33 protein-coding genes are annotated in these 48,716 nt (G+C 69.7%); 15 read left to right on the forward strand and 18 right to left on the reverse strand.

Annotated features, from left to right (window positions below; all coding sequences use genetic code 11):
* The first annotated feature begins 302 nt into the window (after positions 1 to 302).
* Together ACIGXO_RS06730 and ACIGXO_RS06735 are read left to right on the forward strand one after the other, a co-directional pair.
* A complete protein-coding gene (locus ACIGXO_RS06730) occupies positions 303 to 965 on the forward strand; it encodes a response regulator transcription factor (RefSeq protein ID WP_030261220.1) in 663 nt (220 codons plus the stop codon).
* A 159-nt stretch (positions 966 to 1,124) separates the two neighbouring features.
* A complete protein-coding gene (locus ACIGXO_RS06735; RefSeq protein ID WP_399781286.1) occupies positions 1,125 to 2,387 on the forward strand; it encodes a ribonuclease D in 1,263 nt (420 codons plus the stop codon).
* 132 nt (positions 2,388 to 2,519) lie between these two features.
* Here the strand turns inward: ACIGXO_RS06735 and ACIGXO_RS06740 are convergent, their stop codons facing one another.
* Positions 2,520 to 3,224 carry a PepSY domain-containing protein gene (locus tag ACIGXO_RS06740; protein WP_399781288.1) on the reverse strand — a complete coding sequence of 235 codons (705 nt, stop codon included), beginning with the start codon at positions 3,222 to 3,224 and terminating at the stop codon, positions 2,520 to 2,522.
* A 240-nt stretch (positions 3,225 to 3,464) separates the two neighbouring features.
* Here ACIGXO_RS06740 and ACIGXO_RS06745 point away from each other — a divergent pair, with 240 nt between their 5' ends.
* The 3 genes from ACIGXO_RS06745 (at position 3,465) to ACIGXO_RS06755 (ending at position 7,508) form a co-directional block, all read left to right on the forward strand.
* Positions 3,465 to 4,682 (forward strand): thiolase family protein, encoded by a 1,218-nt coding sequence (locus ACIGXO_RS06745; protein WP_399781291.1) that lies wholly within the window; start codon positions 3,465 to 3,467, stop codon positions 4,680 to 4,682.
* Positions 4,679 to 6,808 carry a 3-hydroxyacyl-CoA dehydrogenase NAD-binding domain-containing protein gene (locus ACIGXO_RS06750; protein WP_399781293.1) on the forward strand — a complete coding sequence of 710 codons (2,130 nt, stop codon included), beginning with the start codon at positions 4,679 to 4,681 and terminating at the stop codon, positions 6,806 to 6,808. The genes ACIGXO_RS06745 and ACIGXO_RS06750 overlap by 4 nt, the downstream gene beginning before the upstream one ends.
* A 214-nt stretch (positions 6,809 to 7,022) precedes the next feature.
* Positions 7,023 to 7,508 carry a hypothetical protein gene (locus tag ACIGXO_RS06755; protein WP_399781296.1) on the forward strand — a complete coding sequence of 162 codons (486 nt, stop codon included), beginning with the start codon at positions 7,023 to 7,025 and terminating at the stop codon, positions 7,506 to 7,508.
* Between the two features lie 21 nt (positions 7,509 to 7,529).
* Here the strand turns inward: ACIGXO_RS06755 and ACIGXO_RS06760 are convergent, their stop codons facing one another.
* A complete protein-coding gene (locus ACIGXO_RS06760; protein WP_399781299.1) occupies positions 7,530 to 8,279 on the reverse strand; it encodes a Clp protease N-terminal domain-containing protein in 750 nt (249 codons plus the stop codon).
* Positions 8,280 to 8,387: 108 nt separating this feature from the next.
* Between ACIGXO_RS06760 and ACIGXO_RS06765 the strand changes: the two genes are divergently transcribed.
* Positions 8,388 to 8,792, forward strand: a complete 405-nt coding sequence (locus ACIGXO_RS06765; RefSeq protein ID WP_399781967.1) for an NTP pyrophosphohydrolase — start codon at positions 8,388 to 8,390, stop codon at positions 8,790 to 8,792.
* A 7-nt stretch (positions 8,793 to 8,799) separates the two neighbouring features.
* Here the strand turns inward: ACIGXO_RS06765 and ACIGXO_RS06770 are convergent, their stop codons facing one another.
* The 9 genes from ACIGXO_RS06770 to ngcE all read right to left on the reverse strand — a co-directional run bounded on the left by ACIGXO_RS06770 (position 8,800) and on the right by ngcE (position 21,001).
* Complete coding sequence (locus ACIGXO_RS06770; protein WP_399781302.1) at positions 8,800 to 10,302, reverse strand: amino acid permease; 1,503 nt, start codon at positions 10,300 to 10,302, stop codon at positions 8,800 to 8,802.
* Positions 10,303 to 10,470: 168 nt separating this feature from the next.
* On the reverse strand, positions 10,471 to 12,420 hold the full coding sequence (gene dxs, locus ACIGXO_RS06775) for a 1-deoxy-D-xylulose-5-phosphate synthase (RefSeq protein WP_399781304.1): 1,950 nt from the start codon (positions 12,418 to 12,420) through the stop codon (positions 10,471 to 10,473).
* 210 nt (positions 12,421 to 12,630) lie between these two features.
* On the reverse strand, positions 12,631 to 13,926 hold the full coding sequence (locus ACIGXO_RS06780) for a sugar ABC transporter permease (RefSeq protein ID WP_399781307.1): 1,296 nt from the start codon (positions 13,924 to 13,926) through the stop codon (positions 12,631 to 12,633).
* Positions 13,923 to 14,726, reverse strand: a complete 804-nt coding sequence (locus ACIGXO_RS06785; RefSeq protein WP_399781310.1) for an ATP-binding cassette domain-containing protein — start codon at positions 14,724 to 14,726, stop codon at positions 13,923 to 13,925. The genes ACIGXO_RS06780 and ACIGXO_RS06785 overlap by 4 nt, the downstream gene beginning before the upstream one ends.
* A gap of 123 nt (positions 14,727 to 14,849) precedes the next feature.
* On the reverse strand, positions 14,850 to 15,941 hold the full coding sequence (locus ACIGXO_RS06790) for a substrate-binding domain-containing protein (protein WP_399781313.1): 1,092 nt from the start codon (positions 15,939 to 15,941) through the stop codon (positions 14,850 to 14,852).
* A 201-nt stretch (positions 15,942 to 16,142) separates the two neighbouring features.
* Entirely contained in the window at positions 16,143 to 17,342 is a 1,200-nt protein-coding gene (locus ACIGXO_RS06795; protein ID WP_399781316.1) for an ROK family protein, read from the reverse strand.
* A 248-nt stretch (positions 17,343 to 17,590) separates the two neighbouring features.
* Complete coding sequence (locus ACIGXO_RS06800; protein WP_399781319.1) at positions 17,591 to 18,574, reverse strand: carbohydrate ABC transporter permease; 984 nt, start codon at positions 18,572 to 18,574, stop codon at positions 17,591 to 17,593.
* Positions 18,574 to 19,497: a carbohydrate ABC transporter permease gene (locus ACIGXO_RS06805; RefSeq protein ID WP_399781322.1), complete on the reverse strand. Its 924-nt coding sequence runs from the start codon at positions 19,495 to 19,497 to the stop codon at positions 18,574 to 18,576. Before ACIGXO_RS06805 ends, ACIGXO_RS06800 begins: the two co-directional genes overlap by 1 nt.
* Positions 19,498 to 19,558: 61 nt before the next feature.
* A complete protein-coding gene (gene ngcE, locus ACIGXO_RS06810; protein WP_399781325.1) occupies positions 19,559 to 21,001 on the reverse strand; it encodes an N-acetylglucosamine/diacetylchitobiose ABC transporter substrate-binding protein in 1,443 nt (480 codons plus the stop codon).
* Between the two features lie 422 nt (positions 21,002 to 21,423).
* Here ngcE and ACIGXO_RS06815 point away from each other — a divergent pair, with 422 nt between their 5' ends.
* Positions 21,424 to 24,810, forward strand: coding sequence for a GH92 family glycosyl hydrolase (locus ACIGXO_RS06815; protein WP_399781328.1), 3,387 nt, complete (start codon positions 21,424 to 21,426; stop codon positions 24,808 to 24,810).
* A 73-nt stretch (positions 24,811 to 24,883) separates the two neighbouring features.
* Here the strand turns inward: ACIGXO_RS06815 and ACIGXO_RS06820 are convergent, their stop codons facing one another.
* From ACIGXO_RS06820 to ACIGXO_RS06830, 3 genes are all read right to left on the reverse strand, one after another.
* Entirely contained in the window at positions 24,884 to 25,105 is a 222-nt protein-coding gene (locus tag ACIGXO_RS06820; RefSeq protein WP_399781331.1) for a hypothetical protein, read from the reverse strand.
* Between the two features lie 164 nt (positions 25,106 to 25,269).
* Complete coding sequence (acnA, locus tag ACIGXO_RS06825; RefSeq protein WP_399781334.1) at positions 25,270 to 27,984, reverse strand: aconitate hydratase AcnA; 2,715 nt, start codon at positions 27,982 to 27,984, stop codon at positions 25,270 to 25,272.
* A gap of 152 nt (positions 27,985 to 28,136) precedes the next feature.
* On the reverse strand, positions 28,137 to 29,117 hold the full coding sequence (locus ACIGXO_RS06830) for a sigma-70 family RNA polymerase sigma factor (RefSeq protein ID WP_399781337.1): 981 nt from the start codon (positions 29,115 to 29,117) through the stop codon (positions 28,137 to 28,139).
* A gap of 78 nt (positions 29,118 to 29,195) precedes the next feature.
* Between ACIGXO_RS06830 and ACIGXO_RS06835 the strand changes: the two genes are divergently transcribed.
* Positions 29,196 to 30,353 carry an alkene reductase gene (locus tag ACIGXO_RS06835; protein ID WP_399781340.1) on the forward strand — a complete coding sequence of 386 codons (1,158 nt, stop codon included), beginning with the start codon at positions 29,196 to 29,198 and terminating at the stop codon, positions 30,351 to 30,353.
* Here ACIGXO_RS06835 and ACIGXO_RS06840 read toward each other — a convergent pair.
* Complete coding sequence (locus tag ACIGXO_RS06840; RefSeq protein ID WP_399781342.1) at positions 30,314 to 30,904, reverse strand: DUF4865 family protein; 591 nt, start codon at positions 30,902 to 30,904, stop codon at positions 30,314 to 30,316. The genes ACIGXO_RS06835 and ACIGXO_RS06840 overlap by 40 nt on opposite strands.
* A complete protein-coding gene (locus tag ACIGXO_RS06845) occupies positions 30,904 to 31,518 on the reverse strand; it encodes a TetR/AcrR family transcriptional regulator (RefSeq protein ID WP_399781345.1) in 615 nt (204 codons plus the stop codon). Before ACIGXO_RS06845 ends, ACIGXO_RS06840 begins: the two co-directional genes overlap by 1 nt.
* 161 nt (positions 31,519 to 31,679) lie before the next feature.
* Between ACIGXO_RS06845 and ACIGXO_RS06850 the strand changes: the two genes are divergently transcribed.
* Entirely contained in the window at positions 31,680 to 32,135 is a 456-nt protein-coding gene (locus ACIGXO_RS06850) for a carboxymuconolactone decarboxylase family protein (RefSeq protein WP_399781348.1), read from the forward strand.
* Between the two features lie 21 nt (positions 32,136 to 32,156).
* On the opposite strand, the gene ACIGXO_RS06855 is transcribed toward ACIGXO_RS06850, so the two are convergent.
* Positions 32,157 to 32,528, reverse strand: coding sequence for a GntR family transcriptional regulator (locus tag ACIGXO_RS06855; RefSeq protein ID WP_399781351.1), 372 nt, complete (start codon positions 32,526 to 32,528; stop codon positions 32,157 to 32,159).
* Positions 32,528 to 33,589: a DUF1648 domain-containing protein gene (locus ACIGXO_RS06860; RefSeq protein ID WP_399781354.1), complete on the reverse strand. Its 1,062-nt coding sequence runs from the start codon at positions 33,587 to 33,589 to the stop codon at positions 32,528 to 32,530. The genes ACIGXO_RS06855 and ACIGXO_RS06860 overlap by 1 nt, the downstream gene beginning before the upstream one ends.
* A gap of 214 nt (positions 33,590 to 33,803) precedes the next feature.
* On the opposite strand from ACIGXO_RS06860, the gene ACIGXO_RS06865 reads away from it, so the two are divergent.
* The 6 genes from ACIGXO_RS06865 (at position 33,804) to ACIGXO_RS06890 (ending at position 47,354) form a co-directional block, all read left to right on the forward strand.
* A complete protein-coding gene (locus ACIGXO_RS06865) occupies positions 33,804 to 35,333 on the forward strand; it encodes a UDP-N-acetylglucosamine 1-carboxyvinyltransferase (RefSeq protein ID WP_223735570.1) in 1,530 nt (509 codons plus the stop codon).
* A 285-nt stretch (positions 35,334 to 35,618) separates the two neighbouring features.
* Entirely contained in the window at positions 35,619 to 36,872 is a 1,254-nt protein-coding gene (locus ACIGXO_RS06870; RefSeq protein ID WP_399781358.1) for a serine/threonine-protein kinase, read from the forward strand.
* A gap of 236 nt (positions 36,873 to 37,108) precedes the next feature.
* Positions 37,109 to 40,027 (forward strand): DEAD/DEAH box helicase, encoded by a 2,919-nt coding sequence (locus tag ACIGXO_RS06875; protein WP_399781361.1) that lies wholly within the window; start codon positions 37,109 to 37,111, stop codon positions 40,025 to 40,027.
* Positions 40,028 to 40,103: 76 nt separating this feature from the next.
* Positions 40,104 to 45,362, forward strand: a complete 5,259-nt coding sequence (locus ACIGXO_RS06880) for a class I SAM-dependent DNA methyltransferase (RefSeq protein ID WP_399781364.1) — start codon at positions 40,104 to 40,106, stop codon at positions 45,360 to 45,362.
* Between the two features lie 73 nt (positions 45,363 to 45,435).
* Complete coding sequence (locus ACIGXO_RS06885) at positions 45,436 to 46,662, forward strand: AAA family ATPase (RefSeq protein WP_399781367.1); 1,227 nt, start codon at positions 45,436 to 45,438, stop codon at positions 46,660 to 46,662.
* A 92-nt stretch (positions 46,663 to 46,754) separates the two neighbouring features.
* Positions 46,755 to 47,354, forward strand: coding sequence for a hypothetical protein (locus ACIGXO_RS06890; protein WP_399781370.1), 600 nt, complete (start codon positions 46,755 to 46,757; stop codon positions 47,352 to 47,354).
* Positions 47,355 to 48,716: the final 1,362 nt, after the last annotated feature.

Here is a 48,716-nt window from a genome sequence, read left to right on the forward strand (position 1 = left end):
CCGCCGGGGGGGGCCCCGGGGGGGCGGTCCCGGGTTTTTTTGCCCGGTCTTTTTGGGGGTACCGGGCCCTTTCCCGCCGGGGGGCCCCCCCGGGGGGGGGGGGGCCCCCGCGCGGCGTTCATATGCCGTCCTGACCTCGATCACCCATCCGATTTGCCCGAATTGCCCAAACTAAATCGTGATCAAACTCTAAAGTCCGGCCGGATTACTGCCGAAGAGGTCTGTGACCCTTCAAACACGGGAGCACTCCGGCTCACTCCCCTGAAGCCGGCTTCCGTCCCCGCCACTCCCCAGGAGGCCCGGTGTCTGTTCTCCTCGAGCAACCTTCGAGCCTGGTCGCCTACCGCCCGAACAAGCCGACGGCCATGGTCGTCGTGGCCGACCCGCGCGTCCGCTCCACCGTCACCCGCCACCTGTGGGCCCTCGGAGTGCGCGACGTGATCGAGGCATCGTCCATCGCGGAGGCCCGCCCCCGCGTCGGCAACCCGCGCGACATCTGCGTGGCCGACGTCCACCTTCCCGACGGCTCCGGCCTCACCCTGCTGTCCGAGACCCGGGCGGCGGGCTGGCCCAACGGCCTCGCGCTCTCCGCCGCCGACGACATCGGCGCGGTACGCAACGCCCTCGCCGGCGGCGTCAAGGGCTACGTCGTGACCGGCACCCGTACCAACCTCGGCATCCCGGGCCGCCCCGGCGCCGCGCCCATCGGCGCGGGCGCGGCCCGCATGCACCGCCGCCCGCCCGGCGCCCCCGGCCACCCCGGCGGGTACCGCGAGCTCTCGGGGCGCGAGGTGGAGGTCCTGAGACTGGTCGCCGAAGGCCAGTCGAACAAGGCCATCGGCGTCTCGATGGGGCTCTCGGCCCTCACGGTCAAGAGCCACCTCGCCCGCATCGCCCGCAAGCTCGGCACGGGCGACCGGGCCGGCATGGTCGCCGTCGCGCTGCGTACCGGGATCATCCACTGAGTAACCGGACCCCGGGGTCCTCCACCGGCTACCGGGACCACCCATGGAGGCCATCCGGCCGCCCGTCCGCCCCACCCATTGAGCCTTTACATACGCACAGCGTCCGTCGAGGGAACGTTCCCTCGGCGGACGTGGTGCATACACCGATACCCTTGACTGGTGACCGACGCCCAAAAGACCGCAGAAGACTCGACACTGCGAACCCCCGGGGACGCAACGGAAGACCCCCGGCCGGCGCCGGTTCCGCTTCTCGAACCCCGCGAGGGCATCCCGCCCGTGACCGCGACCGACGAGGACCTCGCGCAGGTCGTCGCGGCCTTCGCCGCGGGCAGCGGCCCGGTCGCCGTGGACGCCGAGCGGGCCTCCGGGTACCGCTACGGCCAGCGCGCCTACCTGGTACAGCTGCGCCGTGAAGGGGCCGGCAGCGTCCTGATCGACCCGGTCGCCTGTCCCGATCTGAGCGCGCTGGGCGAGGCCATCGCCGACGCCGAGTGGGTACTGCACGCGGCGACCCAGGACCTGCCCTGCCTGCGCGACATAGGGATGCTCCCCGCCTCGCTCTTCGACACCGAGCTGGCCGGACGGCTGGCCGGCTTCGCCCGCGTCGGCCTCGGCGCGATGGTGGAGAACGTCCTCGGCTACGCGCTGGAGAAGGGCCACTCCGCGGTGGACTGGTCCACCCGCCCGCTGCCCGAGCCCTGGCTCCGGTACGCGGCGCTGGACGTGGAGCTGCTGGTCGACCTGCGGGACGCGCTGGAGGAGGAGCTGGACCGGCAGGGGAAGCTGGACTGGGCCCGGCAGGAGTTCGCGGCGATCGCCGCTGCCCCGCCGGCGCCGCCCCGCAAGGACCCCTGGCGCCGCACGTCCGGCATGCACAAGGTGCGGCGACGGCGGCAGATGGCGGTCGTACGGGAGCTGTGGACGGCCCGCGACCGGGTCGCGCAGAAGCGCGACGTCTCGCCGGGCAAGGTGCTGGGGGACGCGGCGATCGTGGAGGCCGCGCTGAACATCCCGCCGAACACCCACGCACTCGCCGCGCTGCCCGGCTTCGGCCACCGCATGGGCCGCCGGCAGCTGGAGCAGTGGCAGGCGGCGATCGACCGGGCGCGGGCGCTGCCCGAGTCCGAGCTGCCGCAGCCCGGCCAGCCGCTGAACGGTCCCCCGCCGCCGCGTGCCTGGGCCGACAAGGACCCGGCCGCCGCCGCCCGGCTGTCCGCGGCCCGTACGGCGGTGACCGCGCTCGCCGAGGAGCTGCGGCTGCCGCAGGAGAACCTGATCACGCCGGACACGGTGCGCAGGGTGTGCTGGGAGCCGCCGGAGCCGACTTCGTCGGCGGTTTCCGAGGCGCTGGCGGGGTACGGTGCGCGGCCTTGGCAGGTCGAGCTGGTGACTCCCCTGCTGGTGGAGGCGCTGTCCGCCTGAGCGGCGGGATACCGCCCCGGGCCGCGTGCGATGTGCGTACGGCCCGGGGGCGGCTCACCCGTTTCGTCGTGGGGAGCACGGCCTCCGGCCGCGCTGTCCTCAAACGCCGGACGGGCTTGATTCTGTGCTGGTTCAGTCCTTGTCGACGTGCGTGCGGAGCACCTTCTTGTTGGTCGCGTCGATGTCGTACGTCGTCTTGTTCCAGTCGTTGGTGGTGACGACGTCGACGGACCAGATCACCTTGCCCTGGTCGTTGTCGTCCAGCTCGACCGAGCTGACCGTGCCCTTCTTCTTGTCCGTGGCCACCTTGGCCGCGTCCTGGGCGGTGACCGTGGCCTTCTTGAGCCGGGCGGCGAGCTTCTGCTTGTCCTCGCTGTCCGCGTCGGTGTCGGTTCGGGGCTTGGCCGCCTTCCCGGAGACCGCGTCGACGATGACCTCGCTCTTGGCGCCGTCGGAGGTGGCGACCTCGGTCTCCCACTCCGGCTTGCCGTCCATCCCCTTCTTCAGTTCGGCCTTGACCGGCTTGGAGCCGGACACGGCGGCGGTGGCGGCCGACAGCGCCTTGTCGTAGGTGATCTTGGCCTTGGGGATGAGGGCCTTGCGCTCGGCCTGGTCCGCGGTGAGCTTGCCGGTCGCGCCGGGAGAGGCGGTGGCGCCGGCGGACTTGCTCCCGGACGCCGGCGGGGACGACGTACCGCCGTCACCGCCGCTGCTGTTGTCGTCGCCGCACCCGGCGAGCAGCCCGCCCGCCAGGGCGAGGGCACAGACCGCGCCGGCCGCACGGAGCTCCGCCGTACGGTTCCGCCGCGCGAGCATTCCCCTTCGCTTCGTATCCATGGGAGGCAGAGTAGGGGCGATACGTCCCCTTAAGTCCGCGACGCAGCGAAGAGCGGCCGATGCCACCCGGATCGCGCCAAGTCCCGGAACGCCCCCGGAGCATCAGCGGGTGAATGTGACGTTCGCCGCTCCGGCCGAGGGGGCTGGGCAGGTTGGTTACCCGCAAGTAGCATGACGGTGGGCAGCGCGCCATGAGTGCGCCCCGCAGCAGTGCCACCCCGCACCTGGAGGAGAGCCAACGTGCCTCGTACCGCTAGGGACGTCGTCTTCGTCGACGGCGTCCGCACCCCGTTCGGCAAGGCGGGCCCGAAGGGCATCTACCACGAGACCCGCGCCGACGACCTGGTCGTCAAGTGCATCCGGGAGCTGCTGCGCCGCAACCCGGATCTGGATCCGGCCCGCATCGACGAGGTCGCGCTCGCCGCGACGACCCAGATCGGCGACCAGGGCCTGACCCTGGGCCGGACCGCCGGAATTCTGGCCGGTCTGCCGCAGTCCGTACCCGGCTTCTCGATCGACCGGATGTGTGCGGGTGCGATGACCGCCGTGACGTCCATCGCGGGCGGCGTGTCCTTCGGCGCGTACGACATCGCCGTGGCCGGCGGCGTCGAGCACATGGGCCGCCACCCCATGGGCGAGGGCGTCGACCCGAACCCGCGGTTCGTCAGCGAGAAGCTGGTCGACCAGTCCGCCCTCTTCATGGGCATGACGGCGGAGAACCTGCACGACCGCCTGCCGCACATCACCAAGCAGCGCGCCGACGAGTACGCCGTGCGCAGCCAGGAGAAGGCGGCCAAGGCGTACGCGGACGGGAAGATCCAGGCCGACCTGGTGCCCGTCTCGGTCCGCCGCACCAACGCCGAGGCCGGCGAGACCGGTTGGGGCCTGGCCACGGCCGACGAGCCGATGCGTCCGGGCACGACCCTGGAGAGCCTGGCGGGCCTGAAGACCCCGTTCCGCCCGCACGGCCGGGTCACCGCCGGTAACGCGGCCGGCCTGAACGACGGCGCCACCGCCTCGCTGATCGCCGCCGAGGACGTGGCGCGCGAGCTGGGCCTGCCGGTCAAGATGCGCCTGGTGGACTACGCGTTCGCGGGTGTCGAGCCGGAGGTCATGGGCATCGGCCCGGTCCCGGCGACCGAGAAGGCGCTGGCCAAGGCCGGTCTGACGATCGACGACATCGGTCTGTTCGAGATCAATGAGGCATTCGCCGTTCAGGTGCTGTCGCTTCTTGACCACTACGGCATCGCCGACGACGACCCGCGCGTCAACCAGTACGGCGGCGCCATCGCGTTCGGCCACCCGCTGGCCTCCTCCGGTGTGCGTCTGATGACGCAGCTGGCGCGGCAGTTCGAGGAGCAGCCGCACGTCCGCTACGGCATCACCACCATGTGCGTCGGCTTCGGCATGGGTGGCACCGTGATCTGGGAGAACCCGCACTTCGAGGGGAACAAGTGACTACTACCGCAGAGCTTCTGAAGGGCGCGGCCGAGCTCTTCCCCGACGAGGTCGTGACCCAGGCGCACGTGCGCCACCTCGACCTCCCGCAGGGCGCGGGCCGCTTCGCGCTCATCACGCTGGACAACGGCTTCGACCACACCAAGCCGACCACCTTCGGGCCCCAGTCGCTGGCGAACCTCAACGTCGCCATCGACCAGGTCGAGAAGGAGGCCGCGGACGGCGAGATCGTCGGCGTCGGCATCACCGGCAAGCCGTTCATCTTCGCCGTCGGCGCCGACCTCAAGGGCGTCGAGCTGCTGAAGAGGCACGAGGACGCGCTCGCCATCGGCAAGGGCGGCCACGACGTCTTCAAGCGGCTGTCGCAGCTCGCCGTGCCGACCTTCGCGTACTACAACGGCGCGGCCATGGGCGGCGGCGTCGAGGTCGGTCTGCACTGCAGCTACCGGACCGTGTCGAAGGCCGTCCCGGCCTTCTCGCTGCCCGAGGTCTTCCTCGGCCTGGTGCCCGGCTGGGGCGGTTGCGTACTGCTGCCGAACCTGATCGGCGCCGACCGCGCCGTGAGCGTCATCATCGAGAACTCGCTCAACCAGAACAAGCAGCTCAAGGGCCAGCAGATCTACGACCTGGGGATCGCCGACGCGCTCTTCGAGGGCGCGGACTTCCTGGAGCAGTCGCTGATCTGGACCGCGTCCGTCCTCAAGGGCGAGACCGAGGTCGTACGGGCCGAGCTGGACCGCGGCGACGCCTGGGACCAGGCCGTGGCGCGCGGCAAGGCCATCGCCGACGGCAAGGTGCACGGCGCCGCTCCGGCCGCGTACCGCGCGCTGGACATCATCGCCAAGGCCAAGAACGGCGACCTGCGCCAGGGCTTCGACGCCGAGGACCAGGCCCTCGCGGACCTGATCATGGGCGGCGAGCTGCGCAGCGGCATCTACTCGTTCAACCTGGTGCAGAAGCGCGCCAAGCGCCCGGCCGGTGCGCCGGACAAGAAGCTGGCCCGCCCGGTCACCAAGGTCGGCGTGGTGGGCGCCGGCCTGATGGCCTCTCAGCTGGCGCTGCTCTTCGCGCGCCGCCTGGAGGTGCCGGTCGTGCTGACCGACATCGACCAGGCCCGGATCGACAAGGGCGTCGAGTACGTCCACGGCGAGATCGACAAGCTGCTGCTCAAGGGCCGCGTCAACCAGGACAAGGCCAACCGCCTCAAGGGCCTGGTGACCGGCGTCCTGGACAAGGCGGACGGCTTCGCGGACGCGGACTTCATCATCGAGGCCGTGTTCGAGGAGATGGGCGTCAAGCAGCAGGTGTTCGCGGAGGTCGAGGCGGTCGCCCCGGCGCACGCCATCCTGGCCACCAACACCTCCTCGCTCTCCGTCTCGGAGATGGCGTCGAAGCTGAAGCACCCCGAGCGGGTCGTGGGCTTCCACTTCTTCAACCCGGTCGCGATCCTGCCGCTGCTGGAGATCGTGCGCGGCGAGAAGACCGACGACGCGTCGCTGGCCACGGCCTTCTCGGTCGCCAAGTCGCTGAAGAAGACGGCCGTCCTGTGCAAGGACGCCCCGGCGTTCGTCGTGAACCGCATCCTGACCCGCTTCATGGGCGAGATCCAGAACGTCATCGACGAGGGCACCCCGGTCGCCGTCGCCGAGAAGGCCGTCGAGCCGCTCGGCCTGCCGATGTCGCCGCTGGTCCTGCTGGAGCTGGTCGGCCCGGCCATCGGCCTGCACGTCTCGGAGACCCTGAACCGCGCCTTCCCGGACCGCTTCAAGGTCTCGCCGAACCTGAAGGCCGTCGTGGACGCCGGCAAGCGCGGCTTCTACGTGTACGACTCGGGCGCGCCCGAGCTGGACCCGGAGGTCGCGGCCCTCCTCCAGCAGGGCGACACGGTCCTCACCGAGGAGCAGACCCGCGACCGCGTCCTGGACGCCGTCGCGCAGGAGATCGGCCTGATGCTCGACGAGGGTGTCGTCGCCGAGGCGCAGGACATCGACCTGTGCCTGATCACCGGCGCCGGCTGGCCCTTCCACCTGGGCGGCATCACGCCGTACCTGGACCGCGCGGGCGTCTCCGAGCGCGTGAACGGCAAGAAGTTCCTGGCCCCGGGCGTCGCGAGCGTGCCCGCGTAACGCGGCCGCACACGCCCCCACGGGCGAACTGCCCCGGCACCATCCCTCAGTGGTGCCGGGGCAGTTCTTTGTGTGCGGGTGCGACGGCTCGCCGCTCCCCTGGGTGCGTTAGCGAGGCGTTAGCCGTACGGCGGTGGATCACCAGCAGCGGCCGACATTGTTGTTCTCACGCACCGGAACACCACGTCGAGAAGAACCGAGAACGGGGACGAACATGCCGCACCGCACCACCCGCCGCCACGCCCGCAAGGCCGCCGCCGCCATGGTGATCACCATCGCCGCGCTCGGACTCACCGCCTGCCAGCAGGGCGGCACCGACGCCTCGTCCGCCCCCTCCCCCACGACCTCGGCCTCGGCCCCCTCCACGCACGCCACGCAGTCCCCCACGGCCCCGGACAGGACCGCACCGAGCGCCACCGCGGGCACCGCGACGAGTACCGCCACGAAGTCCGGCGCGCGCTGCACGGACCGGATCAACTACGCGGGCGACCCGAGGCCCAACGCCGAGATCAACTCCATCGGCGCGGAGACCGGCCACTGCCCGGCGCCGCAGAAGGGCGGCACGCCGTCGGGCACCCCCAAGAAGCCCGACGTGAGCTGCACGGACCAGGTGAACTACGCGGGCGACCCCCGGCCCAACGCCGAGATCAACACCATCGGCGAGAAGACCGGCTACTGCCCTCCGGTGCGGCAGCGGTGAGCTCGGGGGTGTGACTGCCCGTCACTCGGGCCGGCGGGATGCCATGAGGGCCTCCAGGGCCTCCGTGACCCATTCCTCGGTGGCCTGCTTGGTGAGGCCGAGGGTGGTCAGTACGCCGTCGCCGTCCTCCTGTTCCAGCAGGGCGAGCAGGATGTGCTCGGTGCCGATGTAGTTGTGGCCGAGGCGCAGGGCCTCGCGGAAGGTCAGTTCCAGGGCCTTCTTGGCCGCGGCGTCGAAGGGGATGAGGGCGGGGACGTCGCCGTCGGTGGCCGGCGGCAGGGCGGCGGTGGCGGCCTCGCGCAGGGCCTCGGGCGTGCTGCCCTGGGCGGCGATCGCCTTCATCGCGAGCCCCTCCGGTTCGGCGAGGAGGCCGAGGAGCAGGTGGCCGGTCCGGATCTCGGTGTGGCCGGCCGCCTTGGCCTCGTTCTGGGAGGTGACGACGACGTTGCGGGCGCGCGGCGTGAAGCGGCTGAAGCCCTCGTTCGGGTCGAGGTCCGAGGTCGCCGGGCCCTTCGGGACGAAGCGCTTCTGGGCGGCCTGCTTGGTGACGCCCATGCTCTTGCCGATCTCCGTCCAGGACGCGCCGGAGCGGCGGGCCTGGTCCACGAAGTGGCCGATCAGGTGGTCGGCCACGTCGCCGAGGTGGTCGGCGGCCAGTACCGCGTCGGTGAGCTGGTCGAGGGCGTCGGTGTGCACCTTCTTGATGGCCTCGATCAGGTCGTCGAGGCGTACCGGATGCGTGCTGCGTACGGGTTCCACGGAATCTGCCATGCGTCAACGGTAGGTTGACGATGGTCGGGGCGTCAACCCCAGGTTGTCGATTTGCGGGGAACGATCTCCACGGCGTCCGTGGGGTGCCACGATGAACGCATGACAGTGATGACGACTCTGATCGTCGACGGCGCGAATGTCGTCGGCTCCGTGCCGGACGGCTGGTGGCACGACCGGCGGGGCGCGGCCGAGCGGCTGCGCGACGGCCTCGTGGCGTACGGCGAGAGCGGGCTGCCCGGCCTCGCGGACCCGCCGGTGGAGCTGGTGCTCGTCGTGGAGGGCGCGGCGCGCGGCGTGGCGAGCGTCGCCGGCGTACGGGTCGAGTCGGCCGACGGCAGCGGCGACGACCGCATCGTCGAACTGGTCGCGGCCCGGCCCGAGGGGCAGGCGTGCGTGGTCGTGACGGCCGACCGCGGGCTGCGGGCCCGGGTGGAGGCGCTGGGCGCCCGGGTGGCGGGCCCCCGTTCCGTACGCCCGGCAGGCACCGGCGGCCGCCGGGCGTACGGCAGATGAGGAGCCGTCAGCCGCGGCGGCCCATCCGGCTGTGCGACCGCCCGTACACGAAGTAGAAGGCGAGCCCGACGGCCATCCAGATCGCGAACCGCAGCCAGGTCTCCGCCGTCAGATTGACCATCAGCCACAGGGACGCCAGCACCGACAGGACCGGCACCAGCGGCACCAGCGGGGTACGGAAGGAACGCGGCAGGTCGGGGCGGGTGCGGCGGAGAATCATCACGCCCAGCGCCACCACGACGAAGGCGAACAGCGTGCCGATGTTGACCAGCTCGGCGAGGACGTCGATGGAGGTGAAGCCGGCCACCACGGCGACCACCACGCCGAGCGCGATCGTGGACCGGTAGGGCGTACCGAAGCGCGGGTGGACCGTGGAGAACACCCGCGGCAGCAGTCCGTCGCGGCTCATCGCGAAGAAGACCCGGCTCTGGCCGAGCAGCAGGATCATGCTGACCGAGGTGAGGCCGACGGCCGCGCCGAAGCTGATCAGGCCGGCCCAGAAGGGGTGCCCGATGTCCTTGAAGGCGTCGGCGAGCGGCGCGTCCGTGGACAGCCTGCTGTACTTCTGCATGCCGGTGACGACGATGGACACGGCGACGTAGAGCACCGTACAGATGACCAGCGAGCCGAGGATGCCGCGCGGCACGTCGCGCTGCGGATTGCGGGCCTCCTCGGCGGCGGTGGCGACGATGTCGAAGCCGATGAAGGCGAAGAAGACCACGGCGGCGGCCGCGAAGATGCCCATCGCCCCGAAGTTCGCCGGGGTGAAGCCGAACATCAGCTGGACCAGCGGCGCCTGCCAGCCGCTGCCGCCCTCGCTGGGCACGGAATCCGGTACGAACGGCTGGTAGTTCGAGCCGTTGATGAAGAACGCGCCGACCGCGATGACGATCAGTACGACGGTGACCTTGACGCCCACGACCACCGCGGTCACCCGCGAGGACAGCTTCATGCCCGCGACCAGGATGGCCGTCAGGACGAGCACGAGGATGCAGGCCAGCAGGTCGAACCCGAACTGCCCTTCGTGCGTACCGGAGAGGCCCGCCGGCAGCTGTACGCCCGCGGAGTCCAGCAGCGAGCGGATGTAGCCGGACCAGCCCACCGACACCACCGCACAGGCCAGCGCCAGCTCGAGGACCAGGTCCCAGCCGATGATCCAGGCCGGGAACTCGCCCAGCGAGGCGTAGGAGAAGGTGTACGCGGAGCCGGCGACCGGGACGGTGGAGGCGAACTCGGCGTAGCAGAGGGCGGCCAGCGCGCAGACCACACCGGCGACGATGAAGGAGAGGGCGACCGCCGGGCCCGCCGTCTCCTTGGCGATCTTGCCGGTGAGGACGAAGATCCCGGTGCCGATGATCACCCCGACGCCGAAGACCGTGAGGTCCAGCGCGGACAGTGACTTCTTGAGCGCGTGCTCGGGCTCCTCGGTGTCGCGGATCGACTCCTCGACCGTCTTGGTGCGGAAGAGGCCGCGGCGGCGGCCCTCCTGATCCGGCAACGAACTGCTCATGGGCGAACCTCCGGGCGACCGTCTATGAATCCCCAACTGACCGAGTCTCGGCAATAGCGGGGAAAGGTCACCGACGGCGTGCCCGAAGGCGCCACAGATCACTCGATATGCGGAGGGACCGGCCCGCACCCGGAGGAGTGCGGACCGGTCCCTCCGGCGTCAAACCGGTCAGTCCTGGGCGACCTGGGCCGGCTCGGCGGCCGGCGCGTCCTCGGTGTCCGCGGTGTCCTCGTAACGGCCGTCGATCTTCGCGACCAGGCCGGTGACCTGGCGGGCGATGTCCGGCGCGGTGAGGCCGATCTCCGCCAGGATCTCCTTGCGCGACGCGTGGTCGAGGAACTTCTCGGGGATACCGAAGTCGCGCAGCGGCACGTCCACGCCCGCGTCCCGCAGCGCCTGTGCGACGGCGGAGCCGACGCCGCCGGAGCGGATGTTGTCCTCGACCGTGACCACGACGCGGTGGCGGTCGGCCAGGCCCGGCAGGGCCGCGTCGACCGGCTTGACCCAGCGCGGGTCGACGACGGTCGTGGAGATGCCCTGCTTGTCCAGCAGATCGGCGATCTCCAGGCACATCGGGGCGAGCGCGCCGACGGAGACCAGCAGCACGTCGGGCTTCTTGACGTCCTTCGCCGGTGCGCGCAGCACGTCCATGCCGCCGATCCGGCCCACGGCCTCGACGGCCGGGCCGACCGCGCCCTTGGAGTAGCGCACCACGGTCGGCGCGTCGTCGACCTCGACGGCCTCGCGCAGCTGGGCGCGTACCTGGTCGGCGTCGCGCGGCGCGGCGATCCGCAGGCCGGGGACGACCTGCAGCAGCGACATGTCCCACATGCCGTTGTGCGAGGCACCGTCGGTGCCGGTGACGCCGGAGCGGTCCAGGACGAAGGTGACGCCGCACTTGTGCAGCGCCACGTCCATCAGGACCTGGTCGAAGGCGCGGTTCAGGAACGTCGCGTACAGCGCGAAGACCGGGTGCAGGCCGCCGGTGGCCAGGCCCGCCGCGGAGACCGCGCCGTGCTGCTCGGCGATGCCCACGTCGTAGATCCGCTCGGGGAACGCCTCGGCGAACTTCTTCAGGCCGACCGGCTGCAGCATCGCCGCGGTGATCGCGACGATGTCCTTGCGCTCCCGGCCGAGCTTGACCATCTCCTCGCCGAAGACGGAGGTCCAGTCGGCGCCGGAGGCGGAGACCGGGAGGCCCGTGTCGGGGTGGATCACGCCGATGCCGTGGAAGCGGTCGGCCTCGTCCTGCTCGGCGGGCTCGTAGCCGCGGCCCTTCTCGGTCAGGCAGTGCACGATGACCGGCCCGCCGAAGCGCTTGGCGCGCTGCAGTGCGGACTCCAGCGCCTCCATGTCGTGGCCGTCGATCGGGCCGACGTACTTCAGGCCCAGGTCCTCGAACATGCCCTGCGGGGCGATGAAGTCCTTCAGGCCCTTCTTCGCGCCGTGCAGCGTCTCGTACAGCGGCTTGCCGACGACCGGGGTGCGCTCCAGCAGGTCCTTGCCGCGGGCCAGGAAGCGCTCGTAGCCGTCGGTCGTACGGAGCGTGGCGAGGTGGTTGGCCAGGCCGCCGATGGTCGGCGCGTACGAGCGCTCGTTGTCGTTGACGACGATGACCAGCGGGCGGTCCTTGGCGACCGCGATGTTGTTCAGCGCCTCCCAGGCCATGCCGCCGGTGAGCGCGCCGTCGCCGATCACCGCGACGACGTGGTCGTCCTTGCCGCGCACCTGGTTGGCCTTGGCCAGCCCGTCGGCCCAGCCGAGCACCGTGGAGGCGTGGCTGTTCTCGATGACGTCGTGCTCGGACTCGGCGCGCGAGGGGTAGCCGGACAGGCCGCCCTTGGCACGCAGCTTCGAGAAGTCCTGGCGGCCGGTCAGCAGCTTGTGAACATAGGACTGGTGACCGGTGTCGAAGAGGACCTTGTCCTGGGGCGAGTGGAACACACGGTGCAGGGCGATGGTCAGCTCGACCACGCCGAGGTTCGGGCCGAGGTGTCCGCCGGTCTTGGAGACGGCGTCGACCAGGAACGTCCGGATCTCCGCCGCGAGCTGCTCGAGCTGCTCCGGGCCGAGCCGGTCCAGATCGCGCGGTCCCCTGATACGGGTCAGCAGAGCCACCCGTGCCTCCTTGTGCGTCGAGCTGTTTTCCGGACCTTCGCTACCGGTCCGAGCTGATCGAGCTTGCCGATCAGACGAGTCTAATGTTCCGCGCGCCGCGGCTGTGCCCGGGCCGTGCGAGGAATGTCACGCATATGGCCCCTGCCCGCAGGGAACCGGGCAGGGGCCGTGACGGCGGCCCGCGCGTGTCAGATTTCCGTGGCAGAGCTGTTACGTGCGGCCGGCCGTTTTCTGGGTCCGCCGGGAGACCGAGTCGATCACGACGGCGGCCAGCAGCACCGCGCCCGTGATCATGTACTGGATCTCGCTGGCCATGCCCAGCAGGTTCAGGCCCTGCTGGATGGACTGGATCACCAGCATGCCCAGCAGCGCCGACCAGATCTTGCCGCGGCCGCCGAAGAGGCTGGTGCCGCCGATGACCGCCGCGGCGATCACGTTCATCAGCGTGTTGCCCGCGCCGAGGTTCTTCGTGGCACCGCCCTGCAGGCTGGCGATGAAGAGCCCGCCGAACACGGCCAGCATCCCGGAGATCGCGAAGACCGTGATCCGGACCTTGTCGACATTGATGCCGGCCCGGCGGGCGGCCTCCGCGTTGCCGCCGACCGCGAAGATCTGCCGGCCGTAGCTGGTACGGCGGACCACGAAGTCGGCGACGACCAGGACGGCCAGGAAGACGACGAGGGCGAGCGGCAGGCCGCGCGCGCCGGCCGGCTCGTTGAGCACGTACGCGACGACGAAGGCGATCACCGCGACCACGGCGGTACGCAGGCCCACCTCGCTCAGCGGCCGCGAGGGCAGCCCGGCGGCCTTGCGCCGCTTGGTGTCCAGCAGCAGCGAGCCCGCGTACGCGAGGACCGCGACCAGCGCCAGCCCGTACGCCGCGGCCTTGTCCTCGAAGTAGTAGCCGGTGAGGTAGGCCACCACGCTGTCGTCCGGCGTGTTGATGGAGCCTTCACTGCCCATCAGCCAGATCTGCAGGCCGCTCCAGCCGAGGAAGCCGGCCAGGGTGACCACGAAGGCGGGCACGCCGATCTTGGCGAAGAAGAAGCCGTGCAGCGTGCCGATGAGGAGACCACAGGCGAGGGCGATCAGTACGGACAGCCAGTCGTTCAGGCCGTTGCTGACGCTGAGCACGGCCCAGACCGCGGCGCCGACGCCCGCCACCGAGCCGACCGAGAGGTCGATCTCGCCCAGCAGCAGGACGAAGACGATGCCGACGGCCATGATGCCGAGGCCGGAGGTGTAGACGCCGATGTTGGCGAGGGAGCCGGCCGACAGGAAGCTGCTGGTCTGCAGCTGGAAGATGACCGCGATGACGATCAGGCCGAGGACGACCGGGAGCGAGCCCAGCTCGCCGCCGCGCATCCGCCGGGTGAAGTCGGTCCAGTACCCCTTGAAGCCCTGCTCGCGGACGAGCAGGCGGGGGTCGACGGCCGCGGCCGGGACGGCGCCCTGGTCCGCCGGGGCGCCCGCCGCGCTCTCGCTCTTGGTGAGGTCGCTGCTCATGACGCGCCCTGCTCCTTCTTGACCTGGTCCGTGCGGGCCTTGCGGCGCGTGACGGCGTTGTCCGAGGCGCCGGTGATCGCGGCGATGATCTCTTCGTGGGAGGTGTCCGCGACGGGGAAGACGCCGTTGTTGCGGCCGAGGCGCAGCACCGCGACGCGGTCCGCGACGGCCTGCACGTCGGCCATGTTGTGGCTGATGAGGATGACGCCGTGGCCGCGCTCGCGGAGCCGCTCGACGAGGTCGAGGACCTGCGCGGTCTGCTCGACGCCGAGCGCCGCGGTCGGCTCGTCGAGGATGACGACCTTGGGGTCGCCGATCAGCGCGCGGGCGATGGCGACGACCTGGCGCTGGCCGCCGGAGAGCGCCGCGACGGGGATGCGGACGCTGGGGATGCGGATGGACAGGGTGTCCAGCAGCTCCTTGGCGCGCTTCTCCATGGCTATCTCGTCCAGCACGGAGGCGCGGCGCAGCTCGCTGCCGAGGAAGAGGTTGGCGACGACGTCGAGGTTGTCGCAGAGCGCGAGGTCCTGGTAGACGGTGGCGACGCCGAGCTCCTGGGCGTCGTGCGGCCGGTTGATGCGGACCGGGCGCCCCTCCCACTCGATGGCGCCTTCGTCGATGGGGTGGACCCCGGCGATGGTCTTGACGAGGGTCGACTTGCCGGCGCCGTTGTCGCCGACCAGGGCGACCACCTCACCGGCTTCGATCTCCAGCGTGACGTCCGTCAGCGCCTGGACGGCGCCGAACCGCTTGGAGACCGAGCGCAACGCCAGCACGGGCGCAGCGGACACGTGAATCATCTCCTTCGCCGCCTGTCGGGCGGGAATGGTGCGTACGAGGCTGCCCGGCGGCCCGCGCCTCTCGCGGGCGCGGGCCACGGGCCGGGGCGGGCGCGCACCGTCCGGCGCGGGCCGCCCGAGGGGTTACTTGATGCCGGCTTCCTCGCACGCCTTCTTGTAGTCCGCGGTGCAGAGCTGGCTCGCCTTGTAGACCTTGTCCTTGATGATCGTGTCCTGGATGTCGCCCTTGGTCACGATCTGCGCGTCGTACAGCTTCGCCGGGATGCCCTTGACCTCGCCGCTGAGGCTGTCGACCTTGTCCGGGGTGAGGGAGCCGAGCTTCTCGCCCTTGAGGAGCTTGACCGCGACCTCCGCGGTGGTCTCGGCCTGCGGCTTGATCTGCTTGTAGATGGTGAAAGCCTGCTCGCCCTTCAGGATCCGCTGCAGACCGGCCAGCTCGGCGTCCTGGCCGCCGACCGGGACGTCGACCTTGCGCTGCTTCAGCGCGGTGATGATGCCGCCGGCCATGCCGTCGTTGGCGGAGTAGACGCCCTGGAAGCCGTCCTTTCCGACCGCGTCGATCGCCGAGTTCATCTTCTTGTTGGCCTCGTCCGGCGACCAGTCCGGGATGTCCTGCTCGTAGACGACCTTCTTGACCTGCTTGTCGAGGACCGTGTGCGCGCCCTTCTTGAAGAAGGGGGCGTTCGGGTCGGTCGGCGAGCCGTTGATCATGACAACGTTGGCGTTCTTGGCGTCGCTGCCCAGCGCCTTGACCAGGCCCTCGCCCTGGAGGCGGCCGATCTTCTCGTTGTCGTAGGACACGTATGCCGAAATGTCGCCCTCGGCGAGGCGGTCGTACGCGACGACCTTGACGCCCTTCTTGGCGGCCTGGTTCACCCAGGACTTGGTCGCCTTGAAGTCGACCGCGTCCAGGATGATGACCTTGACGCCCTGCGTGATCAGCGCGTCGAACTGCTTCTTCTGGGTCTCGGTCTCCTGCGCGGCGTTGTTGTACTTCACGACGCAGTCCGAGCAGAGCTCTTCGATCTTCTGCTCGATGAACGGGCGGTCGAAGGTCTCGTAGCGCGTGGTCTTGTTCTCCGGCAGCAAGAGGCCGATGGTCTTCTTGTCACCACCGCTGTCGTCGCCGCTGCCGGCCTTGCCGCAGGCGGCCACGGTCGCGGCCATGGAGACCGCGGTGGTGGCTATGACGACGCGACGCACAAATGCGTTCATGGGGATGGCCCTCCCTGACATGGCCGCGTCCTTGCGGCCGAGGTGCTTGGAGTCAACTCGGCCGCTCGCGGGGCGTCAAGGAGTAAATCCTTAACGAGATGACAACGGTGCCATCCGTTAGCTGTGTGAACTCAGAGTGCGCCCCAGCAGTGCTGGGGCGCCTCTTTCGCTTCAGACAATGGCGGGTCGGGCCGTGCCGGGTCAGGCGATGGCGGGAGCGTCCGCGGCGACCGTGCCGTCCAGCAGCGTGGAGTCCCCCATCTCGCTGAGCACCAGCGCCAGCGCGCCCAGCACCTCGGCCCGGCCGCCCAGCGTGCCCGGTACGACGCCGAGCTGACGCGCCGCACTGGGGATGGCGTACCGCGACACCGACTCGCGGATCGGCGCGAGCACCAGCTCCCCGGCCTCCGCCAGATCGCCGCCGAGCACCACCCGGCTCGGGTTCAGCAGATTGCACAGGTTCGCCACGCCGCTGCCGATGTGCCGGCCGACGTCCGCGATGACCCGGCGGCAGCCCGGGTCGCCGTCGCGCGCCAGCTGGACGACGTCCGGCATGGTGAGATCCGGGCCGTGACTCGGCTGGAGCAGCGGCAGTACGTACCGGGCCGAGGCGAAGGTCTCCAGGCAGCCGCGGTTGCCGCAGCGGCACACCGGGCCCGACTCGTCCAGCGTGATGTGCCCGATCTCGCCCGCCGTGCCGCCCGGGCCGCGGTAGATCTGCCCGCTGATCACCAGCCCGGCGCCGACGCCGGTGGCCACCTTGATGTACGCGAGGTCGGCGGCGCCCCGCCCGGCGCCCCACACCAGCTCGCCGAGCGCGCCGAGGTTGGCGTCGTTGTCGACGTGCACCGGCACGCCGAGCCGCTCCGACAGCTCCTCGCCGGGGTTCGTGCCGGACCAGCCCGGCAGGATCGCGGTCGAGCCGAGCGTCCCGGAGACCACGTCGATCGGGCCCGGCACGCCGAGGCCCACCCCGACGACCTTGGACCGGTCGATGCCGGTGGTCTCCACCAGCCGGCTCACCAGCTGCTCGGCCCGGTCGAAGCCCTCGGCGGCCGAGGCGTCCACGTCGATCGGCTCGGACTCCTCGGCGAGCACTTGGTGCGCGAGGTTGCCGACCGCCACCCGCAGATGGCTGTGGCCGAAGTCGACGCCGACCACGACGCCCGCGTCGCCGGAGAGCGAGACGGAGCGGGCCCGGCGGCCGCCCGCCGAGGTGGGCGTGACCTCCACGGTCCCGCCGTCCTTCAGCTCCCGCACGATGTTGGAGACCGTGGCCGCCGACAGCCCGGTGGTCCGGGCGATCTCCGCCTGGGTGAGCGATCCCGCCATCCGTACGGCACGCACGACCCGTTCAAGATTGGCCCGGTGCAGCGAGGACTGCGACCCCGGAGTCTCCATCGACTCATCCACTCCCGCCTGCCGCGGGCGGCACGACGACCGCCCGCCGGCCGGGCCACACCAATGGGGCCCGGCTTGTCTCCAACATGTGAATCTAAGCTGAGCCGCCCGGGTCCGCTCCCGTCAAGTCCTCGACCGCCGCGGGGCGGATATCCACGCACGACGGCCGACACGGGGCGTGGACACACCCCAGGGCCTCCCGCCGCGGACACCGGCGGGAGGCCCCGGAAAGACCGGCGGTCTGCGGGCTACTTCACCGCCCCCGCGGTCAGCCCCGCGACCACCTGGCGCTGGAAGACGATGTACGCCGCCAGCACCGGCAGCATCGCGATGGTCAGGCCCGCGAACAGCCCCGACCAGTCGCCCTTGTACCCCTGGCTGACGGCCAGCGCGACCAGGCCCTGGGTCAGCACCTTCTTGTCGGGGTCGCCGACGTTGAGGACCGTCGGCAGCAGGTACTGGTTCCACTGCCCCAGGAAGTTGAAGATGCCGACGCTGATCAGGCCGGGCTTGGCCATCGGCAGCATGACCTGGAAGAACGTCCGCGCGTGCGAGGCGCCGTCGATGAGCGCGGCCTCGGCCACCGAGGACGGCAGCGTGCGGAAGAACCCGCTGAGGAAGAAGACGGTGAACGGCAGCGAATAGGCGATGTAGACCAGGATCAGGCCGTGGTACGTGTCCAGCAGCGCCATGTTCTTCATGACGAAGAACAGCGGCACCAGCGCCAGGATCACCGGGAAGCCCATGCCGCCGACGAACAGGAAGTAGATGAAACGGTTCCCGGGGAACTCGAAGCGGGCGAGTACGTACGCGGCCATCGAGCCGAGCAGCATCGTGCCGACCAGCGAGCCGCCCACCACGATCAGCGAGTTGCCGAAGTACTGGGCCATGTTGGCCTTTTCCCAGGCCCGCGCCCAGTTCTCGAAGTGCAGCGCGGAGGGCAGCCCCCACGGCGAGCCGAAGATCTCCGAGTCGTCCTTGAACGAGCTGACCACGGCCCACAGCAGCGGCATGGTGACGAGGACGCCCCAGATCACCAGCACGCCGTGCGAGAAGACGTTCAGGACGCCGCCCTCGCTGCCGCCCTTCCTGCCCCGGCCGGCACCGCGGCCGGCCGGCGCGTGCGGCTCCGGTGCCGCGCCGCCCGCGCCCGTACCGCCGCCCTGCGCGAGGTCCTGCGCGGAGCCCTTCGTGACGCCCTGGAGCTCAGGGGGATCGGTCTGTGCGGTCATCAGAACTCCAGTCGCTCTCGACGGCCCAGCCGCATGACGACGGCCGCGAAGATCAGGGTGACGATGAGCAGCGAGACGCCGATCGCGGTGGCGTAGCCGGCCTGACCGTCACGGAAGGTCTTCTGGTAGACGTACAGCGGCAGTACTTCCGTCGAGTAGTCCGGGCCGCCCGGGCCGACGCTCATGATCTGCACGAACGCGAAGGCCGACACGTCCAGGGCCAGGATTCCCATGTAGATCCAGCCGGTCTGCACGGTGTCCCAGAGCAGCGGCAGGGTGATGCGGAAGAACGTGTTCGCGCGGCCCGCGCCGTCCAGCAGCGCGGCCTCGTAGAAATCCTTCGGAATGGAGCTCATGCCGGCGGAGAAGAGGACCACGTAAAAACCCACGTTGGCCCACACCATGGCGCCCATGACGCACCACAGCGCGAGCTGCGGGTCGCCCAGCCAGTCCGGCTGAACGGAGTCCAGGCCGACCGCGGAGAGCGCCGAATTGAGCGCGCCGCTCTCCGGGTTGTACGCGAACTGGAACAGCAGAGCGACGATCGGCACCGACAGCACCTGCGGGAAGAAATAGAGAATCTTGTACGTGCCCGAGCCGCGCACCCCGCCGATGACCGCCTTTTTCGTGCGGCGGCCACCGACGTTGAGCATGAACGCGAAGAACAGCGCCAGCGAAATCGTCACCACCGGCAGCAGCAGAAGCAGGGTCACACTGTTGCCCACCGCGGACCAGAACACGCCGTCCTGGAAGAGCCGCGCGTAGTTGTCGAACCCGACCATCCCGAAATCGGAACTGAGACCCGTCCAGTCCGTGAAGGAGTAGTAGATCGCCTGCACGAACGGGGAGATCACGAAGACCGCGTAGATGGCCAGCGGAAGGATCAGGAACCCGGCGATGAAACGGTATTTACCGTGCTGCATGACGTACGATCCCGTTCTTGTCCTGCGGCGGCTGCCGCTGGTGACACAGCGAATTCGTCGGTCAGCGCTTGTACTTCTTCACGCTGGGGTCCTTGCGGGTCTCGTCCGCATACTTCTGGATCTTGTTGATGGCCTCGGCCGGCGTCAGCCGGCCGGCCATCATCTCGCCGATGCAGCCGACGCCGATCTTCTCCTTCTGCAGGGCCACGTACCAGTCCTGCAGCCGGGGGTTGAGGACGTTCTTGCCGGCCTTCTCCAGGGCCTGCTGCGCGGACGACAGGCCGGGCGGCAGCGTCAGTCCCTCGGTACCGCCGTTCAGCGAGGTGAGCGAGGAGACCTGCTTCGTGAAGTTCTTGGAGGACTTCTCGCTGAGCATGATGCGCAGCAGTTCCATGCCGCCCTCGGCGTTCTTCGCCTGCTTGGGCACGATGAACGGCTCGCCGCCGGAGGCCCAGAGCGTCCCGAACGGCATCTTGTCGGAGGAGTCCAGGCTGGAGGGGGCGCCCACGGCGAGGTCGAAGTTGCCGGCCGCCTCGATCTGCTTGCTGGACTCGTTCTCCACCCAGGAGCCGTTCGGGATGAACAGCGCCTTGCCCTCGGCCCACGCCTTCTGCGACTGCAGGTGGTCCAGGCCCGGGCTGCCCTTGAGGATGTACCCCTTCTTGTACAGCTCGTAGTACGCCTCGAACGCGGCGCGCACCGCCGGGTCCTTCCACGCGCCCGGCTCCAGGTTGTCGATCCGGCGCAGCACGTCGGCGCCGCCGATCTTCGCGATGAAGGGGTACAGGCTGAACGGCACGTAGTACGGGTACTTGCCGGGATACGTCCAGCCGGCGATGCCCTTCTTCTTCGCCTTCGCGCAGAGCGCGAGCATGTCGTCCCAGGTCTCCGGGTATTCCGCGTCCAGCTTCTTGAGATTGGTCTTGGAGTACCAGACGCCGTAAACGGTGTAGGCGTAGTACAGGGTCCAGATCTCCGAGCCGCCGAACTGGCCCATTTCCACGACGCCGGGGCGCAGCGTGTCGCGTACCTTCTTGCTCGGGTCGTCGACCGAGGGGGCGTCGAGCAGCGGCGTGAGGTCCGTCAGCTGGTCCTTGCCGACCAGGGTGCTGAAGTCCATTTGCTCCGCACCGGAGTTGTCGACCAGGTCGGGCGGGTTGCCGCCGTTGAAGCGGGGCTGCAGCGTGGACTGGATCTTCTGCGTGGAGGCGTGCTTGATCTTTCCCTTGGTCTTGGGATAGGCGGCCGCGTACTGGGCCTCGGCGTCCTTGGCGTATTTGTCGCCGAAGCCGCCGTCGAAGATGACCACGTCCAGAGCCGCGCTCTCATTGACGGCGAGCGGGTTCTTCGCGGACTTGGTGCCCTTGTCGACCTTCTCCCCGCCGCCGCTGTCACCGCCGCTCGCGCACGAGGCGAGCACACTCATCGTCGGGACGGCGAACACTCCGAGCGCCACGGACCGCTTGATCAGATCGCGACGGCTGGTTTCTGAGGTGGATCCCATGCTCAAGTCCTCGCCTTCTTCCAGGACTCAGGCGGTGTACCGGAGCCACCCCGGCACCGCGGGTCAGATGAAGCTGAGTTGTACGGGATGTGCACCGGGCGCGCTAGAGATACGCAGGGAAAACGTGTGATTCCCCGCTGGTCCCCCGGTTCCGGACGGCTCGAAGCGCACAGCCATTCGGACGCCGACAGGTATAGTCCACTTCACGCAAGCGGGGCAAGATCAAAAGCAGCTTTTGCCGCCAGTCTTTCCCGAGTTGAGACCTCCGTGACATGCATGCCGACATGCGCGGATCGGACAGGGTCCATTCCCGCCACCTCTCCCGGCTCCCTTGACACCAAAGGCCGCACGCTTGTTAGTTATCTCTGCACCGCAGATATGACAACGATGTCAAAAGATGCCGGAAGAGTGGAGAAGCTCGCGTGCGGCACAGACACCTGCGTGGGATCAACCGCCCCGTCGCCCTGGCGGCGGCCGCCCTCCTGATCGTGACGGCACAGGGCGCGGCCGTGGCCGCACCCGCCACCCCCCACGCACCACCCGACGCCCCGGCGGAATTCCGCTCCTCGTTCGAGTCCGGCGAGCCGGCGCCGGACTGGCGCGACACCGCCGAAACGGGCCCCGACGGCGCCCCGAAAGCCGCCGGCGTCCACCCGGAGAGCGGCACGGCACCCGGCATGACCAGCCACGTCGACACCGGCCCCACCGACTCCCCCACGGCGAAGAAGAACGCGGGCTTCACGGGCACCCACGCGCTCCGCTACGGCGGCAGCCACACCACCGACGGCCACGGCTACGCGTACAACAAGGTCTTCGACGTCGACGTCCACGTCGATCGCGATACCGCCCTCTCCTACCGGCTCTTCCCCGAAATGGCCGGATCGGCCCGTGACTACCGCGCCACCCAGGTCGCCGTCGATCTCGCCTTCACCGACGGCAGTTACCTCAGCGACCTCGAGCCGGCCGATCAGCACGGCGCTCCGCTGACGCCGCAGGGCCAGGGCGCCGCCAAGACGCTCTACGTCAATCAGTGGAACCACCGGGAGTCACGGATCGGAGCGGTGGCCGCCGGAAAGACGGTCGACCGCATCCTTCTCGCGTACGACGCGCCCCGCGGAAGCGGCGACTTCCGCGGCTGGCTGGACGATGTGACGCTCGCGCCCAAGGCGCCCGAGAAGCGTCTCGCGCACGTCTCCGACTACGCCTCGACCGTCCGCGGCACGCACTCCAGCGGCAGCTTCTCGCGCGGCAACACCTTCCCCGCGACCGCCCTCCCCAACGGCTTCAACTTCTGGACCCCGGTCACCAACGCCGGCTCCCAGGACTGGCTTTACGAATACGCGCGCAAGAACAACGCCGACAACCTCCCCACCCTCCAGGCATTCGCCGCCAGCCACGAACCCAGCCCCTGGATGGGCGACCGGCAGACCTTCCAGGTGATGCCGTCCGCGGCCGCCGGCACCCCCGACGCCTCCCGCACCGCCCGCGCGCTCCCCTTCCACCACTCCCGCGAGACGGCGAAGCCGCACTATTACGGCGTCACCTTCGACAACGGGCTGCAGACCGAGATCGCTCCCACCGACCACACCGCGCTGATGAAGTTCACCTTTCCGGGTGATAACGCGAGCCTGATCTTCGACAACGTCAACAACAAGGGCGGCCTGACGCTCGACACCGGGAACGGCGTGGTCACGGGCTTCTCCGACGTCAAGAGCGGGCTGTCCACGGGGGCCACCCGGCTCTTCGTGTACGCCACGTTCGACGCGCCGGTCACCGCCGGCGGCAAGCTCTCCGGAGGCGGCGGCCCCGACGTCACCGGCTATCTCCGCTTCGAGCCGGGCGCCGACCGCACGGTCACGATGCGCATCGCCACGTCCCTGATCAGCGTCGACCAGGCGAAGGAGAACCTCCGTCAGGAAGTCCCGGAGAGCGCCTCCCTCGCCTCCGTACGGGACCGCGCCCGCGCACAGTGGGACGACATCCTCGGCCGCATCGAGGTCGAGGGCGCGAGCCGCGACCAGCTCACCACCCTCTACTCCAACCTGTACCGGCTGTACCTCTACCCCAACTCCGGCTCGGAGAAGGTGGACGGCAAGGTCCGCTACGCCAGCCCCTTCTCCCCCGCCACCGGCCCGGACACCCCGACCCGCACCGGCTCGAAGATCGTCGACGGCCAGGTGCACGTGAACAACGGCTTCTGGGACACCTACCGGACCACCTGGCCCGCGTACTCCTTCCTCACCCCGAAGCTGGCCGGGCAGCTGGCCGACGGCTTCGTCCAGCAGTACAAGGACGGCGGCTGGATCTCCCGCTGGTCCTCGCCCGGCTACGCGGACCTGATGACCGGCACCAGCTCCGACGTGGCGTTCGCCGACGCGTACGCCAAGGGGGTGCGCTTCGACGCGAAGGCGGCGTACGAGGCGGCGCTGAAGAACGCCACGGTCGCGCCGCCCAGCCCCGGCGTCGGCCGCAAGGGCATGAACACCTCGCCGTTCCTCGGGTACACCTCCACCAAGACCCGCGAGGGCATGTCCTGGGCCCTGGAGGGCTACCTCAACGACTTCGGCATCGCCCGGATGGGCCAGGCGCTCTACAAGAAGACCCACGAGAAGCGCTACAAGGAAGAGTCGGCGTACTTCCTGAACCGCGCGCGGGACTACGTCAAGCTCTTCGACGACAGGGTCGGCTTCTTCCAGGGCAAGGACGAGCAGGGCAACTGGCGGCTCGCGCCGGACAGGTACGACCCGCGCGTCTGGGGTTACGACTACACCGAGACCAACGGCTGGTCCTTCGCCTTCACCGCGCCGCAGGACCTCAAGGGCCTCGCCAACCTCTACGGCGGCCGCGCGGGCCTGGCGAAGAAGCTCGACACGTACTTCGCCACGCCCGAGACCGGTACCAAGGAGTTCGCGGGCAGCTACGGCGGCGTGATCCACGAGATGACCGAGGCCCGCGACACCCGGATGGGCATGTACGGCCACAGCAACCAGCCCTCGCACCACATCGCGTACGCCTACGACGCGGCCGGGCAGCCGCGGAAGACCCAGGAGAAGGTCCGCGAGGTGCTCTCCCGGCTCTACCTCGGCAGCGAGATCGGCCAGGGCTACCCGGGCGACGAGGACAACGGCGAGATGTCCGCCTGGTACGTCTTCAGTGCCCTCGGCTTCTACCCGCTGGTGATGGGGCAGCCCGAGTACGCGATCGGCTCCCCGCTCTTCACGAAGGCCACCGTCCACCTGGAGAACGGCCGTGACCTGGTCATCAACGCTCCGGAGAACAGCGCCCGGAACGTCTACGTGCAGGGCGTGAAGGTCAACGGCAAGCCCTGGACCTCCACGGCGCTCCCGCACTCCGTACTCGCCCGCGGCGGCACCCTGGACTTCGCCATGGGCCCGGAGCCGTCCCGCTGGGGAACCGGCGCGCACGCGGCGCCGACGTCGATCACCAAGGACGACAAGGTGCCGGACCCGGCCGCCGACGTGACGTCCCCGGACGGCTCGGCGCTCTTCGACAACACCTCGGACACGTCGGCGTCCTTCGGGACGGCGGCCGCCGGCCTCACGAAGGCGACCCGCGTCACCTCGTACACGCTGACCTCCTCGGCCAAGGCGGACGCGCCGGCCGGCTGGACGCTGGAGGGCTCCCAGGACGGGCGGCAGTGGACCACCGTGGACCGCCGCTCCGCCGAGTCCTTCGCGTGGGACAAGCAGACCCGCGTCTTCTCGGTCGAGCGGCCGGGCACGTACCGGCACTACCGGCTGGTCCCGGCCGGCCGGGCCACCCTCGCCGAGATCGAACTGATCTCCTGACCGCACCGCACGCCACAGGCCAGGGCCGCACCCCCGCGAACGGTGGTGCGGCCCTGTGCGGCTTCCGGACGGCTCAGAGGAGGATGTGGAGCAGGTCGCTGAGCAGCCCGTGGTGGTGCCGCCACCAGCCCCAGTCGTCCCAGCGGTCGGCCTTCTTGTGCTTGCACTTGCAGTCTTTCGACCACGACGCGACCGTCGGCGCCTTCGGGGCGGCCTGGGCCACGCCCGAGGCCGGGAGGACGACCGCCGTCGCGAGCACCGCGGCCGCGACGGACCGGCCGATGAACCTGCGCATGTGATTCTCCTGTCAGCAGGAAATAAGGACGACGCAAGACGTACCGCGCTCCGCCGCCCTCACCACCACGCGCCGCGTGAGTCCACTCCACCGGTCTATGCGGAAGGGCCGCACCCCGGTGTGTCGGGGTGCGGCCCTTCCTGCCGCTACGGGCTAGCCGGTGATCACTTGCGGATCAGGCTGCGCAGCACGTACTGCATGATGCCGCCGTTGCGGTAGTAGTCGGCCTCGCCGGGGGTGTCGATGCGGACCTTGGCGTCGAACTCGACGTCGCCGGCCTTCACCTTCACGGTCTCCGGGATGCCGCCGTCGTTCAGGGCGGTGATGCCGGTGATGGAGAAGGTCTCCTCGCCGGTCAGGCCCAGGGACTGCGCGGAGGCGCCCTCGGGGAACTGCAGGGGCAGGACGCCCATGCCGATCAGGTTCGAGCGGTGGATGCGCTCGTAGGACTCGGCGATGACGGCCTTGACGCCGAGCAGCGCGGTGCCCTTGGCGGCCCAGTCGCGGGAGGAGCCGGAGCCGTACTCCTTGCCGGCCAGGATGACCAGCGGGATGCCGGCGGCCTGGTAGTTCTGCGAGGCGTCGTAGATGAACGACACCGGGCCGCCGTCCTGGGTGAAGTCGCGGGTGAAGCCGCCCTCGGTGCCCGGCGCGATCTGGTTGCGCAGGCGGATGTTGGCGAACGTGCCGCGGATCATGACCTCGTGGTTACCACGGCGGGAGCCGTAGCTGTTGAAGTCGCGACGCTCGACGCCGTGCTCGGTGAGGTACTTGCCGGCCGGGGTGTCGGCCTTGATCGCACCGGCCGGGGAGATGTGGTCGGTGGTGACCGAGTCGCCCAGCTTGGCCAGGACGCGGGCGCCCGCGATGTCCTCGACCGGGGTGGTCTCCATCGTCATGCCCTCGAAGTACGGGGGCTTGCGGACGTAGGTGGACTGCGGGTCCCACTCGAAGGTGTTGCCGGTCGGGATCGGCAGCGCCTGCCACTGGGCGTCACCCGCGAAGACGTCCTGGTAGGACTTGTTGAACATGTCCTCGCCGATGGCGTTGGCCACGACGTCGTTGACCTCGGCCTCGGTGGGCCAGATGTCCTTGAGGTAGACCGGGTTGCCCTCGGTGTCGTTGCCGATGGCCTCCTCGGTGATGTTCACCTTCATGGAGCCGGCGATGGCGTACGCGACGACCAGCGGCGGGGACGCCAGGTAGTTCATCTTGACGTCGGGGTTGATCCGGCCCTCGAAGTTGCGGTTGCCGGAGAGCACCGAGGTGACGGCGAGGTCGGCCTCGTTGATCGCCTTCGAGATCTCCTCGTCCAGCGGACCGGAGTTGCCGATGCAGGTGGTGCAGCCGTAACCGACCAGGTTGAAGCCCAGCTTGTCCAGGTACGGGGTCAGGCCGGCCTTGTCGAAGTAGTCGGTGACGACCTTCGAGCCCGGGGCCAGGGTGGTCTTGACCCACGGCTTGCGGGTCAGGCCCTTCTCGACCGCCTTCTTGGCCACGAGCGCCGCGGCGACCATGACGTAGGGGTTCGAGGTGTTGGTGCAGGAGGTGATCGCGGCGACGGTGACGGCGCCGTGGTCGATCTCGAAGACCGAGCCGTCGGCGGCGACGACCTGGGTCGGCTTGCTCGGCGCGCCGTTGTGGTCGCGAGCCGGGGCGTCCGAGGCCGGGAAGGACTCCTTGCCGGCCTCCTCGTCGTCGCCGACGTAGTTGCGCACGTCCTGCGCGAACTGCTTCGCGGCCTCGGCGAGGACGATGCGGTCCTGCGGGCGCTTCGGGCCGGCGATCGACGGGACGACCGTGGCGAGGTCCAGCTCCAGCTTCTCGGAGAAGTCCGGCTCGGCGGCCGGGTCCAGCCAGAGGCCCTGCTCCTTGGCGTACGCCTCGACGAGCGCGACCTGCTGCTCGGAGCGGCCGGTGAGCTTGAGGTAGTTCAGGGTCTCGTCGTCGATCGGGAAGATCGCGGCGGTGGAGCCGAACTCCGGCGACATGTTGCCGATGGTGGCGCGGTTCGCGAGCGAGGTGGCGGCGACGCCCTCACCGTAGAACTCGACGAACTTGCCGACGACGCCGTGCTTGCGCAGCATCTCGGTGATGGTGAGGACGAGGTCCGTCGCCGTCGTGCCGGGCTTGAGCTCGCCGGTCAGCTTGAAGCCGACCACGCGCGGGATCAGCATGGAGACCGGCTGGCCGAGCATCGCGGCCTCGGCCTCGATGCCGCCGACGCCCCAGCCCAGGACGCCCAGGCCGTTGACCATCGTGGTGTGCGAGTCGGTGCCGACGAGGGTGTCGGGGTACGCCTGGCCGTTGCGGACCATGACCGTACGGGCCAGGTGCTCGATGTTCACCTGGTGGACGATGCCGGTGCCGGGCGGGACGACCTTGAACTCGTCGAAGGCGGTCTGGCCCCAGCGCAGGAACTGGTAGCGCTCCTTGTTGCGGCCGTACTCCAGCTCGACGTTCTGCGCGAACGCGTCGTTGGTGCCGAACTTGTCGGCGATGACGGAGTGGTCGATGACCAGCTCGGCCGGGGCCAGCGGGTTGATCTTGGCGGGGTCGCCGCCGAGCTCCTTCACGGCCTCACGCATGGTCGCGAGGTCCACCACACACGGCACACCGGTGAAGTCCTGCATGATCACGCGGGCCGGCGTGAACTGGATCTCCTGGTTGGGCTGGGCCTGCGAGTCCCAGTTGCCCAGCGCCCGGATGTGGTCGGCGGTGATGTTCGCGCCGTCCTCGGTGCGGAGCAGGTTCTCCAGCAGGACCTTCAGGCTGTACGGCAGGCGCGCTGCGCCCTCCACCTTGTCCAGCCGGAAGATCTCGTACGACTCGTCGCCCACCTGCAGGGTGCTGCGGGCGTCGAAGCTGTTCGCCGACACGACAGTCTCCTTCATGCATGAATTCGCGCGTACCACCACGATCCTGCCGTCGCCGGCCCCGGCCAATCAGCTAAGGTAAGACTTAGTTAGGGGAGCCTTACTAGCGCGGCAGCGGTACGTCTCTCGGCAGATATCTCGATGTCGAGATAACTCTAGTACATGACCGCCGTGCGGTCATGCTCCGCCCTGCCCGCATGCCCGCTGTGGGCCGCTTCATCCGGCACTGCCAGGGTGAGGCGGCGCAGACGGGCGGGGTCGGCGATGACCTCGTACGCGGTGATCCGATCCCGCTCGACCGTGAGGGTGAGGGCGAGGCACAGCCGTCCGTACGGGGCGACGACGATCCCCACCGCCCCGTCGATCAGCGCCGGCTCCGCGTACTGTGCGCGTCGCCCGAAGACGAGGGTGCCCTCCGCCACGGCCCGCGCCCCGCGGACCTCCGCGGGAGCGCCCGGCGGCAGGGCGGCACGGTCGGCCCGGCGTACGACGTCCGGCGCCAGGACCGCGAGCAGCGCGTCGAGGTCGCCGTCGCGCGAGGCGGCCAGGAAGGCGTCCGCGACCTGCCGCTGCCGGGCGAGCTCGTCGGCGGGGACGTCCGTCGTGCCCCGTACCCGGCGGCGGGCGCGGCTGGCGAGCTTCTTCGCGGCCACCGGGGTGCGGTCCACGAGAGGCGCGATCTCCGCGAACGGCACGGCGAACAGGTCGTGCAGGACGAAGGCGACGCGCTCAACGGGGGCGAGCGTGTCCAGCACCACGAGCAGCGCACGGCCGACCGAGTCGGCCAGCAGCGCCTCGTGCTCCGGCCCCGAGCCGTCCCCCGTACCCGGCGGCACGGGGAGCCCATCGGGCATCCGGTGGCCGAGAAGGTCCTCCCCGCGTGTCGCACGGGCCCGCAGCATGTCCAGGCACACGCGCGAGACCACGGTCCGCAGCCAGCCGCCCAGGTTCTCGATCTCCTCGGCGTCGACGCGGCCGAGCCGCAGCCAGGTCTCCTGGACGGCGTCGTCCGCCTCGTCGGCCGAACCGAGCATCCGGTACGCGACCGCGCGCAGCCGGCCGCGGTGCGCCTCGAAGCGCTCCGCCGGCCCTTCCTGCCCGGTCCGGGCCTCCGCCGGCCGATCGTGTGCATCCATCGGTCACCTTTCCGTGTCGCGCGCCGTCACTGACATGACGTACCGGACACCGCCGAGGTGACACGGAGAGGACACATCATGATCGGCACCCTGACGACAACCGCTGCCGCACCGCCGACGGAGCCCGGCCGGCCGCCGCAGCCGCTACTGCGCGGCGCAGACCTCGGAGACCTCCGGCTGCCCAACCGGGTGGTGATGGCCCCGGTCACGCGGGCGCGCGCGACTGGCGACGGGCTGGTACCGACGGAACTGCACGCCGCCTACTACGCGCAACGGGCCGGCGCGGGCCTGATCATCACCGAGGGGGTCTGGGTCAGCGAGGAGGCGATCGGCTTCGTCCACGTGCCCGGCGTCTACAGCGCGGAACAGGTCGCCGGCTGGCGGCAGGTCACCGATCTTGTGCACGCCCTCGGGGGCCGCATCGTGGCGCAGCTCTGGCACACTGGCGCGGCCTCCCATCCCGACCACCTCGGAGGGCGGCTGCCCGCCGGCCCGTCGGCGGTCGATCCGCGCGAACGGTCCTTCACTCCCAGCGGGTTCAAGCCGACCGTCACCCCCCGGGAGATGACCACTGACGACATTGCCGCCACGGTCGCCGACTTCCGTACCGCCTCGGCGAACGCCCGGCGTGCCGGGTTCGACGGCGTCGAGGTCGGCGCTCTCGGCACCTTCCTGCTCGCGCAGTTCCTTCACCCGCGGCTGAACCGCCGCACCGACGGATACGGCGGCGACCGGGCCGGGCGGCGGCGTCTGCTGCTGGAGACCGTGGACGCGGTCGCCGAGCCGTGGGAGGGACGGCGCGTGGGCGTCCGGCTCTCGCCCTACTGGGCGGACGGCCTGTTCCGGGCGGACGCCGGGACGCTCGCCGACCACGACGCCCTCGTGGCCGAACTCGGCGACCGGCCCCTGGCGTACGTGCACCTGCGGGGGCCGGATCGCGCGGCACCGGACACCGCCCCCGACTTCGCCGCGTTCGCGCGCTACCGGCGGCTGTTCCGGGGCCCATTGATCGTGAACAACGGCTTCGACCGGCGGTCCGGCAACGCCGTCATCGAAGCGGGGATCGCCGATGCCGTCTCGTACGGCACCCACTTCATCGCCAACCCGGACCTCGTCACCCGCTTCGCGCTCCGGCAGAAGCCGGCGGAGGGCGACCCCGCCACGTACTACACGGGCGGCGCCGCCGGATACGTCGACTACCCGATGGGCGGAGCCGACAGGTGGAGGACCTCGTAGCGTTCGGTGGCGTCCTCGTCGGCCGGGACGGCGTGCGTCCAGAGGGTGAAGCGCAGCAGGTGCCAGTGGTGGGGGTCGACGGCGAGGGCCGCCGTGTGGACGTCGGGGCGCCGGGCCAGCGTGCGCAGTGCTTCGGTCTCCCGGGCGATGAGGCGGGAGAGGCCCAGGCCCGTGCCGTCCGGGTCGGGGTCGGGCGGCAGCGGGGTCAGACGGCGGGAGGCGGCGCGCGGGTGTGTCTCGCGCGCTGGGCCCGCCAGGGTCGTCACGCCGGTCCAGTGCCGCACGGGCGGGCGGCCGAAGTCGCGGATGATCCCCTGGAAGCCGCCCCCGCCGAGGAGGAAGTGGCTCATCGCGCCGACGTCCCGCCAGAGGTAGAAGGGCGCGTACTGGTTCACCGGCGAGCCGTCGGCGCCGCGCTCGCGGATCAGATACGCCTTCAGGCCCAGCCCGGCGCGGTCGTCGAGCAGCTGCCCGAAGTCGGCCACCCGCTTGCGGATGACGCCCATGTCGTAATCGGCGGGCAGCGTGATCTCGTACTGCGCCGCGTACATCAGCGGCTCCGGGTGGCGTGCGTGGTCAGCAGCGTGAGCGCGCCGGTGACCGCCTGGTCGAAGGCGTCCGGCGTACCGGCGGCGCGGGCGAGGACGTAGCCGCCCTGGACCACGGCAACCACGGTCGCGGCCGTGGCGGCCGGGTCCAGCGCCGCGTCCAGCTCGCCGCTCTCCTGACCCTCCGCCAGCACCTCCGCGATCCGGCCGCGCAGCCAGTCGAAGGTCTCGTCGACCGGCGCGCGCAGCACCGGGTCGGCCATCACGTCCGGGTCCTGGGTGAGCCGCCCGACCGGGCAGCCCTTGAGGACATCGCGCTCGCGGCGCAGGTAGGCACCGATGCGGTCCACCGCGGTACCGGGCCCGGCGAGCAGCCGCGCCACCTCGGCCCGCATCTCCTCGGCGGTGCGCCGGATGGCGGCCAGCGCGAGGTCGGGCTTGCCGGTGAAGTGGTGGTACATGCTGCCCTGGCCGGCGTGGGCGCGCCGCAGGATCGCCTTGGGGCTCGTACCGACGTAGCCGCGCTCCCACAGCAGTTCGCGGGTGCTTTCGATGAGGCGTTCCGAGGTGCCGGCCGACGGGCCCTTCGGGCCGGTCGGACTGTTCGCAGTGCTCATGAGGGCAGCATACATACCAGTAGGTACAGGGAGTGGGTGCAGAGCGCGCGGAAAGTTTTTTTTACGGATGCCCCGGACCGCATGTCACATCTCGCGGGCCGCTTCCGTCGTAGGGGTGAAGCACGGAAATCCGATGAGAAGCCCTTTACGAGGAGAGCGACATGCAGGCTCGGATGAAGAACCCCGCGATGATCTTTCCCGAGGCCACGGCGGCCGTGCAGCAGCTGCTGAAGGCGGCCGGGTCGGGCGGCGTGCCGCAGACGACGCTGGAGCTGGTGCACCTGCGGGCGAGTCAGATCAACGGGTGCGGTTACTGCGTGGTGGGCGGTGCGCTCAACGCGAAGAAGGCGGGCGAGACCGACGAGCGGCTCTTCGCGGTGGCGGCCTGGCGCGACGCGCCGTTCTTCACCGAGGCCGAACGCGCCGCGCTGGCCCTCGCCGAGGCCGCGACCCGGCTCGCCGACCAGCCGGACCCGGTGCCGGACGAGATCTGGAACGCGGCCGCCGAGCACTTCGACGAGAAGCAGCTGGCGTCGATCGTCCTCATGGTCGGCCTGACCAACCTCTTCAACCGGATCAATGTGACGACCCGGCAGGTGGCGGGGCCGACCTGGTAACGGAGCCGGACCGGGTGTCGGTCAGCCCGTACCGAGCGGCCTGCCCAGGCCCGTACGGACCAGGGAGACGATCTCCTCGTCCGTGAGGCCGAGGGCGCGGGCCTGCTCGATCAGGCCGGCGGCGGCGTCGGTGAGGCGGGCGCGGGCGGGGGCCGCGGCGCCGGTGACCACCGCGCCGCGGCCGCGCCGCAGTTCGATCAGGCCCTCCTCCTTCAGGCGCTGGTAACCGCGGAGGACGGTGTGCACGTTGACGCCGAGGGAGGCGGCGAGGGCGCGGGCGGCGGGGAGCCGCTCCCCGGCGCCCACGGAGCCGTCGGCGATGGCGCCGCGCACGGAGGCGGCGACCTGGTCGCCGAGCGGCACGGCGGAGGTGGGGTCGATACGGACCAGCATCAGGCCGCGCCTCCCGGGCGGTCGGCGCCGCTGTCGGCGCGGCCGTCCGCGCCGCCCTCCGCGGCCTCCGACCGGTCGACCAGGGTGTTCAGGAGTGCTGCCGCGGTGGCGGAGTCGCCGACCGTCACCACGAACTCCTTCCCGCTCGCCAGGCGCAGCGACAGCGCCTCGCCGGAGCGGAGCACGAAGCCGCTGCGGCCGGGCCGCATCCGGTAGCCCCAGCCGCCGAACTCGCGCAGCGGGACGATCTCCCGGCTCCCGGCCTCCCGTATGCGCGCCAGGGGGATGCGCATACGGGGGTACGGGAGGAGGGGCGGGGTCACGGTCAGGCCGTGCCGGTCGGCGGTCACCCGCAGCCCGGCGAGCGCGAGGACCAGCAGCCCGCCGACGAGCAGGCCGGGCGCCGCGCTCCACCCGGCGGCCGGGCCCGCGATCAGGCCCGCGATCAGGCCCGCGAGGAGAAGCGTCAGGCCGATGGCGTACATGACCGGCGAGGAGACGGTGCGGGACCAGCCGGCGACCTCGGAGCCGGCGAGGGGCAGCCGGGGCGCGCCGCCGCGCGTCCCGTCGTCCGGCGGCGGCGTGTCCTTCCCCGCCAGCAGCCGGCCGAGTGCGCCGGCCACCACCCCCACGCCGAGCGCCGCGGCGAGCTGCCAGAGCGGCAGCCGGGTGGCGGCGTGGGCGCCGCCGGCCACCGCGTTGGCGTGCAGCGTGGCGACGAAGGCGTACGCGAGCAGGCCCGCGAGGCCGTAGGCGAGGGCGATGGCGGAACCGGCCGTGCCGAGTACGACATTCGTACGACGCGCGGCACCCGGATGCCGCCCGGCACCCGTACGGCGTCCGGCCGTCGGAGTGAGGACGAGGAGCCCGAATACGGCGCCGAATACGAGGAGCATGCCGAGCGCGGTGGCGAGGAAGCCGCCGGCCGACGAGAAGCCGTCGGCGCGGCCGTCGAAGCGGAAGTGCGTGGCCAGCGTCCCGGGCAGCCGTCCGGCGAGCACTCCGTACGCCGTGGCGACGACGGCGGCGGCCAGCGGGAAGGGGGCCATTGCGACGATCACCCGACGCGCGCCGTGCCCCCTACGGGCGGCCGTCCCGCCGCCCCCGTGTCCCGCGGTAACGCCCCAGCGACCGGCCATGTCCCGGCACCGCCTTCCCCTTGTCCACCCGGCCGCGCCGCCCGTCAGAAGCACCGCCGTACAGCCCATTGTTCGTATAGTAGTAGAACAAGCGACAGTTGAACATCCATCTCATATCTGAGATACCGTTCTCCTCATGGCAGACGACTACCTCGTACGTATCGGCAAGCTCATCCGTGACGCCCGGCAACACCGGGGCTGGACACAGACGCAGCTGGCGGAGGCGCTCGGCACGAGCCAGAGCGCGGTGAACCGCATCGAACGCGGTAATCAGAACATCAGCCTTGAGATGATCGCCCGGATCGGCGAGGCCCTGGACAGTGAAATCGTCTCCCTGGGGTACGCGGGACCCATGCATCTCCGCGTCGTCGGCGGCCGCCGCCTCTCCGGCAGTATCGACGTCAAGACGAGCAAGAACGCCTGCGTGGCGCTGCTCTGCGCGACGCTGCTGAACGCCGGCCGCACCACGCTGCGCCGCGTCGCCCGGATCGAGGAGGTCTACCGCATCCTCGAAGTGCTGGGCTCGATCGGCGTGCGTACGCGCTGGATCAACGACGGCAACGACCTGGAGGTCGTGCCGCCCGCCGAGCTGGACCTCGACTCCATGGACACCGAGGCGGCCCGCCGCACCCGCAGCGTCATCATGTTCCTCGGTCCGCTGCTGCACCGCATGGACCACTTCAAGATCCCGTACGCGGGCGGCTGCGACCTCGGCACCCGTACGGTCACCCCGCACATGACCGCGCTGCGCCACTTCGGCCTGGAGGTCACCGCCACCGAGGGCACGTACCACGCGCACGTCGACCGGGCCGTGGCACCCAAGCGCGCGATCGTACTGACCGAGCGCGGCGACACCGTGACGGAGAACGCGCTGCTCGCCGCCGCCCGGCACGACGGCGTCACGGTCATCCGCAACGCCTCCTCCAACTACATGGTCCAGGACCTGTGCTTCTTCCTGGAGCAGCTGGGCGTACGCGTCGAGGGCATCGGCACCACGACCCTCACCGTGCACGGCGTCGCGCACATCGAGCGGGACGTGGACTACGCGCCGTCGGAGGACCCGGTCGAGGCGATGAGCCTGCTGGCCGCCGCGGTCGTCACCGAGTCCGAACTGACGATCCGCCGGGTCCCCGTCGAATTCCTGGAGATCGAGCTCGCGGTCCTGGAGGAGATGGGCCTCGACCACACCCGCAGCGCGGAGTACACCGCCGACAACGGCCGTACCCGCCTGATCGACCTCACCGTGCGCCCCTCGAAGCTGAGCGCACCGCTCGACAAGATCCACCCCATGCCGTTCCCCGGCCTCAACATCGACAACGTGCCGTTCTTCGCGGCGATCGCGGCCAGCGCCCAGGGCCAGACCCTGATTCACGACTGGGTGTACGACAACCGCGCGATCTACCTGACGGACCTCAACCGCCTCGGCGCGCAGGTCAAGCTGCTCGACCCGCACCGCGTCCTGGTCGACGGCCCGACCCGCTGGCGCTCGGCGGAAATGATGTGCCCGCCGGCCCTGCGCCCCGCCGTCGTCGTCCTCCTGGCGATGATGGCCGCCGAGGGCACGTCCGTACTCCGCAACGTCTACGTCATCAACCGCGGCTACGAAGACCTCGCCGAGCGCCTCAACTCCCTGGGCGCGCAGATCGAGATCTTCCGGGACATCTGACCGGCCTGGGAGAAAAGCCGCCGCGCCTTCTGACCGGTATGGATGCGGGTTGAGCGGACGCGGCGGTCTCCCTGGGCCACCTCCCGATCGTTCCAGGACCGTAGGATCGACGCCCGGTCTGTTCGGTGCGTCCCAGCCCCGGACGCGGTGACGCAGGGCTCCGCAGAGGCGGCTGCGTCGGAGAGAAGGGTGTCCGTAACGGGGCCCGCTGGCGGGGCCATCGGCTAGCTTGGGGCGGAACCGGTGCGACAGCTCCCGCCCGGCGGGCCCGACCGAAGGAAAGACGTGCAGACGACGCCGCTCAACCCCGGAGACCCGGCACAAATCGGCGACTTCGAGCTGTTGGGCCGGATCGGCCAAGGCGGCATGGGGCAGGTGTACCTGGGCGAGTCGCCCGGCGGCGAGCCTGCCGCGGTGAAGGTCATCAAGCCATCGGTCGTCGACTCGACCGCGCGACTGCGATTCGCGCAGGAGATCAGAATTCTGCAGACGGTCTGGGGCGCGCGCATCGCGCAGCTACTCGATGCGGACGCCGACGCGGAGCAGCCCTGGCTCGCCACGGAATACGTCGAGGGGCCGGACTTGGGCCGGCATGTGATGTCGCATGGACCGCTGCCCGCGCTCCTCGTCCTCTCCCTCGGCGCGACGCTCGCCGAGGGTCTGAGTTACGTACACAAACAGGGCCTGCTGCACCGTGACCTGAAGCCTGCGAACATCTTGCTCGGTCCGAATGGCCCCAAGATCATCGACTTCGGTCTCGCCGTTTTCGCCGAGTCGAACGCTTCTCTCACCGCCACCGACATGGTTGTCGGCACCCCGTCCTGCATGCCGCCCGAGCAGGCCAATGGCGTGAAACCCCTGACGAGCGCCGTCGACGTGTACGCGCTCGGAACGGTGCTGCTGTTCGCCGCGACGGGCCACCTGCCGTACTACACGAACAACATTCACGCGCTCTTCCACATGGTGACCGATCCGGCGACCGCGCCCGACCTGACGGGAACGCCGTCCGAGCTCGTCCCACTGCTGACCTCCATGCTCTCCCACCGAGCTCAGGACCGGCCTACGGTCAACGAAGTGGTCAAGCAGTGCCGTGCCCTGGTCGAGGCGCAAGGGCTGAAGCTCGCCCAGGCACGCAGGCGACTCACCACCTATACCGCGACGTCGCCGCAGGATCTCTCGACGCTGCTCCCGGCATCTGTACCGGAGAGCGCCGTCTCTCCTCCTTCCGCCCCGCCCGGTCCAGCCGACGTTCCGCTTCCGGACGAGTCTTCGCCGGCTTCCAGAAGCACGCATGCACCCGCCTCCGCCTCACCGGCCCCGGCATCGCACGCCGAGTCGCCCGCACAGGCCGAGCCGCCGGCCCCGTTCGCCGAGAATGCGCAGGACCACCGAACCGCGCTGCAGCAGAACGCTCAGGACACCCCCCGACGCATTCGTCCCGTCGGCCGGGCCCCGGTCCGTTCCCTGCGCCACTCTGCGCAGGCGCGCCGCACCGCCCAGCAGTTGCGGGAGGTGTACGCGGCGCGGGCCCGGTTCTGAGCGGCACCAAGCACAGTGTGTTCGAGCGCAGGACGCCACGCACAGCTCCCGGACTTCACTCGCGCATCTCCGCCCCGTGCGCCATTGACCTGCGGGTCTGTCCCGGTGAGGGTGGTTCACGCACTTTGCCACTCATGCGGCACAGTAGAGCGGTACAACAGCGTGAGCAGTACGTCGGCGCAAGCCTGGCGGTGACCGCGACAACAGCACAGCATTACGGACAGGGGAGGCAGCGGGTGACCGCCCAGCAGAGCAACAGCGCACCGGTCGGTTCCGGGGAGGAACAGTTTCCGGCGGGCGCGCAGGTGCTCGTGCGCGATGAGGTGTGGCTCGTGCGGAACTCCGTGCGCACCGAGCACGACGGCGCAAAAGTCGATGTCGTGGGCGTGTCCGACTTCGTACGGGACCAGGAGGCGGTGTTCTTCACCGGCCTCGACGACATCGAGCTGATCGACCCCCGTCGCACGAAGCTGGTGCAGGACGAGTCGTCGAACTTCCGGCGCTCCCGTCTCTTCCTGGAGGCGGTCCTGCGCAAGACCGCGCTGCCGCAGTCCGAGCGCCGCCTGGCGCTCGCCGACTCCTTCCTCCTTGATTCCCTCCCCTACCAGCGGCGACCGGCCGAGCTTGCCCTGTCGGGCCGCAACCTGCGACCACGGCTGTTGATCGCGGACGTGGTCGGCCTGGGCAAGACGTTGGAGATCGGACTGACGCTCGCCGAGCTGATCCGCCGGGGCCGTGGTGAGCGGATCCTGGTGGTCACCCCTCAGCACGTCCTGGAGCAGTTCCAGCACGAACTGTGGACGCGCTTCGCCATCCCTCTCGTGCGTCTGGACTCGGTCGGCATCGAGCGGATTCAGCGAGAGATCCCGGCGGGCCGGAACCCATTCACCTACTTCAAGCGGGTGATCGTCTCGATCGACACCTTGAAGAACACCGACCAGTACAAGCATCATCTGGAGCGAATCAACTGGGACGCGGTCGTCATCGACGAGTCGCACAACCTGATCAACCGGGGTTCTCTGCGTAACCAGCTCGCCCAAATTCTCGCCCCACGCACGGATGCCTTGATCCTCGCCTCGGCGACCCCGCACAACGGGGACGCGAAGTCGTTCGCGGAGCTGATCGGTCTTCTCGACCCGGCCGCGATCCGCGATCCGGAGCACTACCGCGCCGAGGACATCGAACACCTCTTCATCCGCCGTACGAAGATCAGCCCCGAGGTCCGCGAGCAGATGAAGGGCCAATGGGCGGACCGTGGCCCCTCCCGGTCAGTGCGATGCATGGCCACGCCCGCCGAAGAGAAGGTCTTCGAAGAGCTGGCAGCGGTGTGGCTGCCCGGCGAGAACGGCACCTCGGTGAGCGGCGTTCCTCTCTTCCCGTACACACTGCTGAAGTCCTTCCTCTCCTCGCACGCGGCTCTCAAAGCGACGGTGGCCGCGCGCATCAAGACACTGGAGAAGAAGGACGAGCCGGCGGCGACCCGCGCCGAACTCGCCGCGCTGCACACGCTTCAGGAACTGGTGACGCCGATGACGGAGGCCGACTCGGCGAAGTTCACGAAGCTCGTCGAGGAGCTGCGCGAGATCGGGGTCGGCCCGAAGTCCGCCACCCGGGTTGTGGTGTTCTCCGAGCGAGTCCAGACCCTGGAGTGGCTACGTTCGGTACTGCCGGCCGCGCTCGGCTTCCGGGGCCGGGCAGCCCAGGAGTCGACCCGGGTGATGCACGGCGGTTTGTCGGACGAGCAGCAGATGCAGTGTGTGGAGGAATTCGGCCTCGCGGACACACCCGTACGCATCCTGCTGACCGGCGATGTGGCGTCCGAGGGCGTCAACTTGCATCGCCAGTGCCATCAGCTCGTCCATTACGACGTCCCGTGGTCTCTGATCCGCATCGAGCAGCGCAACGGCCGTATCGACCGCTACGGCCAGGCCCATGAGCCGCAGTTCCGCGCGCTCATCCTCACCAGCGGAATCGAGGGCGCGAAGGACGACACGGTGGTCGCGGAGCGGCTGTTGGCCCGCGAGGCGGAGGCACACAACAAGCTGGGCTCGGCCGAGGCGGTCACCGGCCTGTACCGTGCGGAGGCCGAGGAAAAGTCGCTCATCCAGGACCTGCTGCGCGGCCGGACGGTGGACGAGTCACTGGACGCACGCCGGGCGGAGGCCGAGGCGGACGCGGTCATGGACGATTTCCTCGCGGACTTCTTCGGCTCCGTGGGAGACGAGGAACCGTCCCCCACGGGAAGTCAGAACGGCGCCTCGGACAGCACCGACAGTCCGCCGCAACCGGGTCCGGTCGGAGCCGCAACGGGCAATGCGGCAGTACCACGCCTGTTCACCTCCACCGCCGAGTTCCTGGACGAGGCGCTGCGCGAGGTGTTCCCCGACCCGACCGCGAGCCTTGATCTGCAACGCGACACCGAGACGGGCCTGCTGTCTTTCCAGCCACCCGCCGACCTGGTACACCGCCTCAAGGCGCTTCCGCTGGACTATGTCCGCGAGCAGCGACTGCGCGAGAGGCTACTGGTCACCTTCAACCGCCGCCTGGCCGACCACTCCCTGAGGCGGGCACGTGAGTCGTCCACGTCCAGCTGGCCGGAGATTTCCCTGCTCACGGATCTGCATCCCGTGGTGGAGTGGCTCACGGACAAGGTTTTGGTGCGTCTCGGCCGTCAGGAGGCATTGATCGTCACAGCGGACGTGCCAGAACCGACGTACCTCATCCAGGGCGTCTACTCCAACGCCCTGGGCCGCCCGACCGTCGTCAAGTGGATGGGCGTGACACGGAGCGGCACGGTGGAGGACGACATGGTCGGTCTCCTGCGACGGTCGGGTGTCGGACCGACGATGGCCAACCCCATGCGCCACAGCGAACCCGCGAGCGTACTGGAGGCCGGTATCCCCGACGCGCTGGCCACGGCCGAGCGGTTCCTCGACCGGCACCGCGACGCCTGGGACGAGCCGCTGCGCAAACCGATCAACGAGTACAAGGTACGGCTGGGAGACTGGGAGCAGCCCACCCTGGCCGGAGAGCGCACGAAGGAGTCTCTCACCTCGCTCGCGGACTCGCTGCTGACCACCGGCCGTCCGCTGATGCGGGTCCTCGCCGTCCTGGTTCCCGACCCGGAGCCGTCCGCGCCGCCGCCCACCGCCTGAGGCGGCGCCTCCACGGCCCGCGGCCTGCCGCAGCACGCCGCACCCCGACCTGCGATTCCCTGAGAAGAGACCGGACATGACGTACGACTCCCTGGTCAACCGAGGAGACTACTTCTCGGCACACTACCTCGCCGAAGTGCTGCCCAAGGACCTGAAGTCGGGCCTGCTGGCTGCCTGGAAACAGCGTGAGGACGAGGCGAAGGCGGAGTCCGAGCGAGCGGCGAAAGCAGCCGGCGACCAGACTTCCGGGGAGCGGTCGGCAGCAGCGGGGCGGGATGCCGCCGCACTGCCCGTCACCCCGCGTGCGGGCCTGCGCGAACTGCGCCGCCAGTACTTCCGGGCCCGGTCTCTCTTTGCCCTCGCCGAGGACGAGGACGGCACGACGGCCGCCAAGGACACCGAGGACGACTCGGCCACGTACGACTCCCCCTCCTGGTGCGAGCGCGTACGTGCCCTGAACGCGGAGGTCCTGCGCGCCCTTGGCTACGATGCCAAGCCGCACACGCTGACGGTCACGCGCGCCGACCAGCCGTACGAGGTACGGGTGGCGCACTCCGAAAAGTGCCTCATCGCGGTCGACTGCGGATGGGCCGCCGAACCGGACGCCGCTCTGGACCCGGAGGGCCCTGGCCGCCTCCTGGAGCCTGTACAGCTGGACGGCCGGAACACCATTCCGACGGGCTCCAAGCTCGCCTCCTTCCTCTTCGCCTGTGAGGACGCGCCCCGTTACGTGCTGCTGCTCGTCGGTGGGGTCGTCGTCCTCGCCGACCGAATGGTGTGGGGTGAGGGCCGCTATCTCGCGGTTTCCCTGGACACGGCCCTGCAGCGCAATGACACCAAAGCGGGTGGCGAACTCGACACCGTAGCCGCCCTCTTCGGTGCGGACTCGCTGCGCACACCGGAGGAGGGCGGCGAGAACCCGCTGTCCGAACTCGTCGGCAAGTCGACCAAGCATGCCGTGGGTGTCTCCAGCGAGCTGCGTGACGGCCTGCGGCTGAGTGTGGAACTCATCGCGAGTGAGGTTTTGGACCGACTGCGCGAGCAGGGCGTACGTCCCGAAGACATCGGCGAACTGCCCGAACTGGGAAAGCAGTTGACCCGTGAGGCGCTCCGCTACCTGTATCGCATCCTGTTCCTCCTCTATGCGGAGGCCCGCCCCGAGCTGGGCATCCTGCCCGCCGACTATCCCGAGTACCAACAGGGCTACGGTCTGGGCCGGCTCGGCGAGCTGATCGCCGAACGCGACCTGGTCGACGAGAAGTCCCGTCGGGGCACCTACCTGTACGAGTCTCTGGACCTCCTCTTCCGCAAGGTGCAAGAGGGCTACCGTTCCCGCCGCACGCACGGCACAACGGTCACGGACGAGGCACGGACCAGCGAGGACGTGGGCCTGCGCTTCGAACCGCTGCACTCCAAACTGTTCGAGCGGGAGTCGATCAGATTGATCGGCAAAGGGGTGATCCCGCACCCTCAGGACGACCTCGACGACCTCGATGTCTTCGACGAGGACGCCGTGGACCGCGACAGCTCCGGCAGAGTCCATGGCGAGCGGGACGGCCGGCTGCTGGACACCCGGCTGCGCAATGCCACCCTCTACAAGGTGCTGCGCCTGCTGATGATCACGCGGGGCAAGAAGGGCGAGCGCGGCGGTTTCATCTCGTACGCCCAGCTCGGCATCAACCAGCTCGGCGCCGTGTACGAGGGCCTGATGTCGTACAGCGGTTTCATCGCGGGCGACGAGGATCTCTACGAGGTCGCGAAAGGCGGCGACCCCAAGGACGGTTCCTGGCTGATCCCCGCGTCGAAGGTCGACGACTATCCGAGCAACGTGTTCGTGCACCGTCGTGACGAGGAGACCGGCGAGGACGTCCGCGTCCGCCACCCCTCCGGTTCGTTCGTCTACCGCCTCTCCGGCCGTGACCGACAGACCTCCGCCTCGTACTACACCCCCGAGTCGCTGACCAAGGTCACCGTGCAGCTGGCTCTTCAGCAGCGCCTGAGTCAGGACACCGAGGCGCGGGAGCTCCTGAACTGGAAGATCTGCGAGCCGGCGCTCGGCTCGGGCGCGTTCCTCAACGAGGCCATCAACCAGGTCGCTGCGGAGTACCTGCGCCGTCGCCAGGACGAGCTGAACACTCCGATCGACACCGAGAAGTACGCGGTCGAGCTCCAGAAGGTCAAGGCGTACATTGCCCTGCACAACTCCTACGGCGTCGACCTCAACGAGACCGCCGTGGAACTGGCGGAGGTGTCGCTGTGGCTGAACACTATGCACCCTGGCATGGAGGCGCCATGGTTCGGCCTGCACCTGCGACGCGGCAATTCGCTGATCGGCGGCCGGCGTGAGGTGTACCCGCCGGAGAAGCTGAAGAAGGCGGCCTGGCTCGGCGCGACACCGGACCCCTTCCCTCTCACGGACGCAGGCCAGGGCCTTCCCGTGACGGTGACGGAGCGCACGACGAGGAGCGGGACGGTCCAGCGAGTCACCGAGAACGCCGTGCACCACTTCCTCCTTCCCGCGAAGGAGTGGGGCGCAGTCGCGGCCGAGAAGGAGGCCAAGGCGCTCGCCCCGGAGGCGACGCGCACGCTTGCCAACTGGCGGAAGATGATCACCCGCACGCCGACGGCCAAGCAGTCGGAGCGGCTTCAGGCCCTGGCGCGCCGGGTCGAGTTCCTGTGGGACTTGGTCGTGCAGCGCCTCGATATCTCCGAACGGGACATCTCACGCCGGATCGACGTGTGGGGCGCGGAAAAGGGGTGGCTGCGGTCGCCGGAGGTGGCGGAGCAGCGGGAAAAGGTCGTCGCCGACCTCACCGCCCCCGACACCCCGTACTGGCGACTGAAGACGCTGATGGACGCGTGGTGCGCGCTGTGGTTCTGGCCGGTGCAGGAAGCCGGGCTGCTGGACGGCACGGCGTCGGTGTACGCGCGAGGTGCCGAGGAGCTCCCGTCCGGTGCCGTGGCAGAAGGGCTGCGGACGGCCGACGACTCCGGTGTCCTCATGTCGTGGCAGACGGAGGACCTGTTCGGCGAGATCACGGGCGGCGGCGAGCTGACGGCGGCCTCGGTGGAACGCCGCCGGACAGGCCGCCGCAAGGAGGCCATCGTGAGTGCGCGGAAGCGGGCGCTGGTGCCGCTGGCAGGTCTGGACGACTGGCTGGAGTTCGCGGAGGCCCTGATCGGCACGGCGGACGTGCCGGACGACTCGCTGGTGGCGGAGTTCGCGTCGCTGGCGGAGCTGGAGGTGTACGAGGACGCGCTGCCGGACCTGATGGGCATGGAGCGTTTCCAGCGTCTTGAGCCGCGGTTCCCCTGGGTCGCCGTCGCGAGGGACATAGCGGAGGCGCAGGGATTCTTCCACTGGGAGCTGGACTTCGCGCAGGTGTTTGCGCGAGGCGGGTATGACTTGCAGGTGGGGAATCCGCCTTGGGTGCGGCCGCGGTGGGAGGAGGACGTGGTCCTCGCCGAACTCGATCCTTGGTTCACGCTGGCGGACAGGCCGAGCGCGGAAGAGTGGCGGCTGCGCAAGGAGGACGTGTTGGCCACCCGAAAGGGCTGCCAACAATTTCTCCTCGACGAGCTGGCCACGCACGCGGGAGCAGTGGCCACGCTTGGCAGCCCCGTTACGTACCCGCTGCTCGTCGGGACCCAGGGCGACCTCTATCGGGCATTCATGACGAAGGTCTGGGGGCACACCGCACCACACGGCAGCGCGGGGATGATCCACCCGGACACGCATTTTGGAGGTGTACGAGAAGGGGCCATCCGAGCTGAGGCGTACCGACACCTTCGGGTGCATGCGCATTTCGTGAATTCGGCCAACTGGGCGTTCGACGACCTTTCCCGTTCCCAGGAATTTGCAATGCACATTTATGGCTCGTCACAGGACCCGAACTTCCTGCACGTCAGCCAATTGCGTGATGTCGAGGCTTTGCCTGAATCGCTGACCCACGATGGACGAGGCGAAGTGCCAGGTATCAAGCACAACGGCTCGTGGGACATCCGACCGCACCGTGATCGAGTGGTACACGTCGACATGGACCTGTTGGTCGGATGGCAGGCCCTTACGGGCTCACCAGGCGGAGCGACACATACCTCCCTACTGTATCCGGTCCTCGTGGGCGAGCAGGGGGCGATCGAGGCACTAGCCAGCTACGGTAGAAACCTGGGTGACTATAGGCCGATGATCACGAGGGGCTTTGACGAATCCGGCGCAAAGAAAGAAGGTCTGATTCGCTGGGGCAACCAAGCCGTCTCGGAGATCACAGATGTCATCCTTCAAGGACCGCACTTCTCATGTGCGGATCCTTTCTACAAGGAGCCGATGATCCCGTGCCGCAACCAGAGGCACTGGAACACCCTTGCGCCGACGGAACTGCCCGCAGCGCATGTGCCCACGAGTAACTATGTGCGAGCCACCGATGAGGCGACGTATCTGGCAGCTCAGGATCCCTGGCTCGAAAATCGGTACACGAACTACTTCCGCCTGGCATGGCGGGTCATGATTCCCTTCAACACAAGTCGCAGCCTGCAAGCTGCCCTCATTCCGCCTGGCCCCGCCCACGTCCATAACGTGCATTCTGCAGCTCTGGACGACAACCGCCTCACCGTCCTCAACGCAGGCTTCTGGGCAGCGCTACCGCTCGACTACCTCCTGCGCATTACTGGTCGCTCGCACCTCCAAGTCGGCGAAGCCCGCAAGATGCCCGCCCCGGAAGCAAATCACCCCCTCGCCTCCGCCCTCCTCCTCCGCACACTCCGCCTCAACGCCCTCACCACTCACTACGCCCCCCTCTGGGCCGAACTCTTCGACCCGCGCTGGGCGGGTTACGAGGACTGGGCCAACCCGCAGTGGCCAGGGCTCAAGCCGCTCGCCGCCGGGCTCACACCGGACTGGACGTACGACACCCCGCTCCGCACCGAGCATGAGCGCCGGGCCGCTCTCGTCGAGCTCGATGCACTCGTCTCCGTCTGGCTCGGCATCACCGCCGACCAGCTCGCCGCGATTTTCAAGTCGCGCTACCCACAGCTGTACGACTACGAGTCGGCCACGTACTTCGACGCCAACGGTCGCAAGATCGCCGCCGACTTCAATACCTACGGCCACGGCCAGACCAAACAGGACTATCTCGATCTCCTCGCCCACCTGGAAGCCCCGGAGGAGGTTCCACCCCCGGACGGTTATCAGGCCCCCTTCTACAAAGCGGACCGAGAAGCCGAGATGCGGGCTGCTCATGCGCACTTCCAGGCGCGGTTGGATGCCGAGATCGCCGCAGGCCGGTGGGTACCGCCCGAGCCGGCGGACCGTGGAGACGAAGCGCCGGTGGATGCCTGACCGTCCACGACGCGTGCGTACGGCACGCCCGCCGCACCTCACTTCGCCCCACGCCTCCCGATAGGTTGCGTCCATGCCCGGACAGCTACTCGAACTGCATGTGGAGAACTTCCGCAGCCTGCGGGACGTGACCATCCCGTTAGGCCCACTGACGGTCCTCGTCGGTGCGAACGGCGTCGGCAAGTCGAATGTTCTCGCCGTCTTCGACCTGCTCGCCGACATCATCCGCACCGACCTCGAACCCGCCCTCGAAAACCAGGGCGGGTTCGACGAGGTCGCGTTCTGGGGCGGGCCCAAGCCGCCGTCGACCCTCCGCATTCGGCTCAAGGCGACCTGGACGACCCACTCCAGCCCGAACGCTCCCGACGAGTACGACCTCAAGGTCCGGCGCTACACGGCCCCCAGCAACAGGGACAAGGGCCGCTACCGGCTCACCCGCAGTGAGAGCTTCCAGTTCAAGCGGACCCGGGGGCGTGGTCGTCGCATCACTGTGTCGGGCGAGCGTGCCACGGTCATCGACACCCGGCCGAGCGCCGACCACGAGGACAGCAGCGAGTTCGGCATTCAGCGGCTCAGCAGCGGTCTGTCCACCCTTCCCAGGCTGGCCAGCGCGGAAGGCGGTTCCGAGGTGGCCCGGGTGGCAGGGCAGCTTTCCTCGTTCCGTGTGTTCGATGTGGATGTATACGCGGCTCGACAGCCCTCCCGGGCTGCCTACGGCGCCTTGTCCTCCAGCGCGGACAACTTGGCCGCCTTCCTGCACCAGCTCCACACCGTAGACGGCGACATCTGGGCACGTCTCGTGGAGGACGCCCGGTCAGTGCTGCCCCAGTTGCACGACATCGAATTCGTCAAGGTCGGTGGACGGGCCGACCAGATCGCCGTCTACCTGCATGAACGCGGTCTCCGGCGTCCCACTCCCCTGGCCGACGCCTCCTACGGAACCGTACGGCTGCTCGGCCTCCTGGCCCTGCTCTACGACCCCGACCCGCCGGCCCTCACCTGTATCGAGGAGATCGATCATGGCCTCCATCCCCAGGCCCTGCAGCTGATCGTCGACCGGCTGCGCGAGGCCAGTGCACTCACGCAGTTCATCGTCGCCACCCACTCCCCCGCGCTCGCCGACCGGCTCGAACCGGAGGAGATCGTCATCTGTGAGCGCGATGACGAGGGAGCCTCGCTCATTCCCGCGATCACCACGGACGAGGTGCGCGCGATCGTCGAGGAGAGCGGTGATCTGCCACTGGGCGACCTGTGGTTCTCCGGCGTGCTGGGAGGCGACCTGACGGGGGATGAGTTGTAGTGGAAGGGAACAGAAGAAGAGGCGCGGCTTCGCCACAGCAGGGGCGCGGGGTCATCGTCCTCGCCGGCGAGGACTCCAACGACTGCCGGATCGTGGCCGAGATCATCAAACAGCACCACCCAGCGCTGGGTGACGCCCGTCTGGTGGAGATCAGCGACAAGACCCGCCTCAAGACGGCCAGCGGCCCCGAACTCACCACCCGCATCCGCACGATCATCGGCAAGGCCAAGGGCCGCGCTCTCCGGGCGAAAGGGCCGTTGGTCGGCCTGGTGATCCACGAGGACCTGGACGGCTTCGCGGACGCCGAGTACGCCCGTATCCGTGCGAAGGTCGCCGGCGCGCTCTCCCGCGAAAGCCCCTGCGACTCGGCACTGGCGCTCGCCGCCTGGGAGTCGGAAGCGTGGCTCTTACTCTTCCCGGAAGCCTTCCCTGCCGTCCGGTCCAACTGGAAGGTGCCCGCGCAGCTGCAAGGCCGTGATACCGGGACTCTCAAAAGTCCGAAGGAAGAGCTGAAGCGCAAGCTCGGCACCCCGGCCTTCCGCGAAAGCGACGGACCAAAGGTGGCCGAGCAGGCTCGCTCGTCGGGCCTGCTGGCATCGGGTCCCACCGGCACCAACCACTCCTACAAAGACTTCGTCGACGAGCTCGGCCGGTGGCCGGCAGCCGCTGTCCCGCGTCCTCGCCGTGGGTGAACCGTGCGGACAGGCTCAGCCGAGCTGCTCGCCGGTGAAGCAGCCGAGTCGGTCGCGCCGGCCCCCTCGTCACGGCAGTCGCGGCAACGGGCGTGCGGTTCGTGCGTGCGGAAGGCACGTTCGCAGCCGTCGCAGGTGGCCAGCGGTGCGGGCCGTGGCGGGTACGGCCCTGTCGCCGTCCCAGCGGAAGCCGTCGGCAGCGGGGGGGCAGGAAGTTGGTCAGCCGGTATGCGAGAAGCCCGGCAGGGTGGCGGATGGGGGCGGCCTGGGCCGGGAGACCAGCGGTGAGCGTGCGGGTGATCTGTTCGGGGGTGGCGGAACGGGCGAGCCAGGTGTCGACGGCAGGCGTGAGCCGTTGGATGTCCCGGGCGGAAAGCAGCAAGCGGGGATCGGCGAGACGCAGGCCGGCCAGCAGACCGGCTGCCGGTCCGGTGTCCGCGGCGCTGCGTGCGGGATCGTCAACTGCCGTTTGCCGCGGTGTCGCGCACCGAGGGGGACGCGGATCGTGTGCCGGCTCGGCGGCGGCTTCCGGCAGGGGGCGGGGCGCGCGGCCGGGCCCGCACTCACTCTTGTCCGTAGCTGCGGGGGCGAGGACAGCGGTTCCCGGATCGGCCTTGCGCGCGCGGGAAGCCCGTACCACCGCTCCCGGGCGGTCGAGGAAGAATGTGCGGGTCGCGATGCGTCCGCCTCCGAGCGGTACCCGGCGACGCACGAGGTAACCGGCTGTCTCCAGTTCCCGCAGCGCTCTGCCGATCGTCAGCTCGCCTTCTCGGAAGCGTGCAGTCAGCGCCTTGACGGTGACCGAGGCGCCGTCCGGCAGGGACTGGATGTGGATGCCGAGGCCGATCGCCGTGGCGGACAGGAGCGGATGCTGGGCGAGGTGGTTGCCGACGACGGTGTAGCGCTCGGTGTGGCGGTGCCGTACGTGAAGGACGCCGGCGCGGGGGCCGTTCGGAGGAGGCACAAGCGGCTCGGGCAACGGGTACGCGGGCAGGGCCGCGTTAGACTGCGGGTCAGCCATCGGGAAGGTCTCTTCTTCCTGGGTGGTCAGGCCCTCGTCGGGATTGCCGTCCTGCCGGGGGCCGTTTTCTGTCTGCTGTTGTGTGCGGCGACCGTACCTCAACCGCCCGGCCGCCTGAGCCGCCTCTCACCCGAACGGGTGGCGGGCCGGACCACTCCCGATCCCGACGGGTTCGGTATGGCCGGTTGTTTCCCTGATGCTTTGAAGAGTGTCGGGGGGGGGGGGGGGGGGGGGGGGGGGGGGGGGGCGGGGCCCCGGCGCCGCCGCGCCCCCCCCCCCCGCCCCCCCGCCCCCCCCCCCCCCCCCCCCCCCGCCCGCGGCAGGGAGGGCCCCGACAAGAA

This window comes from Streptomyces sp. NPDC053542 (assembly GCF_044544685.1).
In the GTDB taxonomy this organism is placed as follows: Bacteria; Actinomycetota; Actinomycetes; order Streptomycetales; family Streptomycetaceae; genus Streptomyces.

Excerpts from the sequence above, each read along its gene's own strand:
- ACIGXO_RS06865 (WP_223735570.1), top strand. The coding sequence starts at position 33,804 with ATGGCAGACGACTACCTCGTACGTATCGGCAAGCTCATCCGTGACGCC.
- ngcE (WP_399781325.1), bottom strand. The coding sequence starts at position 21,001 with ATGGGATCCACCTCAGAAACCAGCCGTCGCGATCTGATCAAGCGGTCC.
- ACIGXO_RS06755 (WP_399781296.1), top strand. The coding sequence starts at position 7,023 with ATGCCGCACCGCACCACCCGCCGCCACGCCCGCAAGGCCGCCGCCGCC.
- ACIGXO_RS06855 (WP_399781351.1), bottom strand. The coding sequence starts at position 32,528 with ATGCTGGTCCGTATCGACCCCACCTCCGCCGTGCCGCTCGGCGACCAG.
- ACIGXO_RS06820 (WP_399781331.1), bottom strand. The coding sequence starts at position 25,105 with ATGCGCAGGTTCATCGGCCGGTCCGTCGCGGCCGCGGTGCTCGCGACG.
- ACIGXO_RS06780 (WP_399781307.1), bottom strand. The coding sequence starts at position 13,926 with ATGAGCAGCGACCTCACCAAGAGCGAGAGCGCGGCGGGCGCCCCGGCG.
- ACIGXO_RS06805 (WP_399781322.1), bottom strand. The coding sequence starts at position 19,497 with ATGCAGCACGGTAAATACCGTTTCATCGCCGGGTTCCTGATCCTTCCG.
- ACIGXO_RS06795 (WP_399781316.1), bottom strand. The coding sequence starts at position 17,342 with ATGGAGACTCCGGGGTCGCAGTCCTCGCTGCACCGGGCCAATCTTGAA.
- ACIGXO_RS06770 (WP_399781302.1), bottom strand. The coding sequence starts at position 10,302 with ATGAGCAGTTCGTTGCCGGATCAGGAGGGCCGCCGCCGCGGCCTCTTC.
- ACIGXO_RS06885 (WP_399781367.1), top strand. The coding sequence starts at position 45,436 with ATGCCCGGACAGCTACTCGAACTGCATGTGGAGAACTTCCGCAGCCTG.
- ACIGXO_RS06830 (WP_399781337.1), bottom strand. The coding sequence starts at position 29,117 with ATGGATGCACACGATCGGCCGGCGGAGGCCCGGACCGGGCAGGAAGGG.
- ACIGXO_RS06835 (WP_399781340.1), top strand. The coding sequence starts at position 29,196 with ATGATCGGCACCCTGACGACAACCGCTGCCGCACCGCCGACGGAGCCC.
- ACIGXO_RS06845 (WP_399781345.1), bottom strand. The coding sequence starts at position 31,518 with ATGAGCACTGCGAACAGTCCGACCGGCCCGAAGGGCCCGTCGGCCGGC.
- ACIGXO_RS06880 (WP_399781364.1), top strand. The coding sequence starts at position 40,104 with ATGACGTACGACTCCCTGGTCAACCGAGGAGACTACTTCTCGGCACAC.
- ACIGXO_RS06840 (WP_399781342.1), bottom strand. The coding sequence starts at position 30,904 with ATGTACGCGGCGCAGTACGAGATCACGCTGCCCGCCGATTACGACATG.
- ACIGXO_RS06760 (WP_399781299.1), bottom strand. The coding sequence starts at position 8,279 with ATGGCAGATTCCGTGGAACCCGTACGCAGCACGCATCCGGTACGCCTC.
- ACIGXO_RS06850 (WP_399781348.1), top strand. The coding sequence starts at position 31,680 with ATGCAGGCTCGGATGAAGAACCCCGCGATGATCTTTCCCGAGGCCACG.
- ACIGXO_RS06740 (WP_399781288.1), bottom strand. The coding sequence starts at position 3,224 with ATGGATACGAAGCGAAGGGGAATGCTCGCGCGGCGGAACCGTACGGCG.
- ACIGXO_RS06790 (WP_399781313.1), bottom strand. The coding sequence starts at position 15,941 with ATGAACGCATTTGTGCGTCGCGTCGTCATAGCCACCACCGCGGTCTCC.
- ACIGXO_RS06785 (WP_399781310.1), bottom strand. The coding sequence starts at position 14,726 with ATGATTCACGTGTCCGCTGCGCCCGTGCTGGCGTTGCGCTCGGTCTCC.
- ACIGXO_RS06800 (WP_399781319.1), bottom strand. The coding sequence starts at position 18,574 with ATGACCGCACAGACCGATCCCCCTGAGCTCCAGGGCGTCACGAAGGGC.
- ACIGXO_RS06765 (WP_399781967.1), top strand. The coding sequence starts at position 8,388 with ATGACGACTCTGATCGTCGACGGCGCGAATGTCGTCGGCTCCGTGCCG.